General features: G+C 58.0%; 55 protein-coding genes, 2 tRNA genes and 2 pseudogenes (2 of these 59 only partly in view). 35 read left to right on the top strand and 24 right to left on the bottom strand.

Annotation, left to right across the window (positions count from 1 at the left end; translation table 11 throughout):
• Positions 1-9: the final stretch of a pyocin S6 family toxin immunity protein gene (locus tag M5B96_RS18730; RefSeq protein ID WP_248798208.1), read on the top strand. 186 nt of this gene lie to the left of the window's left edge; only the last 9 of its 195 coding nucleotides appear in the window; the start codon falls outside the window, past its left edge; the stop codon is at positions 7-9.
• A 4-nt stretch (positions 10-13) separates the two neighbouring features.
• Here M5B96_RS18730 and M5B96_RS18725 read toward each other — a convergent pair whose 3' ends face one another.
• The 7 genes and pseudogenes from M5B96_RS18725 to M5B96_RS18695 form a co-directional block, all read right to left on the bottom strand.
• The gene (locus M5B96_RS18725; RefSeq protein WP_248798207.1) at positions 14-373 is read right to left on the bottom strand and encodes a Na+/H+ antiporter subunit G; all 360 of its coding nucleotides are present in this window, start codon (positions 371-373) and stop codon (positions 14-16) included.
• Positions 370-648 (bottom strand): K+/H+ antiporter subunit F, encoded by a 279-nt coding sequence (locus tag M5B96_RS18720; protein WP_248798206.1) that lies wholly within the window; start codon positions 646-648, stop codon positions 370-372. Before M5B96_RS18720 ends, M5B96_RS18725 begins: the two co-directional genes overlap by 4 nt.
• Positions 645-1,133: a Na+/H+ antiporter subunit E gene (locus tag M5B96_RS18715; protein ID WP_248798205.1), complete on the bottom strand. Its 489-nt coding sequence runs from the start codon at positions 1,131-1,133 to the stop codon at positions 645-647. Before M5B96_RS18715 ends, M5B96_RS18720 begins: the two co-directional genes overlap by 4 nt.
• Entirely contained in the window at positions 1,130-2,797 is a 1,668-nt protein-coding gene (locus tag M5B96_RS18710; RefSeq protein ID WP_248798204.1) for a monovalent cation/H+ antiporter subunit D, read from the bottom strand. The genes M5B96_RS18715 and M5B96_RS18710 overlap by 4 nt, the downstream gene beginning before the upstream one ends.
• Positions 2,794-3,138, bottom strand: coding sequence for a Na+/H+ antiporter subunit C (locus M5B96_RS18705; protein ID WP_191487694.1), 345 nt, complete (start codon positions 3,136-3,138; stop codon positions 2,794-2,796). Before M5B96_RS18705 ends, M5B96_RS18710 begins: the two co-directional genes overlap by 4 nt.
• Positions 3,138-6,056: a monovalent cation/H+ antiporter subunit A gene (locus tag M5B96_RS18700; protein WP_248798203.1), complete on the bottom strand. Its 2,919-nt coding sequence runs from the start codon at positions 6,054-6,056 to the stop codon at positions 3,138-3,140. The genes M5B96_RS18705 and M5B96_RS18700 overlap by 1 nt, the downstream gene beginning before the upstream one ends.
• 169 nt (positions 6,057-6,225) lie before the next feature.
• Positions 6,226-7,265 (bottom strand): annotated as a pseudogene (locus M5B96_RS18695) (DMT family transporter).
• Here M5B96_RS18695 and M5B96_RS18690 point away from each other — a divergent pair.
• From M5B96_RS18690 to M5B96_RS18625, 14 genes are all read left to right on the top strand, one after another.
• Positions 7,260-7,823, top strand: a complete 564-nt coding sequence (locus M5B96_RS18690; protein WP_248798202.1) for a helix-turn-helix domain-containing protein — start codon at positions 7,260-7,262, stop codon at positions 7,821-7,823. The pseudogene M5B96_RS18695 and the gene M5B96_RS18690 overlap by 6 nt on opposite strands.
• 295 nt (positions 7,824-8,118) lie before the next feature.
• Positions 8,119-9,321: an SfnB family sulfur acquisition oxidoreductase gene (locus M5B96_RS18685; protein ID WP_248798201.1), complete on the top strand. Its 1,203-nt coding sequence runs from the start codon at positions 8,119-8,121 to the stop codon at positions 9,319-9,321.
• 9 nt (positions 9,322-9,330) lie between these two features.
• Positions 9,331-9,786, top strand: coding sequence for a hypothetical protein (locus M5B96_RS18680; protein WP_248798200.1), 456 nt, complete (start codon positions 9,331-9,333; stop codon positions 9,784-9,786).
• Positions 9,776-11,173, top strand: a complete 1,398-nt coding sequence (locus M5B96_RS18675; protein WP_248798199.1) for an LLM class flavin-dependent oxidoreductase — start codon at positions 9,776-9,778, stop codon at positions 11,171-11,173. Before M5B96_RS18680 ends, M5B96_RS18675 begins: the two co-directional genes overlap by 11 nt.
• A gap of 231 nt (positions 11,174-11,404) precedes the next feature.
• Positions 11,405-12,400 (top strand): AMP-binding protein, encoded by a 996-nt coding sequence (locus M5B96_RS18670; protein ID WP_248798198.1) that lies wholly within the window; start codon positions 11,405-11,407, stop codon positions 12,398-12,400.
• Positions 12,397-13,173 (top strand): ABC transporter ATP-binding protein, encoded by a 777-nt coding sequence (locus M5B96_RS18665; protein ID WP_248798197.1) that lies wholly within the window; start codon positions 12,397-12,399, stop codon positions 13,171-13,173. Before M5B96_RS18670 ends, M5B96_RS18665 begins: the two co-directional genes overlap by 4 nt.
• Entirely contained in the window at positions 13,173-14,054 is an 882-nt protein-coding gene (locus M5B96_RS18660) for a branched-chain amino acid ABC transporter permease (RefSeq protein ID WP_248798196.1), read from the top strand. Before M5B96_RS18665 ends, M5B96_RS18660 begins: the two co-directional genes overlap by 1 nt.
• A gap of 3 nt (positions 14,055-14,057) precedes the next feature.
• Positions 14,058-15,107: a branched-chain amino acid ABC transporter permease gene (locus M5B96_RS18655; RefSeq protein WP_248798195.1), complete on the top strand. Its 1,050-nt coding sequence runs from the start codon at positions 14,058-14,060 to the stop codon at positions 15,105-15,107.
• 36 nt (positions 15,108-15,143) lie between these two features.
• The gene (locus tag M5B96_RS18650; RefSeq protein WP_248798194.1) at positions 15,144-16,484 is read left to right on the top strand and encodes an ABC transporter substrate-binding protein; all 1,341 of its coding nucleotides are present in this window, start codon (positions 15,144-15,146) and stop codon (positions 16,482-16,484) included.
• A gap of 3 nt (positions 16,485-16,487) precedes the next feature.
• Complete coding sequence (locus tag M5B96_RS18645) at positions 16,488-17,255, top strand: ABC transporter ATP-binding protein (protein WP_248798193.1); 768 nt, start codon at positions 16,488-16,490, stop codon at positions 17,253-17,255.
• A 14-nt stretch (positions 17,256-17,269) separates the two neighbouring features.
• On the top strand, positions 17,270-18,724 hold the full coding sequence (locus M5B96_RS18640) for an FAD/NAD(P)-binding protein (RefSeq protein WP_248798192.1): 1,455 nt from the start codon (positions 17,270-17,272) through the stop codon (positions 18,722-18,724).
• 148 nt (positions 18,725-18,872) lie between these two features.
• A tRNA-Cys gene (locus tag M5B96_RS18635) sits at positions 18,873-18,946 on the top strand.
• Between the two features lie 176 nt (positions 18,947-19,122).
• Positions 19,123-19,437 (top strand): DUF6694 family lipoprotein, encoded by a 315-nt coding sequence (locus M5B96_RS18630; protein ID WP_248798191.1) that lies wholly within the window; start codon positions 19,123-19,125, stop codon positions 19,435-19,437.
• A gap of 191 nt (positions 19,438-19,628) precedes the next feature.
• Positions 19,629-20,084, top strand: coding sequence for a carboxypeptidase regulatory-like domain-containing protein (locus M5B96_RS18625; protein ID WP_412548621.1), 456 nt, complete (start codon positions 19,629-19,631; stop codon positions 20,082-20,084).
• Between the two features lie 200 nt (positions 20,085-20,284).
• On the opposite strand, the gene M5B96_RS18620 is transcribed toward M5B96_RS18625, so the two are convergent.
• Positions 20,285-20,632, bottom strand: coding sequence for a DUF2388 domain-containing protein (locus M5B96_RS18620; RefSeq protein ID WP_248798350.1), 348 nt, complete (start codon positions 20,630-20,632; stop codon positions 20,285-20,287).
• 230 nt (positions 20,633-20,862) lie between these two features.
• On the opposite strand from M5B96_RS18620, the gene M5B96_RS18615 reads away from it, so the two are divergent.
• The gene (locus tag M5B96_RS18615) at positions 20,863-21,888 is read left to right on the top strand and encodes a hypothetical protein (RefSeq protein WP_248798190.1); all 1,026 of its coding nucleotides are present in this window, start codon (positions 20,863-20,865) and stop codon (positions 21,886-21,888) included.
• A 254-nt stretch (positions 21,889-22,142) separates the two neighbouring features.
• Here the strand turns inward: M5B96_RS18615 and M5B96_RS18610 are convergent, their stop codons facing one another.
• The 7 genes from M5B96_RS18610 to M5B96_RS18580 form a co-directional block, all read right to left on the bottom strand.
• The gene (locus M5B96_RS18610) at positions 22,143-22,382 is read right to left on the bottom strand and encodes a hypothetical protein (protein ID WP_248798189.1); all 240 of its coding nucleotides are present in this window, start codon (positions 22,380-22,382) and stop codon (positions 22,143-22,145) included.
• Positions 22,383-22,640: 258 nt separating this feature from the next.
• Positions 22,641-22,955 (bottom strand): hypothetical protein, encoded by a 315-nt coding sequence (locus M5B96_RS18605; RefSeq protein ID WP_248798188.1) that lies wholly within the window; start codon positions 22,953-22,955, stop codon positions 22,641-22,643.
• 207 nt (positions 22,956-23,162) lie between these two features.
• Entirely contained in the window at positions 23,163-23,837 is a 675-nt protein-coding gene (locus tag M5B96_RS18600) for a polysaccharide lyase family 7 protein (protein WP_248798187.1), read from the bottom strand.
• 159 nt (positions 23,838-23,996) lie between these two features.
• A complete protein-coding gene (locus tag M5B96_RS18595) occupies positions 23,997-24,365 on the bottom strand; it encodes a VOC family protein (protein ID WP_248798186.1) in 369 nt (122 codons plus the stop codon).
• Between the two features lie 105 nt (positions 24,366-24,470).
• On the bottom strand, positions 24,471-25,001 hold the full coding sequence (locus M5B96_RS18590; RefSeq protein ID WP_248798185.1) for a GNAT family N-acetyltransferase: 531 nt from the start codon (positions 24,999-25,001) through the stop codon (positions 24,471-24,473).
• Positions 25,002-25,075: 74 nt separating this feature from the next.
• Complete coding sequence (locus tag M5B96_RS18585) at positions 25,076-25,363, bottom strand: helix-turn-helix domain-containing protein (RefSeq protein ID WP_248798184.1); 288 nt, start codon at positions 25,361-25,363, stop codon at positions 25,076-25,078.
• Between the two features lie 2 nt (positions 25,364-25,365).
• A complete protein-coding gene (locus tag M5B96_RS18580; RefSeq protein ID WP_248798183.1) occupies positions 25,366-25,680 on the bottom strand; it encodes a type II toxin-antitoxin system RelE/ParE family toxin in 315 nt (104 codons plus the stop codon).
• A 604-nt stretch (positions 25,681-26,284) separates the two neighbouring features.
• Here M5B96_RS18580 and M5B96_RS18575 point away from each other — a divergent pair.
• From M5B96_RS18575 to M5B96_RS18560, 4 genes and pseudogenes are all read left to right on the top strand, one after another.
• Positions 26,285-26,707 (top strand): hypothetical protein, encoded by a 423-nt coding sequence (locus tag M5B96_RS18575; RefSeq protein ID WP_248798182.1) that lies wholly within the window; start codon positions 26,285-26,287, stop codon positions 26,705-26,707.
• 281 nt (positions 26,708-26,988) lie between these two features.
• Entirely contained in the window at positions 26,989-27,621 is a 633-nt protein-coding gene (locus M5B96_RS18570) for a LysE family translocator (protein ID WP_263859619.1), read from the top strand.
• 65 nt (positions 27,622-27,686) lie between these two features.
• The gene (locus M5B96_RS18565; protein WP_248798180.1) at positions 27,687-28,085 is read left to right on the top strand and encodes a DUF3224 domain-containing protein; all 399 of its coding nucleotides are present in this window, start codon (positions 27,687-27,689) and stop codon (positions 28,083-28,085) included.
• Between the two features lie 319 nt (positions 28,086-28,404).
• Positions 28,405-28,691, top strand: a pseudogene (locus M5B96_RS18560) (type II toxin-antitoxin system RelE/ParE family toxin).
• 142 nt (positions 28,692-28,833) lie between these two features.
• Here the strand turns inward: M5B96_RS18560 and M5B96_RS18555 are convergent.
• On the bottom strand, positions 28,834-29,973 hold the full coding sequence (locus tag M5B96_RS18555; RefSeq protein ID WP_248798179.1) for a lactonase family protein: 1,140 nt from the start codon (positions 29,971-29,973) through the stop codon (positions 28,834-28,836).
• A gap of 522 nt (positions 29,974-30,495) precedes the next feature.
• Here M5B96_RS18555 and M5B96_RS18550 point away from each other — a divergent pair.
• Positions 30,496-30,582 (top strand) — tRNA-Leu (locus M5B96_RS18550).
• A gap of 187 nt (positions 30,583-30,769) precedes the next feature.
• Here M5B96_RS18550 and M5B96_RS18545 read toward each other — a convergent pair.
• On the bottom strand, positions 30,770-31,786 hold the full coding sequence (locus M5B96_RS18545) for an AraC family transcriptional regulator (protein WP_248798178.1): 1,017 nt from the start codon (positions 31,784-31,786) through the stop codon (positions 30,770-30,772).
• A gap of 229 nt (positions 31,787-32,015) precedes the next feature.
• Here M5B96_RS18545 and M5B96_RS18540 point away from each other — a divergent pair, with 229 nt between their 5' ends.
• The gene (locus M5B96_RS18540) at positions 32,016-32,774 is read left to right on the top strand and encodes a class II aldolase/adducin family protein (protein ID WP_248798177.1); all 759 of its coding nucleotides are present in this window, start codon (positions 32,016-32,018) and stop codon (positions 32,772-32,774) included.
• 112 nt (positions 32,775-32,886) lie between these two features.
• A complete protein-coding gene (locus tag M5B96_RS18535; protein ID WP_248798176.1) occupies positions 32,887-33,183 on the top strand; it encodes an SCP2 sterol-binding domain-containing protein in 297 nt (98 codons plus the stop codon).
• Between the two features lie 191 nt (positions 33,184-33,374).
• On the opposite strand, the gene M5B96_RS18530 is transcribed toward M5B96_RS18535, so the two are convergent.
• The 5 genes from M5B96_RS18530 to M5B96_RS18510 are packed head-to-tail and all read right to left on the bottom strand — an operon-like array spanning position 33,375 to position 39,107.
• Positions 33,375-34,193: an SDR family NAD(P)-dependent oxidoreductase gene (locus M5B96_RS18530; RefSeq protein WP_248798175.1), complete on the bottom strand. Its 819-nt coding sequence runs from the start codon at positions 34,191-34,193 to the stop codon at positions 33,375-33,377.
• A 37-nt stretch (positions 34,194-34,230) separates the two neighbouring features.
• Entirely contained in the window at positions 34,231-35,124 is an 894-nt protein-coding gene (locus M5B96_RS18525) for an SMP-30/gluconolactonase/LRE family protein (protein WP_248798174.1), read from the bottom strand.
• Positions 35,125-35,157: 33 nt separating this feature from the next.
• Positions 35,158-36,345, bottom strand: coding sequence for an MFS transporter (locus tag M5B96_RS18520; protein WP_248798173.1), 1,188 nt, complete (start codon positions 36,343-36,345; stop codon positions 35,158-35,160).
• 34 nt (positions 36,346-36,379) lie between these two features.
• Entirely contained in the window at positions 36,380-37,816 is a 1,437-nt protein-coding gene (locus M5B96_RS18515) for a coniferyl aldehyde dehydrogenase (RefSeq protein WP_248798172.1), read from the bottom strand.
• A 58-nt stretch (positions 37,817-37,874) separates the two neighbouring features.
• Entirely contained in the window at positions 37,875-39,107 is a 1,233-nt protein-coding gene (locus M5B96_RS18510) for an amino acid deaminase/aldolase (protein ID WP_248798171.1), read from the bottom strand.
• Between the two features lie 256 nt (positions 39,108-39,363).
• On the opposite strand from M5B96_RS18510, the gene M5B96_RS18505 reads away from it, so the two are divergent.
• Both M5B96_RS18505 and M5B96_RS18500 read left to right on the top strand, forming a co-directional pair.
• The gene (locus M5B96_RS18505; RefSeq protein WP_248798170.1) at positions 39,364-39,483 is read left to right on the top strand and encodes an SDR family NAD(P)-dependent oxidoreductase; all 120 of its coding nucleotides are present in this window, start codon (positions 39,364-39,366) and stop codon (positions 39,481-39,483) included.
• 9 nt (positions 39,484-39,492) lie between these two features.
• Positions 39,493-39,987: a hypothetical protein gene (locus M5B96_RS18500; protein WP_248798169.1), complete on the top strand. Its 495-nt coding sequence runs from the start codon at positions 39,493-39,495 to the stop codon at positions 39,985-39,987.
• Between the two features lie 174 nt (positions 39,988-40,161).
• On the opposite strand, the gene M5B96_RS18495 is transcribed toward M5B96_RS18500, so the two are convergent.
• Positions 40,162-41,337: a sensor histidine kinase gene (locus M5B96_RS18495; RefSeq protein ID WP_248798168.1), complete on the bottom strand. Its 1,176-nt coding sequence runs from the start codon at positions 41,335-41,337 to the stop codon at positions 40,162-40,164.
• 663 nt (positions 41,338-42,000) lie between these two features.
• Between M5B96_RS18495 and M5B96_RS18490 the strand changes: the two genes are divergently transcribed.
• From M5B96_RS18490 to M5B96_RS18450, 9 genes are all read left to right on the top strand, one after another.
• Entirely contained in the window at positions 42,001-42,381 is a 381-nt protein-coding gene (locus M5B96_RS18490; RefSeq protein ID WP_412548620.1) for a c-type cytochrome, read from the top strand.
• A gap of 22 nt (positions 42,382-42,403) precedes the next feature.
• Entirely contained in the window at positions 42,404-43,798 is a 1,395-nt protein-coding gene (locus M5B96_RS18485; protein ID WP_248798167.1) for a D-arabinono-1,4-lactone oxidase, read from the top strand.
• Between the two features lie 68 nt (positions 43,799-43,866).
• Positions 43,867-45,081, top strand: coding sequence for a DSD1 family PLP-dependent enzyme (locus tag M5B96_RS18480; protein ID WP_248798348.1), 1,215 nt, complete (start codon positions 43,867-43,869; stop codon positions 45,079-45,081).
• Positions 45,082-45,388: 307 nt separating this feature from the next.
• A complete protein-coding gene (locus M5B96_RS18475) occupies positions 45,389-46,186 on the top strand; it encodes an SDR family NAD(P)-dependent oxidoreductase (protein WP_248798166.1) in 798 nt (265 codons plus the stop codon).
• Positions 46,187-46,770: 584 nt separating this feature from the next.
• Positions 46,771-48,171, top strand: coding sequence for a DUF1329 domain-containing protein (locus tag M5B96_RS18470; RefSeq protein ID WP_248798165.1), 1,401 nt, complete (start codon positions 46,771-46,773; stop codon positions 48,169-48,171).
• 16 nt (positions 48,172-48,187) lie between these two features.
• A complete protein-coding gene (locus M5B96_RS18465) occupies positions 48,188-49,906 on the top strand; it encodes a DUF1302 domain-containing protein (protein WP_318654849.1) in 1,719 nt (572 codons plus the stop codon).
• Between the two features lie 80 nt (positions 49,907-49,986).
• The gene (locus M5B96_RS18460; RefSeq protein ID WP_248798346.1) at positions 49,987-52,314 is read left to right on the top strand and encodes an efflux RND transporter permease subunit; all 2,328 of its coding nucleotides are present in this window, start codon (positions 49,987-49,989) and stop codon (positions 52,312-52,314) included.
• Positions 52,315-52,331: 17 nt separating this feature from the next.
• Positions 52,332-53,312 carry a WD40/YVTN/BNR-like repeat-containing protein gene (locus tag M5B96_RS18455; RefSeq protein ID WP_248798164.1) on the top strand — a complete coding sequence of 327 codons (981 nt, stop codon included), beginning with the start codon at positions 52,332-52,334 and terminating at the stop codon, positions 53,310-53,312.
• 157 nt (positions 53,313-53,469) lie between these two features.
• Positions 53,470-53,622: a hypothetical protein gene (locus tag M5B96_RS18450; protein ID WP_412548619.1), complete on the top strand. Its 153-nt coding sequence runs from the start codon at positions 53,470-53,472 to the stop codon at positions 53,620-53,622.
• On the opposite strand, the gene M5B96_RS18445 is transcribed toward M5B96_RS18450, so the two are convergent.
• The gene (locus M5B96_RS18445) at positions 53,599-54,288 is read right to left on the bottom strand and encodes a response regulator (protein WP_248798163.1); all 690 of its coding nucleotides are present in this window, start codon (positions 54,286-54,288) and stop codon (positions 53,599-53,601) included. The genes M5B96_RS18450 and M5B96_RS18445 overlap by 24 nt on opposite strands.
• 96 nt (positions 54,289-54,384) lie before the next feature.
• Here M5B96_RS18445 and M5B96_RS18440 point away from each other — a divergent pair, with 96 nt between their 5' ends.
• Positions 54,385-55,585: the 5' portion of an efflux transporter outer membrane subunit gene (locus M5B96_RS18440; RefSeq protein ID WP_248798162.1), read on the top strand. The gene runs 308 nt beyond the window's last position; 1,201 of the gene's 1,509 nt are visible here — the first part of the coding sequence; it begins with the start codon at positions 54,385-54,387; the stop codon falls past the right edge of the window.

Here is a 55,585-nt window from a genome sequence, read left to right as displayed (position 1 = left end):
ATCGGGTGAATCTTTAGCCCTTACCCTCAGTGCGCCCGCTGCTCACTTCCGCCGGCACATCATCCCCAGCCATGCGCTTGCGAAACAACCCGGTCCTGGCCAACAGCAAGGTGGTCACCGGCACGGTGATCGACAGCAGGATCGGGATCAGCCAGGCATGGATCACCGGCTCCGACTTGAGCGCCGAAAAGTACAGGATCGAAGCCAGCGCCACGCACCAGGCGCCGAGGGTTGAAGCCAGCGCCGGTGGGTGCATGCGCTGGAAAAAGTCCTTCATGCGCAACAGGCCGATGGCGCCGCACAGGGCCAGCAGGCTGGCGGCCAGCAGCAGCAGGGCCACCGGAATTTCGATCCAGAGCGATAATTCGTTCATTCGATCACCTCGCCGCGCAGGAGGAATTTGGCCAGGGCAAACGAACCGACAAAGCCGAACAGGGCAATCAGCAGCGCCGCTTCGAAATAGGTGTCACTGGCATAGCGGATGCCCAGCACCAACATCATCAGCATGGCAATCAGGTAGAGGTAGTCCAGTGCCAGGACCCGGTCCTGGGCCGACGGGCCCTTGAATAGCCGGATCACGGTCAGGACCAGCGCCAGGCTGAAGATGAACAGGCTCAGCAGGATCGCATTGGTGAGCAGTGCGCTCATTCGAAGATCTCCATCAGAGGACGTTCGTAAGTCGTCTTGAAGTGCTGGATAAAGGCGCTTTCGTCGTCGAGGTCGAAGACGTGCAGCAACAGGACACTGCGGTCCAGGGCCAGTTCCGACCAGACGGTGCCGGGCACCACCGTGCAGATCATCGCCAGCACCGCCAGGCCGTTGGCATCGCGCAGGTCCAGGGGCACCTTGACGAAGGCCGAACGCGGTGCGTGGCGCCCGGCGTTGAGCACGCCCCAGGCGACGGCCAGGTTGGACAGCACCACGTCGGCCCCGACCCGCAGGAGCAGGCGCAGCATGACCCCGGGGCGACGGATACGGATCGGCCGTGGGCGCAAGGGTGCCATCATCACCGGAGCGAAAAAGCCCAGCGCCGCACCCAGCAGCAGGTTACCCGCGCTGACCGAGAGGTTCAGCACCAGCCACAACAGCCACAGTGCCAGGGACAGCCAGGGCGCGGGGAACAGGCGCTTCATGGCTGTACCCCCACGGCGGCGCTCGGGTTCGGCACCGGGCGGGTGGCCTGCACCGCGCTGATGTACTGCGCCGGGTTGTCGAGGGAGTCAGCCGCCGCCTGGGTGTAGCGCAACAGCGGCTCGGCCTTGACCGTCAGCAGGATGCACAGGCCCAGCAGGGCGACGATGGGCAGGCATTCGAAACGCCGCAGGGCCGGCGACGGACGTTCCTCGGGGGTCCAGAAACGCGAGATGCCCATGCGCGAGAACGCCAGCAGTGAGGCGAGTCCGGACAGCACCAGCAAGGCCAGCAAGGCCCAGGCCGCCATGGAAATCGGCGCGTCGATGCCCAGTCCTTTCGGATTGAGCAGGGCGCTGAGCAAGCTCAGCTTGCCGATAAAGCCGGACAGCGGCGGCATGCCGATGATCAGCAGGGCGCAAGCGATAAAGCTCAAGCCGAGAAAGGCCATGGTCCAGGGGATGACCTGGCCGACCACGGCTTTCTGTTCATCGTCCAGGTTGGTGCCGGGCCGTGGCTGCAAGGACTCCAGCGGCCGTGGCAGCGGGTCGATGTCCTCGTCCAGGGGCAGTTCGTTGGCCGAGCGCGAGCGTTCGATCAGTTCGGCCAGGAGGAACAGCGCACTCAAGGCCAGGGTCGAGCTGACCAGATAGAACAGCGCGCCGGCCGTGAGGTTCGGCTGGGCAAAACCGATGGCCGAGAGCAGGATGCCTGCCGACACCAGGATGCTCAGGCTGGCCATGCGCTCCAGGCGCTGGGCGGCGAGGATCGCCACGGCGGCGCAGGCGATGGTCGCCATGCCGCCATAGATCAGCCAGTCGCCGCCGAAATGCGCCGAGGCGCCGGCCTCGCCGGAAAACAGCAGGGTCCACAGGCGCAGCAGCGTGTAGACCCCGACCTTGGTCATGATCGCGAACATCGCCGCCACCGGGGCGCTGGCCGCGGAGTAGGCGGGCACCAGCCAGAAGTTCAGCGGCCACATCCCGGCCTTGGCCAGGAAGGCCACGGCGAGAATCGCCGTGCCGGCATGCAGCAGGCCGCGATCGGCTTCCGGTACCAGCGGGATCTTCAGGGCCAGGTCGGCGAAGTTCAGGGTGCCGGTAACGCCATAGATCAGCGCCGCGCCGATCAGGAACAACGACGAGGCCAGCAGGTTGATCGCGATGTAGTGCAAGCCCGCCGACACCCGCGAGCGCCCCGAGCCGTGCAGGACCAGGCCATAGGAAGCGGCCAGCAGCACCTCGAAGAACACGAACAGGTTGAACAGGTCGGCGGTCAGGAAGGCGCCGTACAGGCCCATCAGCTGGATCTGGAACAGCGCGTGGAAGCTGGCACCGGCGCGGTCCCAGCGGGCCATGGCGAACAACAGCGCGCTGATGCCGATGATCCCGGTCAGGACCAGCATCAGCGCCGAGAGTCGGTCGACCACCAGTACGATGCCGAACGGCACCTCCCAGTTGCTTGGCAGGTAGACGCCTATGGAGCCGGTTTCGCCGGCCTGGGTGCCGATCAGCAACAGCACCGAGATACCCAGGCCGATCAGGCTCGAGCCGAGGTTGATACGGGCCTTGAGCGGCCGGTGTTTCTCGCCGAGCATCAGCATCAGCGCCGCCGTGAGCAGCGGCAACAGGATCGGGGCGATGATCAGGTGCGACATCGGGTTCATTCCTTGGGCTCCCGGCCATCGACATGGTCGGTACCGGTCAGGCCGCGCGAGGCCAGCAGCACCACCAGGAACAGCGCGGTCATGGCGAAGCTGATGACAATGGCGGTGAGCACCAGGGCCTGGGGCAGCGGGTCGGTGTAGTGGAGCAGGTCCTGGGGTACGCCATCCTTGATCATCGGCTCCTTGCCGATAAACAGGCTGCCCATACTGAAGATAAACAGGTTGACCCCGTAGGACAGCAGGCACAGGCCCATCACCACCTGGAAGGTCCGTGGGCGCAGCACCAGCCAGACGCCGGAGGCCGCGAGGACGCCGATGGCAATTGCGATGACTTCTTCCATCAGGCGACTCCTGGCTTGGGTTGGGTGCCGAGTTGCTGGCTTGGCCGATGGGCGCGGACCGACTGGTGCGCCAGGGCGGTGAGGATCAGCAGGGTCGAACCGACCACCACCGCGTACACGCCGATATCGAAGAACAGCGCGCTGGCGACATGGATATCGCCCAGCAGCGGCAGATGCAGGTGCGCAGTGTGGGTGGTCAGGAAGGGATAGCCGAAAGCCATTGCCCCGAGGCCCGTAACCGTGGCGAACAGCAGGCCGGTGCCCATCCAGCGCAACGGCCGCAGGCTCATCTGCGCCTCGACCCACTGGGTGCCGGCGACCATGTATTGCAGGATAAACGCCACCGACATCACCAGCCCGGCGACAAAGCCGCCACCCGGTTGATTGTGCCCACGCATGAACAGGTACATCGAGACCACGAAGGCAATCGGCAGCAGCAGGCGCACCAGCACCGCCGGGACCATCATGAAACCCAGGGCGGTGTCGCTGGCGCTGCGCGGGTTGACCAGGTCGGTGAGCACATCCGGGGCCAACTGGCGCTGCTGGTTGGGCAGTTCGAGGCTTTCCTTCGGCGGGCGGAAGCGCCGCAGCAGGGCGAACACGGTCAGTGCGGTGGCCACCAGCACGGTGATTTCGCCGAGGGTGTCGAAGCCACGGAAGTCCACCAGCATCACGTTCACCACGTTGCTGCCGCCGCCATCGGGCAGGGCGCGACTCAGGAAGAACGAGGAAATGTCGTTGGGCGTCTGGCGGGTCAGCATGGCATAGGACAACAGTGCCATGCCGCCGCCGACAGCGCCCGACAGCAGCAGGTCGCGCAGGCGGCGAATCCGCGCCTTGCGCAGGCTGCTCGGCAATGGCGAAACCTCTTCGATACGCCGTGGCAGCCAGCGCAGACCGAGCAGGATCAACACCGTGGTGACCACTTCCACCACCAGTTGGGTCAGGGCCAGGTCCGGCGCGGAGAACCAGACGAAGGTGATGCAGGTCATCAGGCCGCAGACGCTGACCATGATCATCGCCGCCAGCCGGTGGTACTTGGCTTGCCAGGCGGCGCCCAGGGCGCAGGCGATGGCCAGCAGCCAGAGGGTGACGAAGACGATGGAACCGGGGATCTTCGGCCGGTCGCCCCAGGACAGGCTGCTGTGCAGCATCGGGATCAGGCCGCCGACCACCGCCGCCAGCACCAGCAGGAACAACTGGGTTTGCAGGCGCTGGGTGCTGACCCGGCGTTCGATGCGCCGGGCGTAGCGCATGATCAGCACCAGGCTGCGTTCGAACAGGCGCTTGCCGTTGAGGCGACCGATCACTGGCGGACGGCTGAAACGGCCGCGCTTGAGTTGTTTGCGTAACAACAGGTAGAGCAGCACGCCGCCGGACATGGCGATCAGGCTCATGATCATCGGCGCGTTGAGGCCGTGCCAGATCGCCAGGCTGTATTCGGGCAGGGTCCCGCCGACCACCGGCAGGGCCGCGGTGGCGAGGATCGAGCCGACCACCTGGGCCGGGAAGATCCCCACCAGCAGGCAGGTGAACACCAGCAGTTCCACCGGTGCGCGCATCCAGCGCGGCGGCTCGTGGGGCGTGTGGGGCAGGTCGGTGGCCTGGGGGCCGAAGAACACATCGACGGTAAACCGCAGCGAGTAGGCGACACTGAAGGTGCCGGCGATGGTGGCGATGACCGGCAGGGCCATCTCGACCCAGGCGGTGGAATTGATGAACACCGTTTCGGCGAAGAACATTTCCTTGGACAGGAAGCCGTTGAGCAGCGGCACCCCGGCCATGGAGGCGCTGGCGACCATCGCCAGGGTCGCGGTGAACGGGATCAGCTTGATCAGGCCGCTGAGCTTGCGGATATCGCGGGTGCCGCTTTCATGGTCGATGATGCCGGCGGCCATGAACAGCGAGGCCTTGAAGGTGGCGTGGTTGAGAATGTGGAACACCGCGGCCACGGCGGCCAGCGGGCTGTTCAGGCCCAGCAGCAGGGTGATCAGGCCCAGGTGGCTGATGGTGGAGTAGGCCAGCAGGCCCTTGAGGTCGTTCTGGAACATGGCGCAGTAGGCGCCGAGCAGCAGGGTCGCGGCCCCGGCGCCGCCGACGATCCAGAACCATTCCTCGCTGCCGGAGAGCGCCGGCCACAACCGCGCCAGGAGAAACACCCCGGCCTTGACCATGGTCGCCGAGTGCAGGTAGGCCGAGACCGGGGTCGGCGCGGCCATGGCGTGGGGCAGCCAGAAGTGGAAGGGGAACTGCGCGCTCTTGCTCAGGGCGCCGATCAGGATCAGTGGCAGCAGGATCGGATACAGGGCGTGGGCGCGGATCCGATCGCCGGCCGCGAGCACGGTGTCCAGGTCATAGCTGCCGACCACATGGCCGAGGATCAATACCCCCGCCAGCAGGCACAGGCCGCCGGCACCGGTCACCGTCAGCGCCATATAGGCACCGCGACGGGCGTCGCTGCGGTGGTGCCAGTAGCCGATCAGCAGGAAGGAGAACAGGCTGGTCAGTTCCCAGAAGAACACGATCTGGATCAGGTTGCCGGACAGCACCAGGCCGAGCATGGCGCCCATGAAGGCCAGGAAAAACGCGAAGAAGCGCGGCACCGGGTCTTCTGGTGACATGTAGTAGCGGGCATATAGCGACACCAGGGTACCGATGCCCAGCACCAGCATCGAGAACAGCCAGGCAAAGCCGTCCAGGCGCAGGACGAAGTTCAGGCCGAGGCTGGGCAGCCAGTCGATGGTTTCGTGGATCACGCCGCCATGGGCGACCTGCGGGTAGAGCAGCGCCATCTGCAGGGTGCCGACCAGGGCGATAACACCGGCGAGGATGGATTCGCTGTTGCGTGCGTTATGCGGCAGCAGGGCTGCCAGACAGCTGCCGATAAAAGGCAGAAGCAGTAGAACTATCAGGGACATAGGCTTCTAATCTGCAGGAGTTTGCCAAGGATCATACGTGGCGCACCGGGGATCACCAACAAAGAACCTGTGGCAGAATCCTACAAGGTAGGTGGTAAATGCCTGATGCGCCTGCTTGTAATGAGGGGGCGGTGAAGGGGGGGGCTGAGCCGACGCTTTCGCGGTCTGGCTATTTGTTTGGATCCAGGCCTTCAGCTTCCGCAGTCTCTTCGACAGCCTCGACCCGCTGTTTGCCCTTGGTCTTCAACTCACTGACGATCACCGCCGTCACGATCAACGCCGCCCCCAGCAGTGCAATCCCCGGCAGACGCTCGCCAGCCAGGCGCCCGGCAATCCCCGCCCAGACCGGCTCTCCGGCATAGATCAAGGTGGCGCGGGTCGGCGAAACACTCTGCTGCGCCCAGTTCATCGCCACCTGGATCGCCGCGCTGGCGGCGCCGAGGCCGACCGCGCTGGCCAGCAGCAGCCAGGAAAATTCCGGCAACGCCTCCTGGGTCGGCACGATCATCAGAAACGCCAGGATCGACGCCGTAGCCAACTGCACCACGGTCACCCGGCGCACATCGACCTTGCCGGCATAGTTGCTGATCAGGATGATCTCGGCGGCAATCGCGATGGCGCTGATCACCGTGGCGATCTCCCCGGAGCTGAAATTCAGCTTCGCACCGTTGGGCCCGGACAACAGCATCAAACCGGTAAAGGCCAGCATGATCCCGATACTGGGCATCAGCCCCGGACGCTTGCCCAGCACCAGCCATTGCAGCAGTGGCACAAAGGGTACGTACAACGCGGTGATAAACGCCGACTGGCTGCTGGGAATGCTTTGCAGGCCGACGGTTTGCAGGCCGTAGCCGAGCATGATCGCGCTGCCGATAAAGAACCCCGCCTTCAGCTCGAAAGCGGTGATACCGCGCAGGCTGCGGGCCGAGAACAGGGCGACGATGCTCGCCGCCGCGGCAAAGCGCAGGCCGACGAAAAACATCGGGCCGCTGACGGTCATGGCGTTCTGTACCAGCAGGAAGGTGCCGCCCCAGACCATGGTGATCAGGATCAGCACGCACTCGGCCTTGCTGAACCGCAGGGTCGAGGCAAACGAGGTGTTGGAGTTCGCCGCAGTCATGGCCTTGCACACTATCCGGGTGAGACGCACAATGCGCCGAAGCTGGGCAGTATACTGCGCAAACCAACCAAGTGAGCAATATAGTGCACAAAGAAACTTCGCAACGGGCTTCGGTGCTGCAACACGTCAGCTTGAACGTACGTCGCCTGCGCCATGCGGCTCAGTTGAGCCAGAGCGCCTTATCGGAAAAATCCGGGGTCAGCCGGCGGATGCTGGTGGCGATCGAAGCGGGGGAAAAGAATGTCAGCCTGACCACCCTGGACCGGGTGGCCGAGGCGTTGGGCGTGGCTTTCAGCGACTTGATCCAGGCGCCGGATGCCCGCGACCCGAGTCGGATCAACGAACTGGCCTGGGCCGGGGTGATTCCGGGGAGCAAGGCGGTGCTGCTGGCCAAGGCCATGGCCAGTCGCGAAGTCGAGCTCTGGGAGTGGCGTCTGGAACCGGGGGAACGCTATGACTCGGAGCCGGATTGCGACGGCTGGAGTGAGCAGATCTACGTGTTCGAAGGTTGCCTGACGGTGATGCTCGGCGAGCAGCCGCGGCGGGTAGCGGCAGGGGAGTTCTTCATGTTTCCCAGCAACCAGCCCCATGGCTATCGCAACGATGACGAAGTGGCGACGCGTTTTATCCGCAACGTGGTGTTGTAGGGGCAAGTTTGCTGGCGATTAGGCCCTTGAGGCCGCCAAAAGCTTCGCGGGCAAGCCCGGCTCCTACCGGGTCGCGCTGCCCCACGTTTTCATTCCCTTCTCTGGCGGGTATTGGAAAGCTCGCTGCCGAGTGTTGCCAGGGCAACAGTGTCTGGGCAGTTTGCTGTTTTACAGCTCTGATCAACTCTGCGTTTTAAGCTTAAATTACTGAAATATATGGATTTTATTTTCAGGCACGACTCCTGCTATGTCCTTGTCATGCGTTTTGCATTTTCAAGGACTCGGGAGTCGGTCTATGACAACTGTCGCCAAACCTGCCTACACCGCCCATATCATCCGTTCGGATGAAGAGGCCATTGCCGCCGCCAGAACCCTCGCCGCGCGTTTTGCCGTCGAAGCTGGCGTACGTGACCGCGAGCGGCGCCTGCCCGCCGCCGAACTCGACGAATTCGCCGCCAGCGGCCTGTGGGGTATCACCGTTCCCAAAGCCTACGGCGGTGCCGGTGTTTCCTATGTGACGGTGGCGCAAGTCATCAAGATCATTTCCGCCGCCGACTCGTCCCTCGGCCAGATCCCGCAGAACCATCTCGGCGTGCTGGATATCCTCCTGCAAACCGCCAGCGAGGAACAAAAGCAGTACTACTTCGCCAAAGTGCTGCAAGGCTATCGCTTCGGCAATGCCTTCTCCGAAGCCAAGAGCAAGAACGCCGGTACCTTCGACACCCGCATCCGTTTCGACGGCGACACCGGGCACATCGACGGCGAAAAGTTCTACTGCACCGGCGCCTTGTTCGCCCATATCGTCCCGGTGGTCGCTCTCGATGAGGCCGGCAATGCGCAGATCGCCTTTGTCGAACAGGGCTCCGCAGGCCTGACCATCATCGACAACTGGGATGGCTTCGGCCAACGCACCACTGCCAGCGGCAACGCCTTGTTCAACGATGTGAAGGTGCCGCGCAGCAGCGTGATTCCGGCGCACAAGGCCTTTGACCTGCCCACTGCCAACGGTCCGATTTCCCAGATCATCCAGGCAGCCGTCGACACCGGCATTGCCGTCGGTGCCCTGGAAGAAGCCAAGCATCATGCCCGCCAGGCGCGGCCGTGGATCGACAGCCAGCAGGAACACGGCTGGCAGGACCCCTTCACCCAGGCCGCCATCGGCGATCTGGAATGGCGGGTGCACGGCGCCGAGGCGATCCTGGAAAAGGCCGGGTTGGCCGTCGATCACGCCCTGGCGCAACCGAGCGAAGACAGTGTCGCCCTGGCCTCCGTAGTGGTGGCCGAGGCCAAGGTGCTGTCCGCCGAGATCGCGCTGCTGGCCAGCAGCAAGCTCTTCGAACTGGCCGGTACCCGTTCGGTACTGGCCAGGCACAACCTCGATCGCCATTGGCGCAACGCCCGCACCCATACCCTGCATGACCCGGCGCGCTGGAAATACCACCTGATCGGCAACTACCTGCTCAACGGCGTCAAGCCGGCCCGACATGCCTGGAACTAGGAGCCCACGATGAACGCATTGACTCATCCCGCCAGCCACCAGCCCGCCCTGGCACGGGTGGCGAGTGACCTGGACAACGCCCGCCAATCCCTGCAACGGACCCTGGGCGCGGTGCGCGGCCATGCGCAACTGGTCGCCGATCACCAGGTCGTCGGCAAGTTCGGCGACTTGCAGATTCGCATCGATGTCGCGGCGGCCCTGCTGGAGCGCGCCGAACGGATTGCCGCCGGGGCCCAGGACGAAGCCGAAAAGACCATCGCCGTCGCTGAAGCCAGCATTGCCATCGCCGAAGCCCTGGCGCAGGTCGGCCAGGTCGAGCTGGAACTGACTGGGCAGCGTCCCGAGTGGTTGCCCAGCCATGATCCGCTGCAGGACCCGTTGCATCTCAAATACCGATTGATCGGTGATTTGCGCCTCAACGGAGCGGTTCCGCCGAGTGCCAGGAGTGCTGTCGATGTCCCGTGAAATTCGCCTCAATGCCTTCGACATGAACTGCGTCGGCCACCAGTCGCCCGGGCTGTGGGCTCATCCACGGGACCGCTCCTGGCAGTACAAGGACCTGGAGTACTGGACCGACCTGGCGAAGATCCTCGAACGGGGCAAGTTCGACGGCCTGTTTATCGCCGATGTGCTGGGTATTTATGACGTCTACAACGGCAACGGCGACGCGGCGATCCGCCAGGCGGCCCAGGTGCCGGTGAACGATCCGTTGCAATTGATCCCGCCGATGGCGCTGGTGACCGAGCACCTGGGCTTCGGCCTCACCGCCTCACTGTCTTTCGAGCACCCGTATCCCTTTGCCCGGCGCCTTTCCACCCTCGACCACCTGACCAAGGGGCGCGCCGGTTGGAACATCGTCACTTCGTACCTGGAGAGCGGTGCGAAGAACCTTGGTCAGCGCGCCCAGACCGAACATGACGCGCGCTACGACTATGCCGAGGAGTACCTGGAGGTCTGCTACAAGCTCTGGGAGGGCAGCTGGGAAGACGGCGCGATCTTGCGCGACCGGGCGCGCAAGGTGTTCAGCGACCCGAGCAAGATCCACGAGATCGAGCATGTCGGCAAACACTTCCAGGTGCCGGGTATCCACCTGTGCGAACCGTCGCCGCAACGCACGCCGGTGCTGTATCAGGCCGGCGCGTCCAGCCGTGGCAAGCAGTTCGCCGCCGAGCATGCCGAGTGCGTGTTCGTCGCCGCACCGTCCAAGGTCCTGCTGAAAAAGGTCGTGGCCGATATCCGTCGGCGCGCGGCCGAGGCCGGTCGGGACCCGAAGAGCATCCTGATCTTCAACCTGCAGACGGTGATCCTTGGCGAGACCGATGCCAAGGCCAAGGCCAAGTTCGAGGAATACAAATCCTATGTCAGCTACGAGGGGGCCATGGCGCTGATCTCGGGCTGGACCGGGATCGATTTCAGCCAGTTCAAGCCAGATGAACCATTGCGGCATGTGCACACCAATGCCATCCAGTCGGCGGTGGAGACCTTTTCCACGGCGGATCCGAACCGGATCTGGACACCCAATGAGTTGGCCGACTGGGTCGGGATCGGTGGCTTCGGGCCGTTGTTTGTCGGCAGTCCGGAAACCGTGGCGGACCTGTTGCAGGAGTGGGTCGAGGAGACCGATGTCGATGGTTTCAACCTGGCCTATGCGCTGACCCACGAAACCTTTGTCGATGCGGTGGAGTTGCTGGTGCCGGAGTTGCAGAAGCGTGGTGTGTACAAGACCGAGTATGCGCCGGGGACCTTGCGCGAGAAGCTGTTCGGCGCGGGGCCGAAGCTGGCGGATATCCATCCGGGGGCGGGGTATCGGGACCTGGCGGCGTTGCGCGGAAAGAGCCTGCGGTCGGCCTGATACCGAGCGGGGCAGGGGCTCTTGTGGTGACCTTCAGGGCCCTTTCGCGGGCAAGCTCGGCTCCCACAAGGTTCGAGTTGCCCCGGCTTTAATGTACGACGCAAAAAAAAAGTAGGAGCGGAGCTTGCCCGCGAAGGCGCCCTTGAGAGCGCCAGTGTCTTCACAAACAAACCTGTACTTCACAGACGCCAGCGGACCACCGCACGCCAAACGACTGAACGAGGTTCCGCCATGAGCGTGCATGAACTGAAACGTCCGCCCGTCATCCATCCGCCGCACCCTGAAACGGTCTCGATCTTCCCCGGTGCCCTTGAGCAACTGCGCCACTGGGCCCAGGTCAGTCCGTTGCAGGAGGCCTTGCGCCACAAGCGCCACGGACAATGGCACAGCTGGCGCTGGATCGATGCCTTGCGCGAAGTCGAGCGCCTGGCCGACGGCCTGCGCCAGCAGGGCTTCAGCGCCGACTCGCGGCTGGCCGTCAGCGGCACCCTGGAACCGAACCTGTTGCTGCTGGCACTGGCGGCCCATTCCATCGGTGGTCAGATCCTTGGCCTGGCCCCGGACCTGAGTGCCGAGGCCCTCGGCCAGGCTTTCTGGCGCCTGCAACCCAGCCACGGTTTTGTCGACACTCGCCAGCAACTGCTCGACTGGCTGGACGCCGGCGATTCAAGCGCGGCCCCCGCGGTGCTGATCGGCAATCAGCTACCGGGACGCCTGCCGGGCTCACCGAGGCAAAGCGTGCTTGCCTTCGCCGGCCTCAGTGGCGACGGCCAGGCGCCCCGTCCGCTGGTGTTGTGGCGCGCAGCGACTACCCAGCCGCAGTTATGGAGTGAAGAGGACAGCCATTGGCCGGGCGGCTTGGGCGTGGTGCTGGAGCAATGGCTGAACAGCGGCCACGGCCTGGCCTTCCCGGAGAGCCGCGACAGTGCCAGCCGCGATCGGCGCGAAGTCGCGCCGTCCGGATTGCTGCTGTCAGCGGAGCGCCTGCAGGTATTGGCCGATGAAATCGACCAGCGCCTGGCCCCTCCGGGGAGTTGGCGCCGACGCCTGTGCGAGTGGGCGCTGGCCCATCCCGAACGGCTCGTGGCCCGTTTGCTCAAGCAACGTGTGCGGCGCTTGCTGGGCTTTCAGCGCCTGCAATACATCTGGCAACCGGCAACACCATCGAACGTACCGGTGGCCTTCAAGCAATGGCGGGTCGATGCCTCGGGACGGAAAAGCGCATGAGTACCCTCGAACCGATTCTGCAAGTGCGCGGCGTGTCGCTGTCGTTCAAGGGCGTGAAGGCGATCAACGAACTGTCGTTCGACGTGCGGCGCGGGGAGATCTGCGCCCTGATCGGGCCCAACGGCGCGGGCAAGAGCTCGCTGCTCAACCTGTTGAACGGGGTCTACCGCTTTGACAGCGGCGAGATCGTCTTCGAGCGGCAGCGCTTTCGCCGCATCGATCCCCTGGACGCGGCCCGTCGCGGTATTGGCCGGACCTTCCAGAACAATGCGCTGTTCAAGAAGATGAGCGTGATCGACAACCTCCTGACCGGGCTGTCGCGGCATATGCGCAGCCACTTTCTCGAACAGGCCCTGGGCCTGCCCCGGGCGCGGCGGGAAGCCGAGGCTTTTCGCCTCAAGGCCCAACACATTCTCCAGTTACTGGAACTGCAGGCCGTGCGCGACGTGCCGGTGGGCACCTTGTCCTATGGCCGGCAAAAACGCGTGGAACTGGGGAGGGCCCTGATCGCCGGACCCACGCTGTTGTTGCTGGACGAACCGATGGCCGGCATGAACGCCGAAGAAAAACAGGAAATGGCGCGGTTTATCGCCGACGTCAATCGCGACCTCGGCACCACCGTGGTGCTGATCGAACATGACATGGGGGTGGTGATGGGCTTGTCCGATCATGTGGTGGTGCTCGATTACGGGCGCAAGGTCGGCGACGGCACGCCGGCCGAGGTGCAGGGCAATCCCGAGGTGATCGCGGCCTACCTGGGAGCGGCGCACTGATGGCGTTTTTCCTTGAAACCCTGATCGGCGGTTTGCTCGCCGGGACCCTCTATTCCCTGGTTGCCATCGGCTTCGTGCTGATCTACAAGGCCAGCGGTGTGTTCAATTTTGCCCAGGGCTCGATGCTGTTGTTCGCCGCTCTGACCTTTGTCAGCCTGCATGACCAAGGCGTGCCGTTTGCCCTGGCGCTGCTGCTGGCGGTGGGAGTGATGGTGATCGGCGCGCTGCTGATCGAGCGCCTGGTATTGCGGCCGCTGGTCAACCGTTCGCAGATCACCCTGTTCATGGCGACCCTGGGCCTGTCGTTCATTATCGAAGGCCTGGCGCAAGGGCTGATGGGCTCCCAGGTGCGCGCACTGGACCTGGGCATCGACGACGTGCCGCTGTTTGTCCACGGGGTGATGCTCAGCCAGTTCGACCTGATTGCCGCCGCTGCCGCCGTGGTCCTGGTGGTGGTCCTGGCGCTGCTGTTCAACAAGACCCGGATCGGCGTATCGCTGCGGGCGGTGGCCGACGACACCACGGCGGCGCTGTCCATCGGCATCAACCTCAATCGAATCTGGCAGATCGTCTGGGCGGTGGCCGGCTGTGTCGGCCTGGTGGCGGGCCTGCTCTGGGGCGCGCGCCAGGGGGTGCAGTTTTCCCTGTCGCTGGTGGTGCTCAAGGCCTTGCCGGTATTGATCATCGGTGGCTTCACCTCGATCGGCGGGGCAATTGTCGGCGGGCTGATCGTCGGCGCTTGCGAGAACCTCGCCGAAGTCTATATCGGGCCGCTGATCGGCGGCGGCATCACTCCCTGGTTCGCCTATGTCCTGGCGCTGGCCTTCCTGTATATCCGCCCGGCCGGCCTGTTCGGCGAGCGGGCCATCGAGCGAGTCTGAAGCATGTCTGTTCCCGTGATGAGTGAAACGGCACCCTGGGTGCTGATTGAACGGCGCCTGCCGTGGTCGTTGCTCGGCCTGCTGGTGCTGGCCTTTGGCGTGGTGCCGCTGGTGGGCAACGATTATTGGCTGGGCGCGATCCTGATCCCGTTCCTGGTGCTGTCCCTGGCCGGACTCGGGCTTAACCTGCTGACCGGCTACACCGGGCAGACCTCGGTCGGCGCGGCGGGCTTCATGGCGGTGGGAGCCTTTGCCACCTACGGCTTTCTGCTGCGCCTGCCGGAACTGGGCCTGCCTGTGGCACTGCTTGGTGGCGGCATTATCAGCGGCCTGGTGGGCTTCCTGTTCGGCCTGCCCAGTTCACGGATCAAGGGCTTCTACCTGATGGTCACCACCCTGGCCGCGCAGTTTTTCCTCGAGTGGTTGTTCGTCAAGTTTCCCTGGTTCTACAACTACGGCTCGTCCGGGACCATTTCCGCGCCGAGCCTGGCGTTGCTCGGGCATGACCTGAATACCCCGGTCGGCCGCTACCTGCTGACCCTGGTCACGGTGCTGCTGCTGACCTGGGTGGCGCGCAACCTGGTGAACAGCCAGACCGGGCGCAACTGGATGGCGATCCGCGACATGGACACCGCCGCGGCGGTGATCGGCATTCCGGTGGCGCGCTACAAGCGCCTGGCGTTTGCCGTCAGCTCCTTCTACCTGGGCATCGCCGGCGCGCTGTGGGCGTTCGCCTACCTGGGTATGGCGAGCGCCGGCAGCTTTGATATCAATCGCTCGTTCCAGATCCTCTTCATCATCATTATCGGCGGCATGGGCAGCATCGCCGGCAACTTTGTCGGCGCGGCCTTTATCTGCCTGCTGCCGATCTTCCTCAGCCACCTCGGCCAGGCCATGCTCGGCGGAGCGGTGGATGCCGGGCAGTTGCAGAACCTGCAGAAAATCATCTTCGGCGTGCTGATCATCCTGTTCCTGATCAAGGAGCCGGAAGGGCTGATCCGCCTGCTGGGCAATACCCGCGAACGGCTCCGGCACTGGCCGTTGCGCTTCTGACTTCCCGACTTCCCCTCCCTGGAGAACGATTCCACCATGCGTGCACTTTTCAAACGTTCAATGACGGCTGCGGCCCTGACCCTGGCGGTGCTCGGTACGGCGGCGCCGATGGCCCAGGCCTCGCCCGACCAGCAATTCTTTCCCCTGGCCACCTACCGGGTCGGCGCCTATGCCTCCAGCGGCGTGCAGGTCTGGGCCGGGATGATCGACTACCTCAACTACATCAACGAGGTGGAAGGCGGGATCAACGGCGTCAAGCTGGTCTGGCAGGAGTGCGAGACCGAATGGACGGCGGAGAAGGGCATCGAGTGCTACGAGCGTTTCAAGAACGGCCTGGATGGCGCGCCAGTGGCGGTCTATCAGCCCAACGGCGCACCGGCGGCCTATGCCCTGAGCGAGCGTGCGGAAGTCGACAAGATCCCGCTGATCACCCTTGGTTACGGGCGCACCGAAGCCACCGACGGCAAGGTCTTCCCCTATAACTTCCCGGTGATGCTGACCTTCTACAGCGAAGCCTCGACCCTGGTGAACTACATCGCCCAGCGCGAAGGCGGGTTCGACAAGCTCAAGGGCAAGAAGATCGCCACCGTCTACCACGACTCGGCCTATGGCCGCGAAACCCTCGGGCCGTTGAAGCTGCTGGCGGAAAAATACGGTTTCGAGAATATCCAGATTCCGGTGGCCGATCCGGGCAACGAACAGTCGGCGCAGTGGCGACAGATTCGCCAGCTCAATCCGGACTGGGTATTCCTGCGCACCTGGGGCGTGTCGACGCCGGTGGCGGTCAAGACCGCCGCGCGCTTTGGCTTCCCGGTGGACCATATCGTCGGCGATATCTGGGCCAGTTCCAGCGAGGACGTGTTGCCGGCGGGTGCGGCGGCCAAGGGTTACCTGGCGTTGACGCCTTACCCGGCGGGTGCTGACTTCGAGATCCACAAGCGCCTCAAGCAGTACATCCTCGACAAGGGCAAGAGCGACCTCAAGGACCTGGGCAACTTCGGCAGCGTCTACTACAACTCCGGGTTGGTGAACGCGGCGATTGCGGTGGAAGCGATTCGCACCGGCCAGGCCAAGTTCGGCAAGCGCCCATTGCATGGCGAAGAAGGCCGCTGGGGCCTGGAGCACCTGGATATCGACGATGCGCGGCTCAAGGCCATGGGCTTCTACGGCCTGATGCAGAACCTGAAACTGTCTTGCAGCGACCATGAGGGCGGCGGTTCGGCGCGGGTCCAGCAATGGGACGGCAGCCACTGGAGCCTGGTCAGTGACTGGATCGCGGCGGATCGCGCATTGTTGCGACCGTTGATCGACGAGAAGTCGGCGGCCTTCGCCACGGAAAAACACCTGACCCCGCGCACCTGCGCGGCAGGCGAGTAAGCCATGGGCCAGCCCGCGCTTGAAGCCAGTGGTGCGCCGCTGTTGCAGGTTTCGGATATCGAGGTGATCTATGACCGGACGATCCTGGCGGTGTCCGGGGTTTCCCTGAGTGTGCCCAAGGGCGGCATCGTCGCCTTGCTCGGGGCCAACGGTGCCGGCAAAAGCACTACCCTCAAGGCGATCTCCGGGCTGGTGCGGGCCGAGCGGGCGCAGGTCACCCGCGGCGGCATCCACTTCCAGGGGCGTGACAGCCTGGCGGTCGAGCCGAGCCAGCGCGTGCGCGACGGCCTGGTGCATGTGCTGGAGGGGCGGCATGTATTCGGGCAACTGACGGTGGAGGACAACCTGCGCAGCGGCGGGTTTGTCCGTGGCCTGAGTCGGCGGCAGATGCAGGAGGACCTGGAGCGGACATATGCCTGGTTCCCGCGCCTGAAAACCAAGCGCAAGACCCAGGCCGGACTGACCTCCGGTGGCGAGCAGCAGATGGTCGCCATTGGCCGGGCCTTGATGACGCGGCCGACTTTGGTCTTGCTCGACGAGCCTTCCATGGGCCTGGCGCCTATTATCGTCCAGGAGATCTACGAGATCGTCGCTCAGCTCAATCTTGAGCAGCAGGTCAGCTTCCTGATTGCCGAGCAAAACATTAATGTAGCGTTGAAGTACGCAACCCAGGCCCATGTGCTCGACACCGGCCGGGTGGTTCTCAGCGGTACGGCGGATGAATTGCTGGCCAGGGGCGACTTGCACGACTTCTACCTGGGCAAGCACTGACAAGAGCGTGAAGAATGAGTGAAACCCTGAGCGGACAGGCGACAGACGCCATCCCGGCTGCCGATGTGTTGATTGTCGGCGGGGGCCTGAGCGGTGCGATGCTGGCGGTGCAATTGCTGCGCCTGCCGGGACAGCGGCGGATCCTGATCGTCGAGCCGCGTGCCGAATTGGGCCGGGGCGAGGCGTACAGCGCCACGGAACTGGGGCATACGTTGAACGGCAATGCGGCGCGGATGAGCGTCGACCCCGACAATGCCGATGACCTGACGCAGTGGTTGCAGGCTTATATCGCCGACGGTGGTTGGCCGGAGTCGGACCAGCAGCATGTGCCGGTCAGCGAGTTGTTCATGCCCCGGGGGATCTTTGGTCTTTATGTCCAGCAGCGCCTGGCTGAAGCCCGCGAGCAGGGCGCGACCTGGGGCTCGACGGCCGAGCATGTGCGGGGTGAAGTGGTCGATCTGCAAAGCGACAGTGACGGTGTGCTGCTGACATTGGCCGATGGCCGGCAACTGGAAGGTGCCAGTGCGGTGCTGGCGACCGGCATGTTCCCGGCGGCGCGCACCCGGCAGAAACAATCCAGCGGCTTGAACGCGGCGGCGGTGGACCCTTGGGATGTGGCGAGCATGTCGCGGATCGATCCGCAAGGGACGGTGCTGATCATCGGTTCCGGGCTGACCATGGTCGATGCCGTGGTTTCATTGGAACAGGCTGGGCATCGTGGGCCGATCCGGGTGATTTCCCGGCACGGGCTGTTGCCCCATGTACGGCGCCAGCCACCGACCTGGGTGGATTTCCTGGCAGCCGATCAGAGTATTCGCAGTCCACGGCAGTTGTTGCGCGAGGTGCGTCGCCAATGCATCTTCGCGTTGGAGGCCGGGATTGACTGGCAGGCACCGCTGGACACGGTGCGGGCGCATATCGGGCGGCTCTGGAGTCAGGCCAGTGATGTTCAGCGTCGGCAGTTTGTCCGGCATGTGCGGCCGTGGTGGGAGAGCCATCATCACCGTTCACCGCCGTTGAGTGCCGAGCTGGTGGAGCGTTTGTACAAGGAGGGGCGGTTGACCATCGAAGCGGCGTCGCTCAAGGGGTTGGACGAGCCACGGGACGGGCAGGTGAGTATTTCCATCCGCCCACGGGGGGAATCGCAGACGCGTACGGTCACGGGAGCGGCCTTGATCAACTCCACCGGCATTGAATATGACTGGCGCCGGGTGGATCGCCCATTGCCGCAGCAATTGCTGGCGCGGCGACTGATCCGGCCGGGGCCGCTGGCTTTGGGGATTGCGGCGGATGTCGGCGGTGCGGTGGTGGATGCCGAGGGCGCTGTCTCCACGCGGCTGTTCGCCATGGGGCCACCGTTGCGCGGCATGTGGTGGGAGAGCACCGCGGTGACTGATGTGGCCAGCCAGGCGAAGGCATTGGCGGCGCGTCTGGCACGGCTGACGGCGGTGCAGAAAGACCGGGGCTGACCTAAAAATTATTAGAATTCAGGGGGTTGCCAGTGTCATTCAACTAGGACATAATGCGCGCCATCAGCTCGGACGGCAACGTCGCGAACGCTGAAGAATCAAGGAGTTGCGGCAAGCCAGTCTTGCAAGGGCGCTCGATTCGACCTGAGGCCGAGTAGCAAAATGGTTATGCAGTGGATTGCAAATCCATCTACGCCGGTTCGATTCCGACCTCGGCCTCCACTATTCAAAAGCCCCGTAGACTCGTCTACGGGGCTTTTTTTTGCCTGGAAAGTAGCGTTTCAGCCGCTTTCCAGGCATCTCCGCCGCTGGGCATCCTTAAAATCATAAGCGCACCTGTTGAAGGCGACGGGGTAGTGGCCTTTTGCTAAAGTCGGTTTTTTTATGGATGAAATCAGATGAAACGGATGTTGCTCGTTGGGCTGGTGGCTGTGCTGTTGGCGGGTTGTGGGGACCCCAGGCTCGATGCCACAACAGAGGCGACGTTGCAGGAGTCCACGAAAAAAGTGGCTGAAAAGCTTTCTCCCGAGGAAAAGAAGCAGTTCGCGGCCGACCTGATGCTGATTACCTTGAGCAAAATAGATCTTGTGAACAAGTCGGCGGACGTCATGCAGCAGGAGATCGATTCGAGCATGAACGGCAAGACCGCAGCCGAATTGCACGCATTGGCCAACAACATTCGTGTTGAAAGGGAGAAAAAACAAAAGGAGTAGGCCTGGCTGGAGATCAAGGCGCTGCAGGGCACGGGTGCCACTGCCAGGCAATGCGTGAAAATAAACTTTTTCGAACCTGGGGGATCAACAGTACAAGGGGGAGACTTAAATCGGGATGCCACCGTTATATGGCATAGCTCTCAGTGGTGGCATCCATGCATGGGTTCTGTACGAGCCCGGGAGTCGTCATCATGAAAACCTTGCGCTTACTTGCGGTATCGGCAGCCGTCATGGCTGCGTTGACCGGCCTGTCTGCCACGGCAAGGCAGGCGGTCAGTAACGAGCCGATAGACCCCTCCGCGGTGCAGTTGGAACAACAACAGCAAAACGGAATCGCCTACCTGTCCGGCGGTATCGGTCTCGATGAAACGAGGGCCATTCAGCAGGCCAAGGGATACAACCTGCATATGACCTTCTCCACCGGTCCGGGCAATGAATATGTGCCGGATATCGACGTGACGATCCAGAACATGCAAGGGCATGCGCTGCTGAGGCTGAATGAGGTCGGCCCTATCGTTTACGCTGACTTGTCACCGGGAAAGTATGTCATCGTCGCTACTCGTAATGGGCAGGAACAACGAAGTACCGTTGAGCTCAAAGGCGGAGCTGTTCGTGATCTGAATCTCCACTGGAGCGATGCGACATAGTCGCTGATGCCAGGAGGTCATTGGTACTTCTTCAAGCGTTATAGCTCGCAAAAAAGCCCAGCCCGAGGCTGCAATGCAGCCCCGGGCTGGGCTTTGTGGGTTTTGGGATTTGTCCGGCCTGGCGAATACTCGTTTTCGGTCCAAAGACTCCGGACAGGAGCGCGCACGCCCGCCCAGATATGCCTTCCCAGGAAGTCCTGCTACTGGCTTGCGCCCACGTCCTGCTGACCAGCAGGTATCTCATATTGAATGAGGATTGCATTGGCCAGCTCGTCATCACTCGCCTTGAGGCCAGGGTGGTCATATCGAATCTGATCCAGCTCTGACTCCAGATAGGCACCGCGAATCGCTCCTCCACTGGCGATGAAGCTGGAGGCGTCATCGCGGACAGGGGTCGTGATCTTGTGGTCCCGCAACGTGGAGTAAAGCGACACGGAAATCCCTGCTGAGGTAGCAACATCGCCCGCATCTATATCGGGTCTGTGAGCCATGGCCGAGCCAAAGGGCAGACAAAGCGTTAGTAACGGGATGAGGAATATACGGCGCATGGCGTGTCCTCCAAAACTACGAAGCCTAAATGGCCTGTCATATACTTTTGGACGGGCGGTGCCAGCTAGGAGTTCCCTGAGGATGAAAGGGGACGGGTGAAAGGGAAGGTTTATTTTTCCGTCATCGTGATAAGGACGTGAACGTAAATCAGCCGCCATTTTCCGCATTTTCTGGGCCATGGTAAGGTGGCGTCCACTTTCAATACCGCCCCTGTGAGCATCTGGTTTCGATGATCTTCGGTCCTGATCCGTCCGTCATTCTGTTGATTTTCCTACTGGTATTGCTGGCCGCGCTGAGCGGTATCGGGTTGCTGTGGGTCCTGGCTGCCTTGCTGTTCGCGCCGACGCGCCGTCATCTGCGGCGCAATCCTCGGCGTTATGCGTGCTTTATCGCGGTGGCCCTGATGTTTGTCTGGCTGGGCGGAGTGATGTGGCGGGACTTCCAGCGTATCGATGATGAGCAGCAGGCCCGGCAACAGGCGCTGAACCCTCGACTGCAGGCGGATCTGCACCTGGGCGAGCTGGATTTTCCAGCGGGCAGCCAGGCCCATATCGGTACCTTGGAACCCCAGAGTTGGGACGGAAAGCCCCAGGCACATGGTCTTGAAAGCTTGAAGTCCATTGAGCTGCCCGCATCCCTAGAGGTTCTGGGGTTGCCAGTGGTGGCGATCGATTTTGCGCCGGACTATGACAACTCCCGTGTCCACCTGGAGCAAGACCACTTCGTGCAAGGCTGGCACTGTGTCGCTGGCAGTTGGGTGAGCTTCAAGCGGGAAATGGAGGATACCTACAGGCCAAGCCGTTGGCATTTCTCCGGGTGCGACCTGGTCCCTGGCGTGAGCATTGCCGGTGTGAACTGGCCGGCGGGTACGGTGCTGCATGGCGCCGGTTCGGGGTGGATGCTGAGGGCCGAGGACGCGGACAACCTGGACATTGCCCTCGATGGACTTCAATTGGCCGCGTTGCGCATGACCCTCGATCCACAGCTTCGGCCCGAGCGTTGGGAGGGGCAGTTGGCACAGCCCGCCACGCTGGGGGACTGGCATTACCCGACGGGCACGCGAGTACGGGGAGATGCCCGTGGCGCTTGGCTGTTCAGTCCTTCCGGTGAACAGGACGCGGTCAGTCTGCGCACGGGTGAAAAGGTCGCCCAGGGCCGCTCCATCCTCCAGCGGCGCGGCGCTGAGGCTTCGGTGAGCATCAAGGCCAACAGTGAGGTCGGGGTGATCGACTGGTTGGTGATTACCCCACAGTGACCCTGTCGGGCACCTGTGTGGATCAAGCGGTCGTGGCATCGCTGGAATCTGGTCGACGATCATCCCTGGCGGCGTGGGTACCTGGTCCTGAAGCCTGCGCGCCGGACCCGTTCATCCCGAACGATCCGGTCGCTGCGAAAGTGTGCAAGGCGCCTTAGTCCCCATCGATCACCGTGACATGTTTAGCCAATGATCAAAACATGTTGCAGCTCGGGGTCAGTCCCTGCGGATCCAACAGTCAGTTCGATCAGCGCCTATTTCTTCCTGGCACTCGCCTCTGCGGCAAGGCACTCAAGGGCAAACTGCTCGGGGTACGTCATCTGAATGGCGGTGGTTTCTCCCTTGACGGTCCTTTCACCATCCAGGATGTATCGAATGCGCTTGTCGGTCACGCCGATGCGTTTTGCGATCCAGGAGGGTGTTTGTCCGATGCGCGAAATCAGCTTGTCGGCATATTCGGTGGAGGGGTTGTAGAGTTCTGCGTTGGGTGTCATGTGACGTCCAGATAAAAATTGGTCTGCGATGTGTTCGTGGGAGTAGGACACGGTGCACCAATTATTCGATGGTGTCGCGACCTTAATGAACGTCCTCATAAGCTATTTTTCTTGCCTGGGCGCTTTAGGAATGCCGTCTACCGCGTTGTTGTAGTGCAACACTGGCCCGGCAATCAGGTGCCGGGCCAGCTCATTATTTTTCCTGCGGCCAGGATCGCGCATTCAACCTTGCGCCGCCCGCCCATGATTTTTTTGATCTCAGATGTAGTCCTTAAAGGTTTTGTCTTGCCATTCGCCAGAGTTGGGATTGAAAGCTTTGTCCGGTTTCTGTACTGGCCCTGACGCTCCAGACCCTGTGTAACCTCTTTGGATAGAGGTGAATCCGCCTATGGGGACTTCATTTATCTGGCCGCTGTAGGTCGTCGACTCAAGAAAGGCTTTTCCGGCCTGGGTGTCTACATTTCTCAGTTTGCCCTGTATGCATTGGGGCGACATGGCCCCAGGAAATTGTCCCCAGATGCGAAGGTATTCACCAGTAGGAATATTGTTAAGTTCTTCAGCGAAGTTGCTCATCCTGGTTTCATCAGGAAGTAATAAATATTAACAACTACCTGAAAAAATATAATCGCTCAGTTGTATGTTATTAGAATTTTTATGTTTTTTCATATGACATTTTATTTTATATGGAAGCTGGTTGTGTGCTACGAGCTTCTCCGGTGCCATTGTCGGTAGTCAGTGCAGCGACAACGGCAGCAGTATCATGAAGAGCCTGAGTGCAGATTAAACGTGAGTCACGGACAGCCGGCTGATAATGCAAATCGAGCCATCGGTGGCGGGCGTGGCATCCGTATAGTCAATCTGGTTGTAAATGCCACCATGGAAGTCGAAGGATTTGGATAGCCAGGAGCTTCCCAATTGAAGCGTTGGAGAGGAGGCGGACTGGGCGCCGATGCTGGCGCTTACGACAACAGCGCCTGTAGACGTGCTATGGATGCTTACTTTGAACTTGGCACCTAACGCAACGTTACCCAACAGAAATACAGGTGTTGGATCGGCCCCGTTGAAGTCCTTTCGAAACGCATAAGTCAGCGAACCTTTTTCCCAGAACACCTTGATTGCCGGATCTACATCGTCCTGAACGTGCATCTGTGAAACCACTACCTTCTGGGCAGAGTTTACCTTTACCAGGGTTGTCTCTTGCCGGTTCCAATGGTTGGCAGCACTAAGCAGGGTCCAGTAAATCGATTCTTTCCATTCGCAGCGCGTTCGATGCGTGCTCTTGCTCGATGCGCCCTTGGTGGGGGCCGTGAGCTGAATAGATCCATCGGGCAGCCGGATGATCACGCTAGGGCACTCTTCCAAAGCCTTGGTGCCGTTCAACTCAAGTGCTACCGGGTTGGTAGCGGATGTCGGCAACGGGGTGGCAATGTCGAAGTTACTGATATCTACAGTCATGATTGTCGTCCTTGTCATGGGGGATAGTGAAGAGGGTAGCTTCCTGCTGATGAGCGATTATAGACCACGGTTTTGTCCGCATCAGGGTTGGTTGAGAGAGGGCGTAGAGCCTCGCGACACCCTTGATTCCTACCGCGTCCAAGCGGCTCGCCTTTGGGATCAACTTGATGGTTTTGAAAAGATATTTACCAGGTTTTCATCTGGGTCACGGAGCAGGAGAGAGGTATTGCCCCATGGCATTACCGTTATTGGCATCACGATGTCCGCGCCACTGATCCGAAGTTGCACGGCCTCGACATCATCCACTTGAAACTCAAGGATTGCCGAGCGATTGCTTGCGGCAACGGCCAATCCATTATTATGAAGGCGGATCAGACGTTCATCACTTATCGCCAGGACTACTCCGTCGAAGTGGATTTCGGCGAATCCATCAGCCAGATGCCTGGGCTCGTGGGTCGAGAGATTTTGATAAAATTGGACGAGTTGTTCAAATTGATGGGTTACGAGGCGAACAGACGAGAACTTCATGATTTGACCTGGCAGAAATGAGAGGCCTCACTCTACGTCAGGCCTCTGTCAGTTTCTGGCAGTAGCGTTTTTCCAACCCCCCAAAAATGAGCGAGTAATCGAATATCAACCCTCAAATGTTGCGCGCTCAATTTTATAGAAAAAGTTCTCTTGCTGGCCTACAGCGAGCTGCTTTATTGATTTATGGGAGAGCTTCCCACCGATTTTTTCCATTGCCCGCTGCGAGCGAATATTTTGACTGGCGACGTGGAACCAGACGGTGTCGACCCACTGAAAGGCATGCTTGAGCATCAGGCGTTTAAGTTCTCCATTGGCACGGCCTCCCCATTTTTCACGGGCTAGAAAGGTGTATCCGATGGCCACCTCGCGCGTTTCCTCGCTGTATTCGTAGTAACGAGAGGTACCCACTATGTTGTCGCTGTCACGGTCGATAACGACCAGTGCGCTCTGCGAGGTGATGGCTTCGTCAAACCATTCGCGAAAGACCGGTTCCTGGTAGCGCGTCGGGCTCGGGTGCTGAGCCCAGATCAGCGGGTCGGATGCGACGCGGTAAAGTGATTCGAAATCCTTGGCTTCCAGCGGGCGCAGCTCAAGGGACTCACCAAGAATTGACGGAGAGATGGGGAGTGTTTGCATCATTTTTCCCTGAGGTTTGGATTGCTCGCTCGCAGATCAGCTCCTTCCGATATAGGGGGCTGGCAAGGGCTCAGTCAAAGCGCCAATGCGTTGAGCACATGTACAGGATCGTTGTGAATGGCCCTCAAAAGTGCCTTCGCTGGACCAGTGGGCTCACGTCGGCCTTGCTCCCAGTTACGTAGGGTACCCAACTGAACATCGATCATCGCGGCGAACTTGGCCTGACTCAGTCCTGTAGCCTTGCGAATCTCTTTGATCTGCAAGGCGTCGACAGTAAATTCACGGGAGGGCTGACGCTCACCACGCACGATTTCGTCCATTTGCTGCACGCTTTCCATCAGCTCATCAAAGAATTTGCTCATGGTCATCTCCATTGTTCAATGACCGCTTTCAACGCCTTGCGTTCGTCGACGGTCAGGTCTTGCTGCTCATTCTTGGGGTAGATCATCAGCATTGCTATCTGTGATGCGGAGACAAAGTGGTAGTAGATCACTCGAGCACCGGCCCTTTTACCATGGCCTTTGGCAGCCACGCGGATTTTCCTGATCCCACCAGTACCTTCAATGACATCGCCCGCCGACGGGGCCAGCACCAAGGCTTTCTGAAAGCTCGCATAGGCATCGTCATCAAGTAGCTCCCTGACGCGGCGGGTGAAGATTGGAGTTTCAACAAATATCATAGCCAATATACGCCAGTGACTTACTGTCGTGCAATCCTATACCTGAGCAGGGGTAGTGTTCACGCGCTCTTCTGTAACGGTGTATTTATGCCAGCATGGCTCGCCGCAAGCATTTGCGCGACTTGTCCGGTTAGGCAGTAGTGCTGTTCAGAGCTCTTGCTTACTGCAGGCCTAGGTGCGAAAAAGTGCTTCGTCCCGCCTACCGCTCATTGATGGTCAGGTTGCTTTGGATAGCCTGATCCGGGCGATTTCTTGTTCCTAAGGTGCAGCTCAGCAGTTGTCCCATTAACACGGGAATAATCTTCCAAAAAAACTGATATTTCCCACGCGTTTCAGGCATGGGAGAATATTGCGTGCGCCAAACGTCAGGGCTACTGTTCAAGTGTCGCTGCCAATTCAGCGATACGGGTTTTGCAGCCCGGAACTACAGAGGCGTACAGCGCCGCGAAAGCGGCATTTTTGCGCTCGCGTTATGGCGAGCTGTGCGCAGGAGGCTTTGGCCTGCCGGTCCTCTGTTCCGGTCTGCAAACCTGTGTACAGCTTGCCACCTTTCGTTTTGCAGCGTGGGGTGACGAGTTCCTTTTCTTAACAGAGGAGCTTTACCGTGACCAAGAAAATCACCCCCGATCCGCCGACAGTTCGCAAATCCCCCAGTACCGCTGACAGGGCGATATACCTGCGTAAACTCCCTGATACCCCGTCCAACGAACCCAGGCCAGCTCCGGCAAACACGCCCCGTTTGCTCGATACCCTCGCGTTCACCTGCTCCAAACCCGTCACCCCCGAAGCCCCGTACAAACCCACACTATTTGCCATCCAGCCGGGCATCAATGCCCAGGACGCCCTGACCTACGTTTCCAATCTGCTCGAAACAGCGGAACTCAATGGCGACGAAATCAGCCTGCATACTAACCCCGTCGAACGAGCGCTGTTTTGGGGCATGCTGCATTCGGTAGAGGTCGCTCGTGCGGTGGTGGACGCCCTGCTTGAGGGTACGTTTGCGTCCAACCCGTTATCGTCCGATTGACCTGGCGCACATAGGGTGGTTCTGATCATCCGGCCGGAAAACTAGGAAAGACGAGGCGGGCAGTCGCTGAGTTCAACCCGCGCATCGGCGTATTCATTGCTCCGATGCGCTCAGCACCCACCCTATGGATCAGCCTTGATGCGCTGCAAGAGACGGCCCGCAGCCGCTTCAGACCAAGTCGCTAGACTCTGTGGGCGATGAGACCTTGAGCGCAATGGCACACCCCTTGCTGCTGGTTAGCAGCATCTTTCGCAATTCCGTCCGGATCAAGGATTTTCCCTTTGGCACTGCACCTTTGGCTTACTTTCGCTCTGGCTTACTTGGCGACGACCCTGTCCCCCGGCCCAAACGTACTCTTAGTCGTGCGCAATGCCCTGCGCTATGGGCCTCCAGCCATGGCTGCGACACTTCTCGGTAACCTTGGTGCCCAGTTGCTGGTGACCAGCGGTGTGGCACTGGGCGTGGGCACCATCCTGATTGCCGTGCCCAAGGCGTTCCTGGCATTAAAGGTCGTTGGCGCCGGTTATCTGATCTACCTTGGGGGGCGCCAGATGTTGGCCCGCACGCCAGTGGCCCGGCCAGAAGCCGAGGTGCAGGCCAGCCCACCGTCCTCGAAATGGAATATTGGCATGGAGGCGTTTCTGGTTTCCGCGAGCAACCCCAAAACGCTGATTTTTCTCTGCGCTTTTTTACCGCAGTTTCTTGATCATGACCGGCCGATTCCCGGGCAGTTCCTGATGATGTACCTGACCATTGCGGCTATCGTAGTGATCGTCCATTCGGTTTACTGCTATATCGCTTACCGCTTCAGTAAGCGCCTCAGCGCCGCACATTGGGTTGCGACCTTGAAGCGCACCACAGGGGCTATTTTCATTGGTCTGGGCGTACGTTTGCTGAACACTAAAGCCTTGTGAGCCGAAGTCCGGAAAATCCAATCTATTCGTATGGAAGTCACCCATTCCATTTTGAGGAAAATTCCATGACCAGCACACAGGCAAATGGTCGTTTTGACGTTAAGTTAAACCCCGAGCCGCTCAGCGATATTGCTGCGGGCACCGGTCTTGGACGCCTGTCCCTCGACAAGAAATTTCACGGTGACCTGGTGGCTACCAGCCAAGGTGAAATGCTTTCTTTCCGTAGCGCTGTACAGGGCTCTGCAGGCTACGTGGCGATGGAAACGGTCACCGGCACGCTTCATGGTCGTCAGGGCAGCTTTGTATTGCAGCACAGCTCCACCATGACACGCGGCGTGCCAGAACAATCCATCAGTGTTGTGCCTGATTCCGCCACTGGGGATCTCGTGGGGCTTGCCGGTCGCCTGGTGATCACCATCGTTGAGGGGCAGCATTCCTACCAGTTTGACTACTCACTGTCCTGAGATCAGCCGGGAGAGGCGAGGGTGGTCGTGCTTCTCCCTCATGCTTCACGGATGGCTCACCGCCTGCACCCAGTTTGCGCCCTTGCCGGAAGGTGCGCTGGAGCTACGGTCGATATCGATATGTTGGAGGCTCATTTGGAGGTTGTCGGATTTTGCCCGCCACGGTTGTGTGAGCTTTGGGGGAAGGGCAGAAGCCAGCGGTTCGGCGAATTGTCGTGACACATACCGTTCATAGTTCTTGTACTCCGCATGATGAGGTGATGGCAGAAGTGGATGCGATCATTGCCGAAGCCGAGGCCGAGCAGAGAGGTCGTGGCTGATGCTGTCAGTTGTCTGGCGAAAGCGGGCAAAGCGCGAACTGTTACAAATCATACGATGCATCGCCAAGACTCTCCCTCGTCGGCCAAGGGCCTGAAGGAACGAATAGAGTCATCGGTTCTTCCTCTGTCCGATCACCCCTACTTATACCGTCATGGACGCCTTCCTGGCACTCGAGAAATCGTGGTTCACCCAAATTATGTGGTGATTTACCGAGTCACCACCGACTGTATTGAAGTCGTTGGTGTGCTCCACGCTCGACAGGAATATCCAACCGGCAATAACTGATGCATTTTCATAAGGTGCAACATAAACCGTCGTGTGTGCGCCAAGCGGGCTGTTGCAGTACTTGGGATATAGGGGCTACAGGGGTGACCACTCCAACTCTATGCAAGACGAGGCAAGGGCGGTCACACCGGTCTCTAGCATTTCACGGATAGCTGACCGCCTGCACCCAGTTCGCGCCCTTGCCGGAAGGTGCGCCGGCATTGCGCGTGAGCGTGCCGTGTAGCGGATCGATGGCGTACACCCCCACTTCAGCGCTTTTCTCTCCGGTAACCAGCAACCATTTTCCTGATGGGTCGACGGTGATTCCCCGCGGTTGCTGTTCGACCTTGATGTTCTGCAGGAAGCTCAGCTTGCCGCTTTTGCCGTCTACCGAAAAGGCACTGACCGTGCTGCCGGTGCGTTCCGAGGTGTAGAGGAAGCGCCCGTTGGGGGTGAGCTTGATGTCGGCCGCCCAGATCAAGTTGGCCGCCAGCGGCGGTGGGGTCGGTTGACCAGGCTTGATCATCGGCCGCGCGACGCCGCGTACCAGCCCTGAGTCGGCGGGGATTGCATTGACTTCAGAGAGCGCGCTCAGGCGTCCGCTCTTCGGGTCGATGGCAAAGCTGGTCACGGTGCCGGCCATCTCGCTGAGCAGGTAAAGGAAGCGGTTGTCAGAGGAAATCACCGGGTGGCGCGGGCCACTGCCCTTGGGCATGTCGATATGGCCCAGTGGCGTGAGCTTGCCGCTGACGGCGTCGAATTTGAACTCCAGGTACTGATCGGAACCCAGGTTGGCGGCGTACACGAAGCGGTTGGTCTTATCGACAATGATCGAGTGGGCGTTCGGGCCGGTCTTGATGACTTGTCGTACATCATCGGTTACGACGCCCTTGGCATCGATGGCGTTGACGCTGATCAGATCCTCGCCGTACGACGCACCGAACAGGTAGTGACCGGCCTTGTCCGTGGAGATGTAGGCCAGGCTGTCGGCAACGTTGGCGTTCTTCAGGTGCTTGAGGGCGCCGTTGGCGGGGTTGATGCTGTAGGTCGCCACCGAATAGGGTTTGGCGCGGATGGAGGCGTATAGCTTGCTGTGGTCGGGGCTCAGTGCCAGGGGCATGACGCCCGCTCCGGCTTCGGTGGTGACCAGAGGCTGCAATTGCCCCTTTGCCGACAGCTCATAACTGCTGAGGGTGCCGTCGTTGGCATTGGAAACGTAGACGTAGGTGTTGGCCCAGCTCAGTGGTGTGCTCGCCAACAGTGCGGCGCTGACGAAGCCTTGCAGGATCTTGACTCGATTCATTCGAAGGGCACTCTTTTATTGTTGTTTTAATTGTCTGTTGTCGTACAACAAGGCTTGATTGTTAGGCGGCGGTTGTTGCCTTGTCAATCCCGAAGTTGACAGCGGCAAGCAACATACTTTCCGGGCAGACAGCAAAAAGCCCGCATGGGCGGGCTTCTTGGGATGGGGCCGGATCCTTCGGCTGGGAACCATTATGTTGGGCCATTGTGATGAAATAGTTACAGTCCGATATCAATTTGATGCAAATCCCTTGAAAATCCAATGACTTGGCCAGGTTGGCGGGGACTTGAGGGCTCATCGCAGCCCACGGTGGGCCGGGCGTTGGTGATGCCACGCAATTCTTTGAAAATCAGATGGTTGCGAAATGTGTGTGGCGCTGAAAATTGCCGTCAGCGAACTTGCTTCGCCGGGTGGGGATGTATATATTCGTCCCCTTGTCGCGCAGGCACCAGGCTGGCCGGACGGTTTCGAAACCCTCTGGTTCGTAATGAGTCGCCGCGCAGACTGCTTCACCGCGCTACCGCCCGAATGGCGAAACTGGTAGACGCATGGGACTTAAAATCCCCCGCTCGTAAGGGCGTGCCGGTTCGATTCCGGCTTCGGGCACCATCTTGCATTCCATAGAGCGCTTACGAATTCTCTGGAACCCCTGAAAAACCTGCCTTCTGGCGGGTTTTTTCGTTTTTGCTCTCCGAGGAGTCGGAGCTTCCCAAGTACCACGACTGATTGTCACCGCGAGGCTGGCCGGCGAAGGGGAGGAGCGTTGCCGTCGTTTCCTGTTGGAGAGGGGCCGGCCTCATTGCGTTTGTCGTGGCCCATGCCCCGTCCATCGTTTGAAGGCCCGGCGAAAGTTATGGGCATCGCTGAAGCCCACTTCATAGGCCACTTCTTCAATGCTCAGGCGCGAGTTGCTCAACAGGGCAAGCGCACGGTCCTTGCGGATCTGGTCGAGTACGTTCTGATAAGACTGGCCCTGGTCAGCCAGGCGTCGACGCAAGGTTCTATCGCTCATGCACAGTTGCGTTGCAACTGCTGCCAGTGCCGGCGTTTGGCGAAGGTCGCGGCGTATGATGCGCTCGATGGATTCAATGAATTCATTCTCCGTCGATTGTTGAGCGACAGTCATCTGTAGAAACTCCAGGGCCTGTCGATGGCTTAGCGGATCATAGGTGGCGATCGGTTTGTCAGCCCAGTGGGCTTCACACGTAAACAGGTTGTCTTTTTGCTCATAACGCACCGGGCATTTGAAAACCTGGTCGTACTGTGTCGCGTAGGAGGGCTTTGAATAGGTCAATTCGATAGAGGTCGGGTTGAAGGCATCGCCCACCAAGGTTCGCACCAGATTCAGGAAGATACCGAAGGTTTCCTCAACCAGAAACACCTGTATATCGGGTTCGTGGAACAGGCTGGTAGCCCGAATCGACACATGCGCATCACTATCGACCCGGTCGAGCTGCAGTAGCGTTCCGGCATGACTTTGCATTTTTACACCCAGGCTGATGGCCTCTCCCAGCGTAGGGCTGGTGAGCATCGCGTATCCCACCAGGCCAATGGAGCCGATGGTTTCTTTGAGGCCGATATCGAGCCCCAGCCCTCGCTCCCGGCTCTTGGTCATTTCCAGAGCCCGCCTGATCATGGAACTGGCCTGGCGAAAGGAAACACGACACTCAGGATCTGAAAGGTCTGCTATTTCAAATCCAAGACCCAGGCATAAGCGGGCGGGATCAATGCCAAAGTCGTTGCTCATGCCAGCAAGACAACGCAGTAGATAAACATGCAGATTGGCTGTTGTATAACGTGCTGAACCATCCATCTGGTTATCCTTTTTTCTAATTCTAGAGCTATTCGCAGGGTTGTACGCGCCTGTTTACGGTTTGCCGAGTTGTATTGCTCAATGCCGCCATTTCAGTTGTCAACGCTGACCTGAAATGACTCTCGGCTGTCCGTTTGAGCAACAGGGAAGCCCGTTGTCTCGCCTTATGCTTACCGTGCAGGATTTATGTGAGCAACACAATAAGAACCCAAACGGTAAGGAGATTCAAATGGAGATGCCTTCGCTCAAGGCGCAAGTGAGTGAGCAGGAGTGGCAGCTGCGATGTGATTTGGCAGCGTGTTATCGACTGGTTGCTTTGTATGGTTGGACGGATCTGGTGTTCACCCACATCAGTGCCCGTGTCCCAGGCCCGGAGCATCATTTTCTGATCAACCCCTACGGGCTCCTTTTCGAAGAGATCACGGCCTCTTCCCTGGTGCTGGTAGACCAGGAAGGGCATCAAGTCCGTGAGACTGGATTCACTGTGAACCGAGCGGGCTTCGTGATTCACAGTGCTGTCCATGCACTACGTACGGATGTCCAGTGCGTGCTGCACACCCACACCCGTGCTGGGGTGGGCGTCAGTGCCCAGCGAGCCGGACTGCTACCGATATCGCAGCAGTCTTCCTTCGTGCTTACCGGCCTTGGTTATCACGATTACGAAGGTGTCGCTCTGCACGATGAGGAGAAGCCGCGTCTCCAACAGGACCTGGGGCAGGGCAGTTTTCTGCTGCTGCGCAACCACGGATTGCTGACAGTCGGGCGAACCATCGCGGATGCATTTCTGGCGATGTACATCTTTGAAAGCGCCTGTCAGATCCAAATTGCTGCCCAGGCCGGCGGTAGTGACCTGCTTCCTATTGATCCGCGCATCCTCGAAGGCGTCGCTGATGCGGCGCGTGTACAGACTGAGGGGTTGGGGGGCGGTTTTGTCTGGCCGGCACTGTTGCGCAAGTTGGATCGTCTGGACGCCGATTACAAGACCTGATTCGTGCCTTCACCCGTGTGCAATTTCAATAGTCGGGTTGTGATCCGGAAAATATGTTCGTTCACCCCCGAGCGCTCTCAGTATGGAACATCTAGCAGTGGAGTTTCTTAAAATGGAATATCTTTCCGAAATTACCGAAAAATTCAAAACTTCCGTCACGAGCGGTCCCATTCCTGTCACCAGCCTGAAAGTCAGTCTCAAGGACGTCGGCTTTCTTTCCGTGTCGGGGACTACAGTGACTAACGACGATATCGATGCCGATACCACCATTGTTATTTCGCGTAAGGATTTCGAAAGTCTGGTTGCCGGTAAGTTGAATGCCCCGGTGGCGTTTATGCAAGGTAAAATCAAGATCAAGGGTGATCCAGGGGCCGCCTTGCAATGGTTGCCCGTTTTTCAGCGGGGTTAATAGTCCGCAAGTATTTTCCAGCAAGGATGAGTGACAGGGGCTGATGTTGAGTTCGTTTGAGCCGTTCAGGAATGCTTGCAACGCAATAGTGTAAAAGATCCAGGATCGAGTGACAGGGCGTCGCTCGATCCTGCTCGGCATTTTGTTGTCGTGATCCGAAGTCCTTGCCGAAGGGGCTTTGTTTCTCGGACTTATAGAGTGCTTTCAATCCGCCTTGTCTGTTGTACCTGCTTGCCGATTTCCTCCATGGTGTCGAACAGGGTGCGCATTTTCTTCGGGTCCGTTCCGAGCATGCGTATTGCACGTGCTTGTTCGGGGGGCATGAACACCTCTACCGTTTTCTTCTTGATGGCCTTGAACAGTGTTTCAGCGACGAACTCAGGCGTGACCGATTCGCTGGCAAAAGCAAATGATGCGGCGTCATCTTGTGCTTCCTGTTCCAACATCGGGGTTTCCGTGGAGGTTGGGTGAAGGATGGTGAAGTTCACCGGTCCGTGACGCTCCTCCAGGGCGACTGCGTGATGGAAGGCTCGCAGTGCCTGTTTCGAGGCCCCATAGCTGGCAATTCCCGGGAAAGGCATGAATGAGGTCATGCTGCACACTGTGACGATATGGCCATGACCTTGCTCATTGAAGCGCTTGAGTACCGCCAGGGTGCCGGTGAGGGGCCCCATGAAGTTGGTGTTCAAGGTTCGCTGGTGTTGTTCCAGTGTTACGTCCCGAGCGTAACCGGTGCAAACGATGGCCGCATTGTTGATGAGAATGTCGAGTTGACCAAAGTGATCGTAGGTCTTTTCGATCGCTTGATCCCACTGAGTCGCCGAGCAGATGTCCAGTCCGATGGCGCAAGCTTTTTCGCCCAGGGAGGCGGCCAGTTCGCGGGCGCCTTGAAGGTTGATATCCGCCAGCATCACGCTGTAGCCCAGTGAAATGGCATGTTTGGCACTTGCCGCGCCAATACCGCTGGCGGCACCGGTCAGCAAGATAACCTGCGGCTGTTTCTTCTTCATGATGTTGTTCCTGTGGTCACCACCTGGGTGGGACAGATCAGTGGGAGGGTGATGAGGCGGGCTGTCCGAACTTGAAGATTGGGGCGCCTTGGATATCGATGTTGCAAGAGAGCAATGTGCCGGCTTGCTCCTGGTCGTCTACTTCGGCCGTAAGCGATGTGATGAACAGAGTACGGCCGTCGATACCGCCGAAGCAGGGCATGGTCGTGCCGATCACTGGCATCTGGAGGCTGCGCAGCAACTCGCCCTGTGGCGAGATCTGATTGATCTTTCCTCGGTAGATGCCCGCGCTCCAGTAGTTGCCCTCAAGATCAACGGTGCCGCCGTCAGGCCAGCCGGTTTCCTCGAAATCGAGTGTGATGAGTACTCGCGGGTTTGAAATTGCGCCGCTGACAGGGTCGAAGTCGTAGGCGTTGATCGAGGCGCTGATGCCATCGGTGTGATACATCGTGCGGTGGTCCGGGCTCCATGCCAGCCCGTTCGAGACGAACAGGTTGTCCAGCACCCGGGTGGACTGGCCGTAGGCGGTCACGCGATACAGTGCGCCGGTGGTGTTGATGCTGTTTTGATCCATGCTACCGACCCAGAAGCAGCCGTCAGGGCCAATCTTGCCATCGTTGAGGCGATTGTCTGGGCGGTCGGGTTCCGGGTTGACCAGAAACTGCAGCTTACGGGTCTGTGGATCGAATATATGCACGCCCGACTTAAGACCCGCGATAATCCGATTATCGTGGGTCAGCCCGATACAGCCGATAGGAGACGGCATGTCGAAGCGCGTCAGTTCACGGGTAACCGGGTGGAAGCTGAAGAGGGCAGGTGCATCGATATCGACGAACCACAACACCTCGCGGTGCGCATCCCATAAGGGGCTTTCTGCGAGTTGAAAAGGTACTTCTGTGCAAACGGTGATCAAGGGTTCAATAATGTCCACGGTTCGGTCTTCCTGATGGAGTGAGAGAGCGGATCAGTCAGGCAGTTGTTGTGTCGATGTTCCCGCGAGATGGAGGTCGCTGCCGCGCAGTGCCAACCAGACAAAGGGCAGCGCAGCCGCGATTCCCAGGCCCAGGCCGTAGGAGAGTTGGACGCCACCAAATTGAGCGAACAGTGATCCGGCCACTGCCGTGCCGAGACCTGCGCCAATAAAGGTGACAACAACGCTGCGGGCTACCAGTGAACCGTCGGGGTCAACTTCGGAAAGCAGGCCTGTCATAAACGGAATGATGACGAAGAAGGAGCAGTTGAGGGTCAATTGACTCAGGAAGTACGACCAGCCATCGGTAGCGCGAAAGAACCAGATGATCGAGCCGATCAGACCCAGTTGTGCGAGCCAGATGATGGTCAATCGATGCAGGTGACTGATACGCAGCGAGGGGATGACCGCACCGGCGAATCCCAGTAAGGACGATACCGACAACAGGATGCCAATCATTGACGGCGAGAGCCCGGCGTGACTTCCGACGATGCCGGAAACCGCCCATTGGGAAGCCTGAATGCCATAGACCAGTACCGTAACGATCCAGATGGTCAGTACCAGGCGAATCGGCATACGGCTGCAGGGGCGAGATTGAACCGCTTGACCGGTAAACCGGCCAATCCCATGGATCGCTGGGGCCGCGAGCACGGCGACGCTGAACAACAACAGAAACAGCCAGCGCCCCAACCAGTCTTGAGGCAGGTAGGAAATGATCACCAGAATGCTGCCGTTGATGATCCCTGCGAGCAGATTGATCTTGCCCCAGAGTTGATCAGCAGCGACGCGTTGGGAAATACCGGCAGCGACAATGACGAACAGAACGCCTTCGCAAATACCGGTAAAACCGCGAGCAATACTGATGGCTGTAATGGTTGTGGCGAGGGCGCTGAACAGTTGGCCAGCGATAACCCCCAGGATGGCGACATGGGTAAAACTGCGCGATGCACGGGCAATCCAGCGCGGCATGAAGGCACAGCTGAGAGCCACCCCGAGTATTTCAACCCCGGCTATTTGCGTGGCGATGCTCTCGTCGAGCTGAAATCGCAGCATGACGGCGGCGACGAGAAAGGGCGTCAGAACAAGTCCACTGGTGGCCAAAGAGTAAGCCAGAGCCAGTCGTATGACGGCGCCAAAACTCAGTTCTGGACGCATGGGCGTTGCTGTGAGAGCTGAATTCATCGTTTCACCTTGCTTGTTATTCTGGGAGGACGAATTACTTTCCGAGCATCAGGCGAGTGATGAGACGGGTCAATTTTCCGTAAGGGGCTGCGATTCGATGGGACATATTGAAGCGGCTTAGCTTGAATACGCCACGTGCATGGGACATCTGCACGAACCCATCATAACCATGGTAGGCACCGGTGCCGCTTTCTCCGACGCCCCCGAACGGCAAATCCTCCTGAGTGGCATGCAGCATGGTGCCGTTGATTGTCACGCCTCCGGAGCGGGTCCGCTCGAGGACCTGTTTAATGACCTGCGTGTCATGGGAGAAGCAATAGAGCGCCAGTGGCTTGGGCCGGTCGTTGATGAGATCAATGGCCTGTTCGAGGGTGTCATAGCCAATAATCGGCAGGATGGGACCGAAGATTTCCTCGCGCATGACAGTGGTCTCCAGAGAGACCTCGGTCAGGATCGTCGGCACAATCTTGCGCTCTTGCGCCGCGCCTTCCTGATCCAATTGCCAGGCCTTGGCTCCGGCCCATTTGGCTTGCTCGATCATGTCATCCAGGCGCTCGTAGTGACGTGGGGAGATGATTGAGGTGTAGTCCTTGTTGCCCGCTATGGTTGGGTATAAGGCTTTTGCCTCATCGAGCAAAGCTGCCGCGAATAGCTCGGTCAGGTCGCGCGGGACCAGCAGGTAGTCGGGAGCAACGCAGGTTTGGCCGGCGTTGAAGAACTTGCCTATGGCAATAATTCGTGCGGCTTTCTTCAGCGAGTAGTCACGGCAAAGTACCACCGGCGATTTACCCCCGAGCTCCAAGGTGACTGGGGTAAGGTTTGGGGCGGCCGCGGCCATTACCTGTCGGCCGATCCGTGTTGAACCAGTGAACAGCAAGTGATCAAAGGGTAGGGTGCTGAAGTGCGCGGCTATTTCCGGGCCGCCGGTGACGATGGTGACCTGATTCTTGGGAAAGGCCGAACCGATCAGGTCTTTCAGCAATTCCGCAGTGCGCGGGGTGAGCTCAGAAGGCTTGATTATGACTCGATTGCCCGCTGCCAGTGCTTCGATCAGGGGCACCAAGGTCAGTGTCAGAGGGTAGTTCCAAGGGGCCATGATGCCGACGACCCCCAGAGGTTCATGGACCACCCAGGCACTGGCTGGTTTGAAGGCCATGCCGACCTTGCGCTTGTGGGGCCGCATCCACGTTTTCAGGTGCTCGCGCACATACTTGATACTGTTCAGAATGGGCATCAACTCGCCCAGTTCAGTTTCGGCAAACGAACGGTTGCCAAAGTCCATGGAGATCGTCTCGAGTAGCTTCTGACGGTTGCTCTTGACCATCTGCGCCAACGTATCCAGTGCGTGAATGCGTTGCACATAGGACGGTGCGCTGTTGTGTCGAACGGCGTGCCGCTGAGCGTCGAAAAGGGACTGCAGCTCGTTGACTGAGTCGAATAGCGGTGTCACTGAATGCGCGGAGTGGCTCATTTTTATTTTCCATCGGTGGATCGCAAGGGTGGAGCACGAGAGGCGTTCAGGGCATCGGTTAGAAGAAGCTCTTTCTTTCACCTCTGTAAGTTCGAACTTTGTCGATTACCCGGCCGTCCTGAATCAGCAACAGCTCGTTGAAGCGCTCGCAGAGTTCTCCGGCTTTGGCATGGCGAAACAGGATGGGGTCGCCAATGGCCGGTGTTTTCACCAGTGTGTGACGCACGGGGGTCTGCACTTCTCCGGCGGACTCTTTATCGATCAAGCTGCACCCGGCCGGTAGCCACGGCTGCGGTAAACGGTCTTTACCAATGGGGCCCGAGGCGATGTAACCGCCTCCCGAACAGGTCACGACGCCATCTTTTGGCACGCGTGTCACCGGTAAGGCAAAGCCGGCGGTGGGCAGTAATTTGAACCTTCTATAGTGATCAAACAACGTCGGCGCATAGAGACCCGAACCTGCTGCAAGTTCTGTCACCGAAGGGTCAAGGCGGGTACTTTCAAAGCTGCCCGTGCCACCGCCGTTGACGAAGCGCAGCAGATGCCCGTCCTTTTTCAAGGCTTCCACCACGGCCTGGCGCCGGGCATTGACCTCAATGATCGACCTGCCCTTGAGGTAGCGAATGACGCCGCTTTTGATGGCTTCTCCCGGTACATCGTCCATCAGACCGGCGATCTGCCCCTCGTAGCCCATCAGTCCCTGTAGGACGACGTTTTTACGTTCGGCGATTTCCCGTCCCAACTTGATGGCGGTCGAGACGTCATGAACGGGAGAACGGTGTACGCCAAAGTAGATGCCTGGAAAAGATGAGGACATATCCAAGTCGATGGCCAGCGGAATAACCACGCCTTCGCTCAACGCGATTTGATTGATCTGAATCACTTGTTCGAAGCTGTCGACCATCAGCGTAATGGAGCGGCCGTTTCGAATCTGTGTCGCCGCCGCTCTGATCTCGGTGATTTCCACGCTTGGATAGGCCACCACAATGTCGTCAAACCCCTCGCTCGCCAGCCATGCCGCCTCTCCCACCGAGTAACACAACAGGCCTCTCATGAACGATCCGGCAGACATGATTCTGCGGATCATCTCCACCGAGCGAACCGACTTGGTGACCAGCCGTATTGGAAGGTTACCGGCGCGCAAGCGTAGGTGTTCCAGGTTGATGGTGAAGTGATCAAGGTCGATAAAAGCCGCTGGCAGTCGATGACCAGCCAGAGCCGCGCGGTAGTAGGGGTAGTCGTGTATCGGCGTTTCAACGGATTTTTTTGTTTTTGTGGCTACACGGCTCATTGGGCTTTCTCTGCATGATCATCGAAGAGGGGACGCGCGGGCATACCTCGCTGTCGTGGAAGGAGGATAGGAGGGGCGGGGGATCGTCACCAAGGGTAAACGAGGCCGTTCTAGGGGTCCGAACAGGCCAGCGAGTCCGGCATCTGGATGGCCGGAACTGACCCGAAACTGGCCTTTGGGCCTATGCGGATATAAGTGGCTCTGGTTTTACACTCGAATCTAACGACTGGCCCCAATAAGAAGAAAGGTGAGAGTGATGCGCTACGCATTGATTACGGGAGCATCCGGTGGGATTGGGGCCGAATTGGCCAAGTTGTTCGCCCGTGATGGTATCGGTCTGGTGTTGTGTTCCAGTTCACGCAGTCGTGACAAATAGCAGGCGTTGGTGGCCGAGCTGAAGGGGGTATACCCCATCGAAGCTTATGGGGGCTGCGAAGACCTGTTCGTGCCCGGAGCAGCAGGGCGTCTGATCGAGCAAGTGAATGTGCTGGGGCTGCCGATCGAGTTCCTGGTCAACAACGCGGGAGCCGGTATTGTCGGTCTCGCGTATCAGGACCACGACGCAACACAACTCACCGCGATATCGCTGTCCCATGATTTACGACGCACGGGTGTTACTTGTACCCATTTGGCTCCCGGGCCGACGCGAACCAATTTTTTCGTGGCCGCCGGGTTGGTTGATGAGCGTCGCATGGCCAAGCTCGGTTACAGCCAGCCGGATGATATTGCACGGATCGGCTACCGGGCGATGTACGCGGGTCGTACCGCAGTGATGCCTGGGCTGAGCAATAACATCGTGACATGGCTTGCACGTATTTCACCCTCCAGAACGCTGACCGGAAATATTTCGGCGAATGTGGTTTCCCGTGAGTTGGATTAACTCACGTATTTACCTGGTGTTTTGCAACTTATATTGTGCAGGTCCTGTGTAAACTGTCCTGTCTGACGCTGATGAATTCATCCGCAGGACCATCTCGTGAAGGTTGAATTGCCCCGGGGTTATCTGAGGCATAGAGGTGTCTACGAAACCCGGGGCGATTCAGATAATGTTGAGTCAGATTGGCATTTCCAGGCGAATAATGGCGCCCCCCCCCGGCCGGTTATGTGCGGATATCGTTGCTCCATGAGCTTGGCAAATGGCTCTGGCGATAGACAATCCTAGACCACTACCTCCAGAATAGCGTGCTCGGGAGTTATCCGCCCGCCAGAAACGATCAAACACGGTTTCCAGATAATTCTCATTGAGGCCGGGACCTCTGTCCGAGAAGGTCAGCACGACTGCCCGATCGGTTTGAGTTGCTTGAATGTGAAGTTCTTGCCCTTGTGCCGCATAGCGAAGGCAGTTATCAATCAAGATGTTGATCAGTTGACCAACTCGATCGCGATCTGCCGCAATGTTCACATAAAAAGGAATGTCAATTGAGGGGCCAACTTTGGCGTTTTGGAGTGCAGAGCCGAACCAAGCCAAGCGCTCGTCGACCAGCTTGTGGAGGGGAAATCGAGTTTTGTCTAAGACAAGCTGGCCGGCTCTGGCGAGTGAAAGAAGGTGAAGATCGTTCACAAGTTTATTCAATTGTTCAAGCTGTCTGCCGACCATTTCCAGTTGCTTCACGTCCGTTGGGAAAACCTCGTCAATCATCCCTTGAACGCGGCCCATTGCAGCGTTTAGCGGTGTGCGAAGCTCATGGGCAATTATTGCGCTGGATTCGATGACCTCAAGCTCATAGCGCTCCAACTGGGTTGTCATGGTGTTGAAATCGCTAACGAGAGCTTGAAGTTCATCCGGACCTTTATCGATGGAGGGCAGGCGTGTCTTGAAGTCGCCTTGTGCGACTTGGCGCGCGCCTTTTGCAATGGAGGAAAACTGACTCGACAACGGGCGTGAAAACAGGAAGCCAAACAAGATCACGATCGGGATCGCGCCAGCCACCAGGCTTGCCAGTATCAACCATTGTTTGTTGTCGATGCCCGGCGAGAGGTTTTCGATGGGGTAGTAACGCACAAATAATTGTCGAAGTTTGGCCTCATCGAGAGAGGGCTGAGTTTGCAATCGCTCGAACTCGATACGTACTTCCGGAGGAATTTTCTGCAGTCTTACCCGATCTGACATCGTGACTTGCAACCACATACAGAACGCGATGACGACCACGGCTCCGATTGCAAGCATGCTCATACGAATGCCAACCCAGTGCCACAAGGGTTTATTTTTGAGTTTTGACGGGTGCGGCATGCGGTTCACCTAAATTGGTAGCCAGCGGAGCGGACGTGGCTATCGTCGTCTGATCGAAGGCTCGCTCAAGCATCCATTCATTTTACTGGGCTGCATATTGGGGGTATTCGCCGGTACGACCGTAGTATTGGCTCATATGCCCTACGGCTTTCCGCCCAAATCGGACCGCATGTGGTTTCAGATTCCTGCCACCCTTGAATCCGGCACCGATTCACGTACGACTCTGCAGAGAATACGCGACAGCATTTATTCACCATTGTCCTCTCCGAATGTTGCTTATTTCACCGTCAGCTTGCACGAGGGGGTGATCTGAATGCAGCGATTGAACGAATCCGGAGTTACCTATAATTGCAACACCTGAGGTTCAGGCACAGCCCAATCGATTCTCAACGGGTACCACCGGTAGGCATCGCAATTTATCCTAATGCTTTTTTGAGACCTCACGTAATTATTTACCGCTTGAGATGCAGCGTTCGTCAAGTCGGTAACCACCGGCTCCGAATCCATATTTTTTCGGTGGCAAAAAATGGCCGTTAAAGCCCTCTTTATGGCCCCGAATAACCCTATCTGATCGTGCCTGCTACCTTAATCTTGACCTGGTATTGCATAGACTACGTCACATAAAAAAAAGCCTGCCTGACAGGCGTTTAAGAGAGGACCGCCATGTGGTCAAAGATCCCGCTGCACGCCCCTGTACTTCGTATCGGTTTGCTGGCAGCCAGTCTGGGTATGCTCAGTGCCTGCGGCGATGAGCACCATAAAAATCTGACACACTCCGCATCAGTCGACGCGATGCCTGGTGATAAAGCGCTTGCACGGATTTACGAAACCAGTTGCAAGCTCTGTCACTCCAATCCGGCCTCCGGTGCTCCTCTTACTGGCGATGCGCAGGCTTGGTTACCCAGAGTTGCTCAAGGCTCTGACACCCTTCTGGATCACATGATAAACGGACACAAGGGTATGCCGCCCATGGGCTTGTGCATGCAGTGTTCAGAAGAGCAGTTTTTGGGATTGGCGGCCTTCATGTCTGGTCAAAAAATTTAATAAGAATGACGGAGTCAGCCGCATGATGATAGATCTCTCGCGACGCCAACTTTTGCAACGCACGGCGGTTGTCGGTGCGTTCGCAGCGCTAAGCAGTAACTCGGCACTAGCGCAACTGACTCGCGCACCGAGGCTGATACCCTGGCATAACTGGTCCGGTGGGCAAAGCTGCTTGCCGTTGGCGCGCCTTGCCCCCAACGACCTGGATGACTTGGTTCAGGTAATTCGCCAGGCTTCGGGCAAGATTCGCCCGGTGGGTTCGGCCCACTCTTTTAGCGCGTTAGTACCCACCGACGGCACGATTGTGTCGCTGAGCAATTTCACCGGCTTACTGGAACATGACAGCAATAGCCTGCAGGCCGAATTCGGCGCGGGTACACCCATGTCTCAGATGGGACCAGTACTCAAGGACGTCGGCCAGGCGCTGCAGAATATGGCTGACATCGACTATCAGACGCTCGCCGGGGCGATCTCGACTTCGACCCATGGCACCGGGAAGGGGTTTACCTCTTACTCGGGGTTTGTCACCGGCCTGCAATTGGTAACGGCACAAGGTGAAGTATTGGAATGCGACGCCACGCGTAACGCCGAGGTATTCAACGCTGCGCGTGTTTCCCTGGGGGCTCTGGGGGTTGTGACCAAAGTACGTATGCAAAACCGCGCACCTTATCGTTTGCGGGAGCGGCAATGGATCGCCAAGACTGAAGAGTTGCTGGAAGATTTAGAAAAAAACACCCGAGAAAACCAACACTGGGAAATGCTGGTGCTGCCCCATTCAGACTACGCACTGTCGACTGCGCTTAACGAAACGAGCGATCAAGAGACGCCCCCCATCGATCTGGCGGAGGCGAACGGTAACCAATTCGCGACGATTGTCGAAAAGCTTGATAAGTATGGCAGTGACTTTCCAGAGGCGCGGCGCATGTTGCTCAACAGCCTGCGATTTATTGCCGATTTCAAAGACCGGGTGGGGGAATCGTTCCAGATCTACCCGAGCGCGCGCACTCTGCGCTTTAACGAGATGGAATACTCAGTGCCGGCGGAGCATGGACCGGCTTGTTTGCGGGAGATCATCAAGTTGATTGATGAGCAGGACCTGCGTACCTGGTTTCCTCTCGAATACCGCTACGTTAAGGCCGACAACATTCCCTTGAGCATGTTCGAGGGGCGTGACAGTTGCTCGATATCGGTGCATCAGCATTACCAGATGGACCACCATAACTACTTTGCCGCCGTGGAGCCAATTTTCTGGAAATACGGTGGGCGTCCGCACTGGGGGAAATTGCATACCTTGAATGCACGCAACCTGGAGCAGGTTTACCCCCGCTGGCAGGAATTCGCGCGGGTGCGACAGGCGCTGGATCCCGGCGGAAAATTTATCAACGCCCACTTGTCTTCGATTTTTGGAGTCGCCTGATGAATCGCAGAACCTTTATGCTTGGTTCTGCCGGGATGAGTGCGCTGCTGATAGGCGGCGCTGCATTATTGCGCCCTGGTGATCGTGGCAGTCCCTACAGCGAATATTTCCGCATGCTGAACAAGGAGCTCAAGGCCTACGGGCCTATGCGCCCAGTGATGCTGATTGATCTTGATCGGTTAGATCAGAATATTGATGTGGTCTTGCAATCAGTGCGCCGTGGTGGAAAACACTTAAGGCTTGTGGAGAAGTCCCTGCCGTCACCGGGGCTACTGGCGTACATCGCTAAACGTGCCGATACCCGGCGTCTGATGTCGTTTCATCAACCCTTTCTCAACCACGATGCACAGACGTTTCCCAGCGCTGACATTTTGTTGGGCAAACCTTTACCAGTGCGTTCAGCCGAATTGTTTTATCAGCGCCACAAAGGGGCGTTTGACCCATCAAAGCAGTTGCAATGGCTGCTGGACACACCACAACGATTGCAGCAGTACCTTTCACTCGCCCAGGGCTTGGGAACTCGATTGCGAGTTAATATTGAATTGGATGTAGGCTTGCATCGTGGTGGTGTCAGCGACAAAGAGCAGTTGAATCAGATGCTCACGCTGATCAGTGCTAATGGGCAACATCTGGAATTTTCTGGTTTTATGGGATATGACCCCTTTGTCGGTATGGGGGTGCCAGGGATTCTAGGATCGCACCAGGCTCTGTTCGAAAAGGTCATGGCCATTTACACCGGTCATGTGAATTACGCCCGCGAAAACTTCGCATCGCTTTGGAACGATGGGCTCACGCTTAATACGGCCGGCAGCCCAAGCTATCGCATTCATGAGCAGGAACATCTGAGCAGTGAAGTCTCGGTAGGCACCGCGTTGCTCAAGCCCACCCATTACGATCTGCCTTCCCTCAGTGAACATGTACCAGCGGTCTACATTGCCACGCCCGTCATTAAAAGTACTGGTCCGGTAAACTTTCCGGCGTTGGATGGAAAGTCCAGCTTGTTCTCTTGGTGGGATCCCAATCAGCGCGCCACCTTCTTTATCTACGGCGGCAACTGGATGGCCGAACCTGAATCTCCAAAAGGGCTGCAGAGTAATGAACTTTATGGTCGCAGCTCCAACCAGGAAATGATCAACGGCTCGCCAGCAGTGGCACTGAATGTGGAGGATCAGGTATTTTTGCGTCCTACCCAAACTGAGTTTGTGTTGTTGCAGTTTGGTGATTTGCTCGCTGTGCGAGGTGGAAAGATCGTCGAAACTTGGCCGGTCTATGACCAAGGGTGACAGAGGGATTTGGCCAATAACTGGTAAGGTTGTTCAGGTCCAGACGCTGCATGTAAAAACCATATATCTCCGCCGAAATATTATCGAGACCACCTTCAGTCGTGAAGACGGGGGGGGCTGGTGAGTGAAACTAGAGTAGTCTGGTTGACCGGTTGCAGGGGGGGGGCGAACTGGTCAGCGGGCCTCACGGATGGCTGGCCGGAACGGACCCAAAGATGGCCTTTAGGCCTATACGTGTTTGACTGGCTCAGCTTCTAAACTCCAGACACCGCTATGTATATTCAAAAATAAGAAGAAAGGTGATGTCATGCGCTACGCATTGATTACAGGAGCATCGGGTGGCATAGGGGCCAATTTGGCAAGGTTGTTCGCCCGAGACGATGTAGGCTTGGTGTTGTGTTCCAGTCCGCGCAGCCGCGACAAGTTGGATGCGCTGGTGGCCGAGTTAAAGGCGTTGTACCGCATTGACGCTTATGGACTATGTGAAGATTTGTCGTTGCCCGGATCGGCGGATCGTCTGATCAAGCAAGTTGATGCGCTCGGTGTACCGATTGAGTTTCTGGTGAACAGTGCGGGCGCGGGTATAGTAGGCCTCGCTTATCAGAGCTACGACGCGGTGCAGCTCACAGCGATGCTGCACCTAAACGTCGTGACGCTTTCAGAGCTCACATTGCATTACGTCAAACCGATGATCGAGCGAGGTCGCGGTCGAGTACTTAATCTCAGTTCCTCGGCTGGCTACGTGGTACCCCATGGCTTGGAAGCTGCTTATGCAGCCTCCAAAGCCTACGTCATAAGCGTGTCCGAATCGTTGTCTCATGACTTGCGAGGCACCGGGGTGACGTGTACCCACCTGGCGCCAGGGCCGACACGAACAAATTTTTATATCGCGGCGGGGCTCGTTGATGAGCGAAGAATGGCCAAGCTTGGTTATAGCCAGCCGGATGAAATTGCATCAATCGGCTACCAGGCCATGCTCGCTGGGCGCACGGCAATAATGCCCGGAATCAGTAATAATATTGTGACATGGCTGGCACGTATTTCACCGTCAAGAACGTTGACTGGGAATATCTCTGCATATGTGGTTTCCCGTGAGCTGGATTAGTTGACGGGCAGCGGTGGTCTTATCCACGCCGCCTTCGGTGGAAGCTCTGGGCGATACTTGCATGGCGTTGTTCCTATTGCGCCAAGTGTTCGGTGGCCCACTGCTCGATATTCAGTGAGCACCCGTGCATAGCGCAGTTGCTACGGGGGCTGTTTGAAACTCTTGAAACTAATGCTATAGGGGCAGTTTAGGATTTTTATTTTGCACCGTATTCTCCCTGGTCTTAAGAGTTAAGTAGGGAGATCAAGGGTTTTTGATGTCCTTACATAGCGTTCAAAGCGTGTTCTGTATGAGTTTCAGGGGTTGTTTGCTTTTTTTTACGCGTGGTTTACCGCGATCGAGCTAAATGCGATGTTGGTTAGCATAGAGGTTTTCACTATGCTGATTTGTGCAACATATCGCCCTGTTGCTCCCATAAATACACATACATGGAATGTGGTGAAGGATATTTCGGTCGCGGGTAGGGCTGATTTGAATCGAACTTTAAAGAGACTTTCTCGTGCTGCCACAAACCTGGCTCAACTGTAGCGGCTTCTGTCGTTGCTGAAGGGCCTTTAGCTAAGTCCGTTCCCGAGGAGATTGTCATGATAACAATAACTTACAAACCCCTTCATCAGTTCGCAGCCGCTCATAAAATTGCGACGACTCACTTGCTCGCCACTCTCTTCGCTCTGGCGACATCGTCGGTGCTGGCGCAGGGCGTTGGTCTGACCCCGTCTGGTGCAGAGCAGGCAGGTACCGCAAGTGGCATCCCGGCGTGGTCGGCACCACAGCCGATGACGCCTGGCTGGAGTTATGGTCAGTTGCGGAAAGATTTTTTCCAATACAAGTCTGATGCACCACTGTACTCCATTGACGCCAGCAACGTTGATAAGTATGCGGGCCAGCTTAATCCCGGTCAGATAGCTGTCGTAAAGAACATCAAGGGTTACAGCATACCCGTGTATCCGTCACGCCGGACGTGCGGTGTTCCAGACTACGTTGCGGAGAACACAAAGAAGAACGTCGGATTTGCAAAGATAAGCGCAGACGGTTCAGCCCTGGCTGATGCCTACACACCCGGTCTCCCGTTTATCGAACCGAAAACCGGGGCCGAAGCGATGTGGAATGTAAAAATGCGCTACCGGGGCGTGGGTATAGAAAGTTACAGCATGATCACTTCGATTTCGCCGCGAAAAGGTGGCTCGGACTGGATCAGGCTCATGGGGGATCAAAGCATTTATATGCCTTGGGCGGTGAAGGCCGGAACAACCTTCGCCGAGAACGGCCGTGTAGAGGGTATGGTGAATATCAGTTACATGTCGCCGACGGCAGTGGCAGGTCAAGCCGCAACGTTTACTGGTATGGCCGACAAGCCAATGGAGGCTTTTTATTACTTCCCGGGGCAACGCCGCACTCGACGTATGCCTGCTTATGCTTATGACGCCCCTCAGATCGGTTTTGAAAATCAATATAATATTGACGAAACGAACGTGTTCTCAGGCATGCTGGATCGCTTCGATTGGAAGTTGGTTGGTAAGAAGGAGATGATTGTTCCCTATAACTCACTGGGGATATACGACTTCAAAGCCAAGTATGAGGATGTAATGCAGCCTGACTTTGTCGCCGCCTCACAGCGCCGCTACGAGCTTCACCGTGTATGGGTTGTTGAGGCGACAGTAAAACAAGGCATGCGTCACTCCGCCCCGAAGCGGATTTTTTATATCGACGAAGACAGTTGGACTCTCCTTGGTGCTGTCGACTATGACGCGCAAGGCAATATCTCGAAAGTTCGTGAGGGGTATGGAATTCCCGTGTATGAAACCGGGACGTGTGACTCGTTCGCCTTCGTTCAGTACAACTTGTCGGAAGGTCGATATGTTATGGATAACTCACCACTTGCAAGTGGTAAAGATGTTAGGTGGATTGTCGATGGCGCCAGCGATCCACGTATGAAGCCGGGTTACTATACAGCTGAAAACCTCCGGGCGATGAGCGAACGATAATAGGACGGTGAGGGAAATGATGATGAGAATTTTTTCGCCGCGCCGCAGTAATGAATATGGCTTGTCTCTTCAACTTCCACTGATGGCCATCTTTAGCATCGTCAGCGGTAGTGCAAGCGCTTTCACGTTCTCAAATGATGCGGACACTATTCACGGTAGTTTTGACTCTACAGTGTCGGCGGGTACCGGCATTCGTACGGAGTCTCAAAGTAGTAACCTGGTGTCGCCAACTTATAATTCGGCCACTGGGGCGAGGACAGGCGGTGGCCAACTGGGTCAGGCTGGTGGAGTTAGCGACCAAGGTAATATTAACTACAATAAAGGTGATGCATTCACGACCTACTTGAAAGGTAGTCACGAACTGTTGCTAAAAATGCCTTCGGAAGGCCTGGCCTTCATGGTGCGTGGCACTTGGTTGCGTGATTTTTCGGCGGCTGAAACGACGGGGCAGGCGAGTGGACAAGATGCTTTCAACTCGACGCCTCCTGATATAAGTCATGGTCTGGCTTCAAATGCGAAAGACGATTTGCGTTTTCAAACGCGTCTGCTCGATCTATGGGTGAGCAAGACTTTTAACGTTGGCGATCAGCAAGCCAGGGTTCGAGTGGGCAATCAGGTTATCAGTTGGGGTGAAAGCATTTTCGAGGTCGGAGGTATCAACGCGACGAATGCTATCGATGTCAATCGGTCATCGCAACCTGGCGCGCAAGTGAAGGAGTTTGTGCTGCCAGCTCCAATCATCAGCGTAGCTACGGGGCTTGGAAGTGGTTTTAACGCAGAGGCTTACGTACAAACCAAGTGGAATGAGGACTACCTGCCACCGGTAGGGAGTTACTTCTCCACCTCCATCGTTGGTGCGGGAAGTAGTGCATATAACGTGAGAACTAAGGATGCGCGCGAAGGTGGGCAGTATGGTCTAGCACTGCGTTACCAACCGGAGGGTACCGACCTGAATTTGGGCTTGTACACTATTACCTACCACGACAAGCTTCCACAAACTTCGCTGGATAGCAATGGTCTGACGGTCTACCAGTTCCCGGAAGATCGCCATATGTTTGGTGTCAGTGCCAATTTTCCTGTGGGTGACTGGGCTGTTGGAACCGAGCTTTCGTATCGCCCCAAGGATGCAGTCCCTCTGAATCCAGCGAGCGGTTGCGTGGCACAGAATGGGAAATGCTGGGTCGACGAGAAGAAATTTCAATGGCATCTGACTTCACTCTTTGCGCTTCAGCCCTCTAACGCCAGGGGAATCTTGAATGCGCTGGGTGCAGACACCGCGACGCTGACGACTGAAACCGTTGTGATCGCTTATCCTGGCTTGCATGATAGTTATGACGGTTCACCGATCTCCTCAGGTGGATGGGTCTGGGGTAATCAGAAGAACGATCTTGTGACTACAGGCGGGCTCAATACCCCCGGTGACTCCAAGGGGACAAAGTACTCAGGTGGGATCGACATCGATTTCAACTGGGTTTACGATGGATCGCTCATTAGCGGATGGCAGGTTAATCCGGGTATTTATGTACGCAGGGGGATGTTCGGCTATACACCTAATATAAATGAGCAGTTTATGGAAGGTGTCACCTCGGTGAATATGTATATTAACTTCATACAGAACCCGGCTAATTGGCAGGTGGGTATGAATATCACGAAATTCTTAGGGCCATCTGATCCTCTGACTAATCCGCTACGTGACCGCGATTTTGTTGGCATCAATGTATCTCGTAACTTCTGAGGCGTTATATGAAGGCATTACCCGACGCTGAATTAGCACATTCCGGGGTGCTAATTCGGATATTGAAAATGCTGGAAAATATGCTCTTCGGTCACAAGCGACTTGTGCTCGGACTGCTTATGTGCTTCACGCTTGTGATGGCTTGTTTTGCCGTCAAGTTACGAATGGATGCGGGGTTCGAGAAGCAGCTTCCGATTGGTCATGAGTACGTCGCAACGTTCAAACAGTATCGTGGAGATTTACTGGGTGCTAATCGCCTGATCGTTGTGGTCAAGGCTAGGAACGGCACCATTTGGACGCCGGACGGGTTGAAGCGGCTTTACGATGTCACGCAGGCCCTCACGTTTTTACCGAACGTGGCGGGCAGCAGTGTTCAATCCCTATGGACCCCAAACTCTTTCGTTAGTGAGATCACTGAGGACGGTTTTAGAGCCGACCCAATTATTCCGGGTACGGTAACCCCGGATGGTTTGGATGCCGAAACCATCACGATGATTTCCCGATCTGCGGTGCAGGGCGGTTTTATTGGCAATCTGGTCGCTCGTGATCAGACGAGCGCGATGGTGACGGCGGATCTCAACGAGATTGACGCGAAAGGCGAGCATATTGACTATGTTGAATTCGACCGGGCGCTGGAGGCAAAGCTTCGATCAAAGTTTGAGGACAGCGAATACGAGATTCAGATTATCGGGTTCGCCAAGCAGATTGGTGACATTGCTGAGGGCGCCTCATCGGTTCTTGAGTTCTGCATCATAGCGTTGTTGCTCACAGCCCTGGCGGTCTACTGGTATTGCCGCTCGATCCGTCTGACGCTGTTGCCGCTAGCCTGCTCTCTTGTGTCACTGGTCTGGCAATTCGGCACGTTGTATTTGCTTGGTTTCGGGCTTGACCCGCTAGGTGTCCTTGTTCCCTTTCTGGTGTTCGCGATTGGGGTTTCACACGGTATTCAGCAGATCAACTTCATCGTTCGTGAACTCGCACGCGGTAAGTCAATGGAGTCAGCGGCCAGATCGAGTTTCAGTGGCCTCTTGATACCCGGAACACTTGCGTTAGTAACCGCGTTTGTTTCGTTTGTCACGTTGATCTTAATGCCCATCCCTATGGTCCGAGAGCTGGCAATCACCGCATCGCTTGGTGTGGCATACAAGATCGTCACCAATTTGATCATGCTGCCGGTGGCAGCATCCATGTTACGAATGGGCCAGGGCTATGCAAAGGGCGCAGAGCTGAAGGCGGCGCAACGTGCGCGCTGGTTGCGTGTGTTGGCGCGCGTCGCAGTGCCTCGAAACGCCGCGGCGGTTCTGTTTATTGTGTTTGCGGTGTTTGCCACGGCTATTTGGCAGAGTCGAGATCGGGTAGTCGGAACGTTGCAAGCGGGCGCCCCTGAGCTACGACCCGAGGCTCGATTCAACAAGGATGCGGTGTCGATTTCCTCAAGCTATGACGTTGGGCTGGACTGGTTGACCGTCGTTTTCGAGGCGCCTCCTGGGTCATGCGAGAATGTCCAGATTGGTGCCTATCAAGATCGGTTTGTCTGGGCCATGCAGCCAGTTGAAGGGGTCATGTCGGTCCTTTCCTTTTCTTCACTGATGCGCCAGTACAACGAAGGCTATAACGAGGGAAATCCAAAGATGTCGGTGGTGCCGATTGCCCCGGCAAACTACGCAGCGTTGGGTGTTGAGATTGGTCGAGTACCAGGCATCATGCGCAAAGATTGCAGCATGATCGCCGCACACATTTACCTGGCTGACCATAAGGCAACCACCCTCAATCGCGTGATCGCTGCGGTCAAGAAATTCCGCAGTGAGGACAGACTGGCAGGTGTCACGATTCGCCTGGCTTCGGGCAATGCGGGAGTATTGGCAGCGGTCAACGAAGAGATCGAGCATAGCGAACTGCCAATGATGCTTTACGTGTATGCGACGATCATCTTGCTGGTGCTTTTTACCTACCGAGATCTTCGTGCTGTTCTGGCGTGCTGTTTTCCGCTCACGATCGGAACCTTCATTGGATATTGGTTTATGAAGGAGCTGCAAATAGGTCTGACCGTCGCAACGCTTCCTGTGATGGTGCTCGCGGTCGGCATTGGTGTTGACTACGCGTTTTATATTTATAACCGGCTGCAGCTTCATATGGCCAACGGTGTTGGTATTGTCAAGGCGCTGGAGCAATCTATCCTCGAGGTTGGTACCGCCACAATTTTTACCGCCATCACCCTCGCCGTGGGCGTTGCAACTTGGTCCTTTTCAGAGCTCAAGTTTCAAGCCGATATGGGTAAGTTGCTGGCGTTTATGTTCCTGGTAAACATGGTAATGGCGATTACTGTACTACCTGCTTTCGCGGTTTGGCTTGAACGGCTTTTCCCGCGCAGTGGCCCTGTGCGCGCACCTGGCCTGTTGGTGCATTGATGTCCGGAGCAGAAAATATGAATACGTTGTTTAAGCGGCTGGCCTGCGCTCTTGCGATCATTGCGGCGGCGATGATGGCCTCTGTAGCTTCAGCCTCTGAGCTCGTTGCTCAACTTCAGCCAACCCCGGCCGCAATATCACCTATAGCAACTGACGCTGCCATGCTGGCTGCCACTTGGGCAGGCCCACGCGTAGTCAGTGTTGGGGACAATGGCGTCATTCTGCTGTCAGACGACCGCGGTTTGTCCTTCCGCCAGGCTCAAGGGGTGCCAGTCAGTTCCATGCTGACTGGTGTCAGCTTTGCCGACCCTAAGAACGGCTGGGCGGTAGGACACTGGGGTGCCATTCTGGCAACCACTGATGGTGGTGAGAAATGGCGAGTCCAGCGGCTCGCTATGGCGGAGGATCGGCCACTGTTCGCCGTGCATTTCTTCGACGCTCAGCGTGGTGTCTCTGTTGGATTGTGGTCGCTCGTGCTGGTTACACAGGACGGTGGCAAGAGCTGGACTGAACAGAAGGTCAGTCCTAAAGACCAAGGGTTGTCTGACCTCAACTTGATCAATCTATTTCCTGACGCTAAAGGCGGTGTTTTCGCGACAGCTGAACGAGGTCGCTTGCTGCACTCTGCAGACGCTGGGCGCACGTGGGACTACTTGAGTACGGGTTATGAAGGGTCGCTGTGGTGCGGGGTGCAGTTAAGTGACGGGACGCTTTTGGTCGGAGGACAACGTGGAACATTGCTGCGTAGTGAAGACGGCGGGCAGAGTTGGGTGCGGGTGCCTCTTGGCAGTAAGAGTTCACTTACCTCCATCGATGCTAACGGTCTTGAGGTGATGGTCGTGGGTCTGGACGGTCTGCAAAAACATAGCCTCGACGGTGGGCGCACGTTTCAAGAGGCCACAGCTCCCAGCAAGGAGTCACTGACTGCGGTACTTGCTGCAGAGGATGGAAAGTGGCTGCTGTTCTCGCGCCACGGGATTGTCCCGCAGACCAAGTAAGCGATTGTCGGCTTGGGATACAGCATGGCTGCAACTCGGTTTAACTTTTAGGCGTCAAAAAACGGTCCTTGGAAGAGGGGCGAATTGCCTGGATAGACTTTTCATCAACGGGCGACGGGTATTGTCCAATGGCGGTGGTCGTTCGCATGATGAGGGTTTGAGCCTGCTGGTGACCAAGCAGAACTTCAACATCGCCCTGGATTGTGCTCAGTACGCTTTTGTGCTGGAGAACTGCCGGGTTGTGGATGAAGGTTTTTGCCGAGTTTTTGAAGCCTCGAACATGGGTTCACTTGAATCGATAACCCACTGAGCGGACAGTCACCAAGACACCTTCGATGCCCTGAATTTCCAACTTGCGACGCAGGTTATGGACATGCGCGTCGACGACTCTGGCGAGGGCCTCGCTTTCAGGCAGGCAGATGTCCAGCAACTCCTCACGGGTGAAGGCTTTGGTTGAGGTTTTCAGTAGCGTGGCCAGAATTTTGAATTCGGTAGGTGTCAGGTCCAACAGCAGCGGTTCATGATTGACGGTCTCGATACTGGCAGTGACTGCATTGAGATCAACCCGCAGGTTTTTATACCGCAGGTGCTGTTCAGCGACTGCACTTACGCCTGAGCGACGCAAGACTGCGTGAACCCGTGCGACCACTTCTTTGGGGTTGTAAGGTTTGACGACGTAATCGTCCGCGCCATAGCGCAAGGCACCCAGTTTTTCAGGCTCATCGCCCATCGCTGTGACCATGATGACGGGGGTATCGCCGCAGCGTCTGACAGCTGTCAGCACGTCGGTGCCGCTCACCCGAGGCAGCATGACATCCAGCAGAATCAGGTCGGGCTTGCATTGGCGATGTAGCTCAATGCCTCGTTGTCCGTCTTCGGCCAGTATCACCTCGAAGCCGTCTCGACGCAGGTAGGCCTCGAGAATGCTGGCGCTGTCGGCATCGTCTTCGACGACCAGAATACGTTTTCCTGACACGGTGGGCCTCTTGATCAAATCTTGATATTTGGCGAACGGTTTATTGATAGTCGGCGCCTAGGATCACGTCCAGACCTCACAGCACGAACTGATCCTATGTCGAAGAACGCACCGCTGTCCAAGACTATACGATTGCGTCAACGCTACTGGGTGGTGTTGTCGCTGACGCTGGGCTTAACAGGTTGTTCCCTGGCGCCCAGCTATGAACGACCGGCATTGTCCGTGCCGAAAACGCAGCAGGCGAGCGTTCTGGTAGAGGGCTTTGGGTTGTCGTCCACGCCAACTGAAATCAACCTTTCTCAGAACGAAGAACACCTGATTGCAGAGGTTTCACCCGAGGGGGGGCTCCGGCCACTGGTGCAGTTATCGCTGAGCTTCAATCGTGATTTCAGAGTGGCGGTTTTACGTATCGAGGAAGCTCAGTCTCTTTATCGTACGGCCCGGTCTGATCGCACACCCACTGTGGCCGCCGGCTTCGAACGTGATCGTCAGCAATTCGACAACGCCGCGATCAATGAACGCTATGGCCAGGACCTGACGTTCGCCTCGGTCGGTATTTCGAACTTCGAACTGGATTTTTTCGGTCGGGTTCGCAGTCTCTCCGAAGCGGCGCGACATGACTACCTAGCCACGATTTATGGCCAGCAATCGGCACGCAGTGCGCTGATCGCTGAAGTCGCCCGGTTGTATTTGCTTGAACGGCTGACGGCAGCGCAGCAAGTCGATGCGCGACTGATTGACGATGCCGAACAGACAATACTGGGTAGGGCGGAGGGGCTGCAGGTCGAAGGTGCCGCGTCGTTTGACGATGTCGCCTCCCAGCATGCAAAGGCACAAGACGCACACCTGCGACTGGCCGCTGCAACGGCAGAGCATGCGCGCTCACTCCAGGCGTTGTTGTTGGTGACAGGCTACGCGAAGCCACTGCCACCTATGAATAATGTTGAGTCTGTCGAGGTGGCGCCTGCTGACCTTGGCACTCCACAGTGGCTGGTTGATATGCCTTCTCAACGCCTGTTGGAGCGCTTTGATGTTCGACAGAGCGAGGAACGCTTGAAAGCCGCCAACGCCAACATTGGCGCCGCCCGGGCGGCTTTTTTTCCTTCGATCAAACTCAGCACCGGTATCGGCATTGCCAGCGATAGCTTGCGCACTTTGTTTGAAGGCGGCAATGGCACGTGGTTGTTTAGCCCCCAGCTCTCGCTGCCGTTGTTCGACGGCGGGCGCAATCGCGCCAACCTGAATCTGGCCGAAGTTCGTAAGCAAATTGCCGTCGCTCAATACGAAAAAACCGTGC

The sequence above is a fragment of the Pseudomonas sp. MWU13-2105 genome (assembly GCF_023242315.1).
Lineage (GTDB): Bacteria > Pseudomonadota > Gammaproteobacteria > Pseudomonadales > Pseudomonadaceae > Aquipseudomonas.
Note: the sequence above shows the minus strand (reverse complement) of the source record. Positions and strands in the feature narration are given on the sequence as shown.

What these genes read in the sequence shown, in the direction of transcription:
- M5B96_RS18685 (WP_248798201.1), top strand. Translation starts at nt 8,119, where the DNA reads ATGACAACTGTCGCCAAACCTGCCTACACCGCCCATATCATCCGTTCG.
- M5B96_RS18710 (WP_248798204.1), bottom strand. Translation starts at nt 2,797, where the DNA reads ATGAACCCGATGTCGCACCTGATCATCGCCCCGATCCTGTTGCCGCTG.
- M5B96_RS18705 (WP_191487694.1), bottom strand. Translation starts at nt 3,138, where the DNA reads ATGGAAGAAGTCATCGCAATTGCCATCGGCGTCCTCGCGGCCTCCGGC.
- M5B96_RS18510 (WP_248798171.1), bottom strand. Translation starts at nt 39,107, where the DNA reads ATGAGCCGTGTAGCCACAAAAACAAAAAAATCCGTTGAAACGCCGATA.
- M5B96_RS18535 (WP_248798176.1), top strand. Translation starts at nt 32,887, where the DNA reads ATGGAATATCTTTCCGAAATTACCGAAAAATTCAAAACTTCCGTCACG.
- M5B96_RS18585 (WP_248798184.1), bottom strand. Translation starts at nt 25,363, where the DNA reads ATGAGCAAATTCTTTGATGAGCTGATGGAAAGCGTGCAGCAAATGGAC.
- M5B96_RS18605 (WP_248798188.1), bottom strand. Translation starts at nt 22,955, where the DNA reads ATGAGCAACTTCGCTGAAGAACTTAACAATATTCCTACTGGTGAATAC.
- M5B96_RS18645 (WP_248798193.1), top strand. Translation starts at nt 16,488, where the DNA reads ATGGGCCAGCCCGCGCTTGAAGCCAGTGGTGCGCCGCTGTTGCAGGTT.
- M5B96_RS18650 (WP_248798194.1), top strand. Translation starts at nt 15,144, where the DNA reads ATGCGTGCACTTTTCAAACGTTCAATGACGGCTGCGGCCCTGACCCTG.
- M5B96_RS18490 (WP_412548620.1), top strand. Translation starts at nt 42,001, where the DNA reads ATGTGGTCAAAGATCCCGCTGCACGCCCCTGTACTTCGTATCGGTTTG.
- M5B96_RS18625 (WP_412548621.1), top strand. Translation starts at nt 19,629, where the DNA reads ATGAAAACCTTGCGCTTACTTGCGGTATCGGCAGCCGTCATGGCTGCG.
- M5B96_RS18505 (WP_248798170.1), top strand. Translation starts at nt 39,364, where the DNA reads ATGCGCTACGCATTGATTACGGGAGCATCCGGTGGGATTGGGGCCGAA.
- M5B96_RS18495 (WP_248798168.1), bottom strand. Translation starts at nt 41,337, where the DNA reads ATGCCGCACCCGTCAAAACTCAAAAATAAACCCTTGTGGCACTGGGTT.
- M5B96_RS18520 (WP_248798173.1), bottom strand. Translation starts at nt 36,345, where the DNA reads ATGAATTCAGCTCTCACAGCAACGCCCATGCGTCCAGAACTGAGTTTT.
- M5B96_RS18615 (WP_248798190.1), top strand. Translation starts at nt 20,863, where the DNA reads ATGATCTTCGGTCCTGATCCGTCCGTCATTCTGTTGATTTTCCTACTG.
- M5B96_RS18675 (WP_248798199.1), top strand. Translation starts at nt 9,776, where the DNA reads ATGTCCCGTGAAATTCGCCTCAATGCCTTCGACATGAACTGCGTCGGC.
- M5B96_RS18465 (WP_318654849.1), top strand. Translation starts at nt 48,188, where the DNA reads ATGATGATGAGAATTTTTTCGCCGCGCCGCAGTAATGAATATGGCTTG.
- M5B96_RS18485 (WP_248798167.1), top strand. Translation starts at nt 42,404, where the DNA reads ATGATGATAGATCTCTCGCGACGCCAACTTTTGCAACGCACGGCGGTT.
- M5B96_RS18565 (WP_248798180.1), top strand. Translation starts at nt 27,687, where the DNA reads ATGACCAGCACACAGGCAAATGGTCGTTTTGACGTTAAGTTAAACCCC.
- M5B96_RS18540 (WP_248798177.1), top strand. Translation starts at nt 32,016, where the DNA reads ATGGAGATGCCTTCGCTCAAGGCGCAAGTGAGTGAGCAGGAGTGGCAG.
- M5B96_RS18610 (WP_248798189.1), bottom strand. Translation starts at nt 22,382, where the DNA reads ATGACACCCAACGCAGAACTCTACAACCCCTCCACCGAATATGCCGAC.
- M5B96_RS18665 (WP_248798197.1), top strand. Translation starts at nt 12,397, where the DNA reads ATGAGTACCCTCGAACCGATTCTGCAAGTGCGCGGCGTGTCGCTGTCG.
- M5B96_RS18600 (WP_248798187.1), bottom strand. Translation starts at nt 23,837, where the DNA reads ATGACTGTAGATATCAGTAACTTCGACATTGCCACCCCGTTGCCGACA.
- M5B96_RS18595 (WP_248798186.1), bottom strand. Translation starts at nt 24,365, where the DNA reads ATGAAGTTCTCGTCTGTTCGCCTCGTAACCCATCAATTTGAACAACTC.
- M5B96_RS18580 (WP_248798183.1), bottom strand. Translation starts at nt 25,680, where the DNA reads ATGATATTTGTTGAAACTCCAATCTTCACCCGCCGCGTCAGGGAGCTA.
- M5B96_RS18475 (WP_248798166.1), top strand. Translation starts at nt 45,389, where the DNA reads ATGCGCTACGCATTGATTACAGGAGCATCGGGTGGCATAGGGGCCAAT.
- M5B96_RS18530 (WP_248798175.1), bottom strand. Translation starts at nt 34,193, where the DNA reads ATGAAGAAGAAACAGCCGCAGGTTATCTTGCTGACCGGTGCCGCCAGC.
- M5B96_RS18655 (WP_248798195.1), top strand. Translation starts at nt 14,058, where the DNA reads ATGTCTGTTCCCGTGATGAGTGAAACGGCACCCTGGGTGCTGATTGAA.
- M5B96_RS18630 (WP_248798191.1), top strand. Translation starts at nt 19,123, where the DNA reads ATGAAACGGATGTTGCTCGTTGGGCTGGTGGCTGTGCTGTTGGCGGGT.
- M5B96_RS18555 (WP_248798179.1), bottom strand. Translation starts at nt 29,973, where the DNA reads ATGAATCGAGTCAAGATCCTGCAAGGCTTCGTCAGCGCCGCACTGTTG.
- M5B96_RS18470 (WP_248798165.1), top strand. Translation starts at nt 46,771, where the DNA reads ATGATAACAATAACTTACAAACCCCTTCATCAGTTCGCAGCCGCTCAT.
- M5B96_RS18455 (WP_248798164.1), top strand. Translation starts at nt 52,332, where the DNA reads ATGAATACGTTGTTTAAGCGGCTGGCCTGCGCTCTTGCGATCATTGCG.
- M5B96_RS18700 (WP_248798203.1), bottom strand. Translation starts at nt 6,056, where the DNA reads ATGTCCCTGATAGTTCTACTGCTTCTGCCTTTTATCGGCAGCTGTCTG.
- M5B96_RS18660 (WP_248798196.1), top strand. Translation starts at nt 13,173, where the DNA reads ATGGCGTTTTTCCTTGAAACCCTGATCGGCGGTTTGCTCGCCGGGACC.
- M5B96_RS18515 (WP_248798172.1), bottom strand. Translation starts at nt 37,816, where the DNA reads ATGAGCCACTCCGCGCATTCAGTGACACCGCTATTCGACTCAGTCAAC.
- M5B96_RS18545 (WP_248798178.1), bottom strand. Translation starts at nt 31,786, where the DNA reads ATGGATGGTTCAGCACGTTATACAACAGCCAATCTGCATGTTTATCTA.
- M5B96_RS18590 (WP_248798185.1), bottom strand. Translation starts at nt 25,001, where the DNA reads ATGCAAACACTCCCCATCTCTCCGTCAATTCTTGGTGAGTCCCTTGAG.
- M5B96_RS18680 (WP_248798200.1), top strand. Translation starts at nt 9,331, where the DNA reads ATGAACGCATTGACTCATCCCGCCAGCCACCAGCCCGCCCTGGCACGG.
- M5B96_RS18725 (WP_248798207.1), bottom strand. Translation starts at nt 373, where the DNA reads ATGAACGAATTATCGCTCTGGATCGAAATTCCGGTGGCCCTGCTGCTG.
- M5B96_RS18620 (WP_248798350.1), bottom strand. Translation starts at nt 20,632, where the DNA reads ATGCGCCGTATATTCCTCATCCCGTTACTAACGCTTTGTCTGCCCTTT.
- M5B96_RS18640 (WP_248798192.1), top strand. Translation starts at nt 17,270, where the DNA reads ATGAGTGAAACCCTGAGCGGACAGGCGACAGACGCCATCCCGGCTGCC.
- M5B96_RS18670 (WP_248798198.1), top strand. Translation starts at nt 11,405, where the DNA reads ATGAGCGTGCATGAACTGAAACGTCCGCCCGTCATCCATCCGCCGCAC.
- M5B96_RS18715 (WP_248798205.1), bottom strand. Translation starts at nt 1,133, where the DNA reads ATGAAGCGCCTGTTCCCCGCGCCCTGGCTGTCCCTGGCACTGTGGCTG.
- M5B96_RS18720 (WP_248798206.1), bottom strand. Translation starts at nt 648, where the DNA reads ATGAGCGCACTGCTCACCAATGCGATCCTGCTGAGCCTGTTCATCTTC.
- M5B96_RS18460 (WP_248798346.1), top strand. Translation starts at nt 49,987, where the DNA reads ATGCTCTTCGGTCACAAGCGACTTGTGCTCGGACTGCTTATGTGCTTC.